This is a genomic window from Sporosarcina sp. Y1009, from assembly GCF_057669865.1.
This window is the reverse complement of record NZ_JBYHFO010000011.1, coordinates 1-56,558: the sequence shown is the minus strand read 5'-3', so window position 1 is coordinate 56,558 and position 56,558 is coordinate 1. Positions and strand designations below refer to the sequence as shown.

At 39.4% G+C, this 56,558-nt stretch carries 63 protein-coding genes and 5 tRNA genes (1 of these 68 running past the window's edge); 55 read left to right on the top strand and 13 right to left on the bottom strand.

Features of this window, described 5'->3' with window-relative positions:
- Nucleotides 1-250, bottom strand: the 5' portion of a protein-coding gene (gene hmpA, locus AC25Y1_RS13645) for an NO-inducible flavohemoprotein (RefSeq protein ID WP_488148544.1). It extends 938 nt beyond the left edge of the window; the window shows 250 of its 1,188 coding nt (coding positions 1-250); the start codon lies at nucleotides 248-250; its stop codon lies off the left edge, out of view.
- A 161-nt stretch (nucleotides 251-411) separates the two neighbouring features.
- On the opposite strand from hmpA, the gene AC25Y1_RS13640 reads away from it, so the two are divergent.
- Together AC25Y1_RS13640 and AC25Y1_RS13635 are read left to right on the top strand one after the other, a co-directional pair.
- Entirely contained in the window at nucleotides 412-906 is a 495-nt protein-coding gene (locus AC25Y1_RS13640; RefSeq protein WP_488148543.1) for an Rrf2 family transcriptional regulator, read from the top strand.
- A 40-nt stretch (nucleotides 907-946) separates the two neighbouring features.
- Nucleotides 947-1,876: a manganese-dependent inorganic pyrophosphatase gene (locus AC25Y1_RS13635; RefSeq protein ID WP_488148542.1), complete on the top strand. Its 930-nt coding sequence runs from the start codon at nucleotides 947-949 to the stop codon at nucleotides 1,874-1,876.
- A gap of 89 nt (nucleotides 1,877-1,965) precedes the next feature.
- Here the strand turns inward: AC25Y1_RS13635 and AC25Y1_RS13630 are convergent, their stop codons facing one another.
- Together AC25Y1_RS13630 and AC25Y1_RS13625 are read right to left on the bottom strand one after the other, a co-directional pair.
- A complete protein-coding gene (locus AC25Y1_RS13630; RefSeq protein WP_488148541.1) occupies nucleotides 1,966-2,433 on the bottom strand; it encodes a hypothetical protein in 468 nt (155 codons plus the stop codon).
- Between the two features lie 234 nt (nucleotides 2,434-2,667).
- On the bottom strand, nucleotides 2,668-3,504 hold the full coding sequence (locus tag AC25Y1_RS13625) for an AAA family ATPase (protein ID WP_488148540.1): 837 nt from the start codon (nucleotides 3,502-3,504) through the stop codon (nucleotides 2,668-2,670).
- Between the two features lie 119 nt (nucleotides 3,505-3,623).
- On the opposite strand from AC25Y1_RS13625, the gene AC25Y1_RS13620 reads away from it, so the two are divergent.
- Nucleotides 3,624-4,271 (top strand): DsbA family oxidoreductase, encoded by a 648-nt coding sequence (locus tag AC25Y1_RS13620; protein ID WP_488148539.1) that lies wholly within the window; start codon nucleotides 3,624-3,626, stop codon nucleotides 4,269-4,271.
- Between the two features lie 53 nt (nucleotides 4,272-4,324).
- Here the strand turns inward: AC25Y1_RS13620 and AC25Y1_RS13615 are convergent, their stop codons facing one another.
- Nucleotides 4,325-4,852, bottom strand: coding sequence for a YceI family protein (locus AC25Y1_RS13615; protein WP_488148538.1), 528 nt, complete (start codon nucleotides 4,850-4,852; stop codon nucleotides 4,325-4,327).
- 255 nt (nucleotides 4,853-5,107) lie between these two features.
- Here AC25Y1_RS13615 and murB point away from each other — a divergent pair, with 255 nt between their 5' ends.
- Nucleotides 5,108-6,034, top strand: coding sequence for a UDP-N-acetylmuramate dehydrogenase (murB, locus tag AC25Y1_RS13610; RefSeq protein WP_488148537.1), 927 nt, complete (start codon nucleotides 5,108-5,110; stop codon nucleotides 6,032-6,034).
- A 23-nt stretch (nucleotides 6,035-6,057) separates the two neighbouring features.
- Here murB and AC25Y1_RS13605 read toward each other — a convergent pair whose 3' ends face one another.
- Nucleotides 6,058-6,744, bottom strand: coding sequence for a histidine kinase (locus tag AC25Y1_RS13605; RefSeq protein ID WP_488148536.1), 687 nt, complete (start codon nucleotides 6,742-6,744; stop codon nucleotides 6,058-6,060).
- A 506-nt stretch (nucleotides 6,745-7,250) separates the two neighbouring features.
- Here AC25Y1_RS13605 and AC25Y1_RS13600 point away from each other — a divergent pair.
- From AC25Y1_RS13600 to AC25Y1_RS13570, 7 genes are read left to right on the top strand one after another with little or no spacing between them, the layout of a single operon-like run.
- A complete protein-coding gene (locus AC25Y1_RS13600; RefSeq protein WP_488148535.1) occupies nucleotides 7,251-9,662 on the top strand; it encodes a Na+/H+ antiporter subunit A in 2,412 nt (803 codons plus the stop codon).
- Nucleotides 9,649-10,071: a Na(+)/H(+) antiporter subunit B gene (locus tag AC25Y1_RS13595; RefSeq protein ID WP_488148534.1), complete on the top strand. Its 423-nt coding sequence runs from the start codon at nucleotides 9,649-9,651 to the stop codon at nucleotides 10,069-10,071. Before AC25Y1_RS13600 ends, AC25Y1_RS13595 begins: the two co-directional genes overlap by 14 nt.
- Nucleotides 10,072-10,074: 3 nt before the next feature.
- Complete coding sequence (locus AC25Y1_RS13590; protein WP_488148533.1) at nucleotides 10,075-10,413, top strand: Na(+)/H(+) antiporter subunit C; 339 nt, start codon at nucleotides 10,075-10,077, stop codon at nucleotides 10,411-10,413.
- Nucleotides 10,406-11,890, top strand: a complete 1,485-nt coding sequence (locus tag AC25Y1_RS13585) for a Na+/H+ antiporter subunit D (protein WP_488148532.1) — start codon at nucleotides 10,406-10,408, stop codon at nucleotides 11,888-11,890. Before AC25Y1_RS13590 ends, AC25Y1_RS13585 begins: the two co-directional genes overlap by 8 nt.
- A gap of 22 nt (nucleotides 11,891-11,912) precedes the next feature.
- Nucleotides 11,913-12,395 carry a Na+/H+ antiporter subunit E gene (locus AC25Y1_RS13580; RefSeq protein ID WP_488148531.1) on the top strand — a complete coding sequence of 161 codons (483 nt, stop codon included), beginning with the start codon at nucleotides 11,913-11,915 and terminating at the stop codon, nucleotides 12,393-12,395.
- Entirely contained in the window at nucleotides 12,395-12,679 is a 285-nt protein-coding gene (locus AC25Y1_RS13575) for a Na(+)/H(+) antiporter subunit F1 (RefSeq protein WP_488148530.1), read from the top strand. The genes AC25Y1_RS13580 and AC25Y1_RS13575 overlap by 1 nt, the downstream gene beginning before the upstream one ends.
- On the top strand, nucleotides 12,657-13,022 hold the full coding sequence (locus AC25Y1_RS13570) for a Na+/H+ antiporter subunit G (protein ID WP_488148529.1): 366 nt from the start codon (nucleotides 12,657-12,659) through the stop codon (nucleotides 13,020-13,022). The genes AC25Y1_RS13575 and AC25Y1_RS13570 overlap by 23 nt, the downstream gene beginning before the upstream one ends.
- Before the next feature lie 180 nt (nucleotides 13,023-13,202).
- On the opposite strand, the gene AC25Y1_RS13565 is transcribed toward AC25Y1_RS13570, so the two are convergent.
- Complete coding sequence (locus tag AC25Y1_RS13565) at nucleotides 13,203-13,622, bottom strand: universal stress protein (protein WP_488148528.1); 420 nt, start codon at nucleotides 13,620-13,622, stop codon at nucleotides 13,203-13,205.
- A 205-nt stretch (nucleotides 13,623-13,827) separates the two neighbouring features.
- On the opposite strand from AC25Y1_RS13565, the gene AC25Y1_RS13560 reads away from it, so the two are divergent.
- Genes AC25Y1_RS13560 through AC25Y1_RS13550 form a run of 3 tightly spaced genes read left to right on the top strand, consistent with a single transcriptional unit; the run spans nucleotide 13,828 to nucleotide 17,421 of the window.
- Nucleotides 13,828-14,193, top strand: coding sequence for an ArsR/SmtB family transcription factor (locus AC25Y1_RS13560; protein WP_488148527.1), 366 nt, complete (start codon nucleotides 13,828-13,830; stop codon nucleotides 14,191-14,193).
- Nucleotides 14,174-16,288, top strand: coding sequence for a heavy metal translocating P-type ATPase (locus tag AC25Y1_RS13555; protein ID WP_488148526.1), 2,115 nt, complete (start codon nucleotides 14,174-14,176; stop codon nucleotides 16,286-16,288). The genes AC25Y1_RS13560 and AC25Y1_RS13555 overlap by 20 nt, the downstream gene beginning before the upstream one ends.
- A gap of 20 nt (nucleotides 16,289-16,308) precedes the next feature.
- Nucleotides 16,309-17,421 (top strand): GNAT family N-acetyltransferase, encoded by a 1,113-nt coding sequence (locus AC25Y1_RS13550; protein WP_488148525.1) that lies wholly within the window; start codon nucleotides 16,309-16,311, stop codon nucleotides 17,419-17,421.
- An 88-nt stretch (nucleotides 17,422-17,509) separates the two neighbouring features.
- On the opposite strand, the gene AC25Y1_RS13545 is transcribed toward AC25Y1_RS13550, so the two are convergent.
- Entirely contained in the window at nucleotides 17,510-17,665 is a 156-nt protein-coding gene (locus tag AC25Y1_RS13545; protein WP_488148524.1) for a lmo0937 family membrane protein, read from the bottom strand.
- 129 nt (nucleotides 17,666-17,794) lie between these two features.
- On the opposite strand from AC25Y1_RS13545, the gene mntR reads away from it, so the two are divergent.
- The 6 genes from mntR (at nucleotide 17,795) to AC25Y1_RS13515 (ending at nucleotide 22,071) form a co-directional block, all read left to right on the top strand.
- Nucleotides 17,795-18,199: a transcriptional regulator MntR gene (gene mntR, locus AC25Y1_RS13540; RefSeq protein ID WP_488148523.1), complete on the top strand. Its 405-nt coding sequence runs from the start codon at nucleotides 17,795-17,797 to the stop codon at nucleotides 18,197-18,199.
- A 20-nt stretch (nucleotides 18,200-18,219) separates the two neighbouring features.
- Nucleotides 18,220-19,080 carry a CvfB family protein gene (locus AC25Y1_RS13535; RefSeq protein ID WP_488148522.1) on the top strand — a complete coding sequence of 287 codons (861 nt, stop codon included), beginning with the start codon at nucleotides 18,220-18,222 and terminating at the stop codon, nucleotides 19,078-19,080.
- 104 nt (nucleotides 19,081-19,184) lie between these two features.
- Complete coding sequence (locus tag AC25Y1_RS13530; RefSeq protein WP_488148599.1) at nucleotides 19,185-20,021, top strand: DUF1002 domain-containing protein; 837 nt, start codon at nucleotides 19,185-19,187, stop codon at nucleotides 20,019-20,021.
- A gap of 188 nt (nucleotides 20,022-20,209) precedes the next feature.
- On the top strand, nucleotides 20,210-21,175 hold the full coding sequence (locus AC25Y1_RS13525; protein WP_488148521.1) for a ring-cleaving dioxygenase: 966 nt from the start codon (nucleotides 20,210-20,212) through the stop codon (nucleotides 21,173-21,175).
- Nucleotides 21,176-21,196: 21 nt separating this feature from the next.
- On the top strand, nucleotides 21,197-21,478 hold the full coding sequence (locus AC25Y1_RS13520; RefSeq protein ID WP_488148520.1) for a GNAT family N-acetyltransferase: 282 nt from the start codon (nucleotides 21,197-21,199) through the stop codon (nucleotides 21,476-21,478).
- Between the two features lie 122 nt (nucleotides 21,479-21,600).
- Complete coding sequence (locus AC25Y1_RS13515; RefSeq protein ID WP_488148519.1) at nucleotides 21,601-22,071, top strand: DUF4064 domain-containing protein; 471 nt, start codon at nucleotides 21,601-21,603, stop codon at nucleotides 22,069-22,071.
- A gap of 51 nt (nucleotides 22,072-22,122) precedes the next feature.
- On the opposite strand, the gene AC25Y1_RS13510 is transcribed toward AC25Y1_RS13515, so the two are convergent.
- Entirely contained in the window at nucleotides 22,123-22,608 is a 486-nt protein-coding gene (locus tag AC25Y1_RS13510; RefSeq protein ID WP_488148518.1) for a GNAT family N-acetyltransferase, read from the bottom strand.
- A 177-nt stretch (nucleotides 22,609-22,785) separates the two neighbouring features.
- Between AC25Y1_RS13510 and AC25Y1_RS13505 the strand changes: the two genes are divergently transcribed.
- From AC25Y1_RS13505 to AC25Y1_RS13485, 5 genes are all read left to right on the top strand, one after another.
- The gene (locus tag AC25Y1_RS13505; RefSeq protein WP_488148517.1) at nucleotides 22,786-23,136 is read left to right on the top strand and encodes a hypothetical protein; all 351 of its coding nucleotides are present in this window, start codon (nucleotides 22,786-22,788) and stop codon (nucleotides 23,134-23,136) included.
- 77 nt (nucleotides 23,137-23,213) lie between these two features.
- On the top strand, nucleotides 23,214-23,996 hold the full coding sequence (locus tag AC25Y1_RS13500; RefSeq protein ID WP_488148516.1) for a helix-turn-helix domain-containing protein: 783 nt from the start codon (nucleotides 23,214-23,216) through the stop codon (nucleotides 23,994-23,996).
- Nucleotides 23,997-24,077: 81 nt separating this feature from the next.
- Nucleotides 24,078-24,905, top strand: a complete 828-nt coding sequence (yidC, locus tag AC25Y1_RS13495) for a membrane protein insertase YidC (RefSeq protein ID WP_488148515.1) — start codon at nucleotides 24,078-24,080, stop codon at nucleotides 24,903-24,905.
- A 57-nt stretch (nucleotides 24,906-24,962) separates the two neighbouring features.
- Nucleotides 24,963-25,211, top strand: a complete 249-nt coding sequence (locus AC25Y1_RS13490; RefSeq protein ID WP_488148514.1) for a hypothetical protein — start codon at nucleotides 24,963-24,965, stop codon at nucleotides 25,209-25,211.
- Nucleotides 25,212-25,311: 100 nt separating this feature from the next.
- Nucleotides 25,312-26,187, top strand: coding sequence for a M15 family metallopeptidase (locus tag AC25Y1_RS13485; RefSeq protein ID WP_488148513.1), 876 nt, complete (start codon nucleotides 25,312-25,314; stop codon nucleotides 26,185-26,187).
- 73 nt (nucleotides 26,188-26,260) lie between these two features.
- Here the strand turns inward: AC25Y1_RS13485 and cls are convergent, their stop codons facing one another.
- Complete coding sequence (gene cls / locus AC25Y1_RS13480) at nucleotides 26,261-27,712, bottom strand: cardiolipin synthase (RefSeq protein WP_488148512.1); 1,452 nt, start codon at nucleotides 27,710-27,712, stop codon at nucleotides 26,261-26,263.
- 182 nt (nucleotides 27,713-27,894) lie between these two features.
- Between cls and AC25Y1_RS13475 the strand changes: the two genes are divergently transcribed.
- On the top strand, nucleotides 27,895-29,283 hold the full coding sequence (locus AC25Y1_RS13475) for an L-cystine transporter (RefSeq protein WP_488148511.1): 1,389 nt from the start codon (nucleotides 27,895-27,897) through the stop codon (nucleotides 29,281-29,283).
- 50 nt (nucleotides 29,284-29,333) lie between these two features.
- Here the strand turns inward: AC25Y1_RS13475 and AC25Y1_RS13470 are convergent, their stop codons facing one another.
- A complete protein-coding gene (locus AC25Y1_RS13470) occupies nucleotides 29,334-30,590 on the bottom strand; it encodes a helix-turn-helix domain-containing protein (protein ID WP_488148510.1) in 1,257 nt (418 codons plus the stop codon).
- A 98-nt stretch (nucleotides 30,591-30,688) separates the two neighbouring features.
- Between AC25Y1_RS13470 and AC25Y1_RS13465 the strand changes: the two genes are divergently transcribed.
- Both AC25Y1_RS13465 and AC25Y1_RS13460 read left to right on the top strand, forming a co-directional pair.
- Nucleotides 30,689-31,987 carry an MFS transporter gene (locus AC25Y1_RS13465; RefSeq protein WP_488148509.1) on the top strand — a complete coding sequence of 433 codons (1,299 nt, stop codon included), beginning with the start codon at nucleotides 30,689-30,691 and terminating at the stop codon, nucleotides 31,985-31,987.
- Nucleotides 31,988-32,005: 18 nt separating this feature from the next.
- Entirely contained in the window at nucleotides 32,006-33,277 is a 1,272-nt protein-coding gene (locus tag AC25Y1_RS13460) for a S41 family peptidase (protein WP_488148508.1), read from the top strand.
- Between the two features lie 111 nt (nucleotides 33,278-33,388).
- On the opposite strand, the gene AC25Y1_RS13455 is transcribed toward AC25Y1_RS13460, so the two are convergent.
- A complete protein-coding gene (locus tag AC25Y1_RS13455; protein ID WP_488148507.1) occupies nucleotides 33,389-34,549 on the bottom strand; it encodes an MFS transporter in 1,161 nt (386 codons plus the stop codon).
- 435 nt (nucleotides 34,550-34,984) lie between these two features.
- Between AC25Y1_RS13455 and AC25Y1_RS13450 the strand changes: the two genes are divergently transcribed.
- The gene (locus AC25Y1_RS13450) at nucleotides 34,985-35,125 is read left to right on the top strand and encodes an Lmo0850 family protein (protein ID WP_488148506.1); all 141 of its coding nucleotides are present in this window, start codon (nucleotides 34,985-34,987) and stop codon (nucleotides 35,123-35,125) included.
- 57 nt (nucleotides 35,126-35,182) lie between these two features.
- Here the strand turns inward: AC25Y1_RS13450 and AC25Y1_RS13445 are convergent, their stop codons facing one another.
- Nucleotides 35,183-36,373 carry an FtsW/RodA/SpoVE family cell cycle protein gene (locus AC25Y1_RS13445; RefSeq protein WP_488148505.1) on the bottom strand — a complete coding sequence of 397 codons (1,191 nt, stop codon included), beginning with the start codon at nucleotides 36,371-36,373 and terminating at the stop codon, nucleotides 35,183-35,185.
- A 185-nt stretch (nucleotides 36,374-36,558) separates the two neighbouring features.
- Here AC25Y1_RS13445 and AC25Y1_RS13440 point away from each other — a divergent pair, with 185 nt between their 5' ends.
- From AC25Y1_RS13440 to AC25Y1_RS13415, 6 genes are all read left to right on the top strand, one after another.
- Nucleotides 36,559-37,629 (top strand): D-alanine--D-alanine ligase, encoded by a 1,071-nt coding sequence (locus AC25Y1_RS13440; RefSeq protein ID WP_488148504.1) that lies wholly within the window; start codon nucleotides 36,559-36,561, stop codon nucleotides 37,627-37,629.
- A 12-nt stretch (nucleotides 37,630-37,641) separates the two neighbouring features.
- A complete protein-coding gene (locus AC25Y1_RS13435; protein ID WP_488148503.1) occupies nucleotides 37,642-39,024 on the top strand; it encodes a UDP-N-acetylmuramoyl-tripeptide--D-alanyl-D-alanine ligase in 1,383 nt (460 codons plus the stop codon).
- A complete protein-coding gene (locus AC25Y1_RS13430; RefSeq protein ID WP_488148502.1) occupies nucleotides 39,021-39,713 on the top strand; it encodes an alpha/beta hydrolase in 693 nt (230 codons plus the stop codon). Before AC25Y1_RS13435 ends, AC25Y1_RS13430 begins: the two co-directional genes overlap by 4 nt.
- A gap of 363 nt (nucleotides 39,714-40,076) precedes the next feature.
- Entirely contained in the window at nucleotides 40,077-41,594 is a 1,518-nt protein-coding gene (cshA, locus tag AC25Y1_RS13425) for a degradosome RNA helicase CshA (RefSeq protein WP_488148501.1), read from the top strand.
- 141 nt (nucleotides 41,595-41,735) lie between these two features.
- Nucleotides 41,736-42,215 carry a PH domain-containing protein gene (locus AC25Y1_RS13420; RefSeq protein ID WP_488148500.1) on the top strand — a complete coding sequence of 160 codons (480 nt, stop codon included), beginning with the start codon at nucleotides 41,736-41,738 and terminating at the stop codon, nucleotides 42,213-42,215.
- On the top strand, nucleotides 42,208-43,719 hold the full coding sequence (locus tag AC25Y1_RS13415; RefSeq protein WP_488148499.1) for a PH domain-containing protein: 1,512 nt from the start codon (nucleotides 42,208-42,210) through the stop codon (nucleotides 43,717-43,719). Before AC25Y1_RS13420 ends, AC25Y1_RS13415 begins: the two co-directional genes overlap by 8 nt.
- A 33-nt stretch (nucleotides 43,720-43,752) precedes the next feature.
- Here the strand turns inward: AC25Y1_RS13415 and AC25Y1_RS13410 are convergent, their stop codons facing one another.
- Nucleotides 43,753-44,364, bottom strand: a complete 612-nt coding sequence (locus tag AC25Y1_RS13410; RefSeq protein WP_488148498.1) for a rhomboid family intramembrane serine protease — start codon at nucleotides 44,362-44,364, stop codon at nucleotides 43,753-43,755.
- Nucleotides 44,365-44,432: 68 nt separating this feature from the next.
- On the opposite strand from AC25Y1_RS13410, the gene acpS reads away from it, so the two are divergent.
- The 20 genes from acpS (at nucleotide 44,433) to AC25Y1_RS13310 (ending at nucleotide 56,506) form a co-directional block, all read left to right on the top strand.
- Nucleotides 44,433-44,783 carry a holo-ACP synthase gene (gene acpS / locus AC25Y1_RS13405; RefSeq protein WP_488148497.1) on the top strand — a complete coding sequence of 117 codons (351 nt, stop codon included), beginning with the start codon at nucleotides 44,433-44,435 and terminating at the stop codon, nucleotides 44,781-44,783.
- 58 nt (nucleotides 44,784-44,841) lie between these two features.
- A complete protein-coding gene (locus AC25Y1_RS13400; RefSeq protein WP_488148496.1) occupies nucleotides 44,842-45,858 on the top strand; it encodes a LolA family protein in 1,017 nt (338 codons plus the stop codon).
- A gap of 68 nt (nucleotides 45,859-45,926) precedes the next feature.
- A complete protein-coding gene (alr, locus tag AC25Y1_RS13395) occupies nucleotides 45,927-47,051 on the top strand; it encodes an alanine racemase (protein WP_488148495.1) in 1,125 nt (374 codons plus the stop codon).
- Nucleotides 47,052-47,202: 151 nt separating this feature from the next.
- On the top strand, nucleotides 47,203-47,484 hold the full coding sequence (locus AC25Y1_RS13390) for a transcriptional regulator (RefSeq protein ID WP_488148494.1): 282 nt from the start codon (nucleotides 47,203-47,205) through the stop codon (nucleotides 47,482-47,484).
- 4 nt (nucleotides 47,485-47,488) lie between these two features.
- Complete coding sequence (locus AC25Y1_RS13385; RefSeq protein ID WP_210470845.1) at nucleotides 47,489-47,839, top strand: type II toxin-antitoxin system PemK/MazF family toxin; 351 nt, start codon at nucleotides 47,489-47,491, stop codon at nucleotides 47,837-47,839.
- A gap of 152 nt (nucleotides 47,840-47,991) precedes the next feature.
- Nucleotides 47,992-48,825: an RsbT co-antagonist protein RsbRA gene (locus tag AC25Y1_RS13380; RefSeq protein WP_488148493.1), complete on the top strand. Its 834-nt coding sequence runs from the start codon at nucleotides 47,992-47,994 to the stop codon at nucleotides 48,823-48,825.
- Nucleotides 48,818-49,180 (top strand): STAS domain-containing protein, encoded by a 363-nt coding sequence (locus AC25Y1_RS13375; protein WP_488148492.1) that lies wholly within the window; start codon nucleotides 48,818-48,820, stop codon nucleotides 49,178-49,180. Before AC25Y1_RS13380 ends, AC25Y1_RS13375 begins: the two co-directional genes overlap by 8 nt.
- Nucleotides 49,181-49,182: 2 nt before the next feature.
- Complete coding sequence (locus AC25Y1_RS13370; RefSeq protein WP_488148491.1) at nucleotides 49,183-49,584, top strand: anti-sigma regulatory factor; 402 nt, start codon at nucleotides 49,183-49,185, stop codon at nucleotides 49,582-49,584.
- A 16-nt stretch (nucleotides 49,585-49,600) separates the two neighbouring features.
- Complete coding sequence (locus tag AC25Y1_RS13365) at nucleotides 49,601-50,620, top strand: SpoIIE family protein phosphatase (protein ID WP_488148490.1); 1,020 nt, start codon at nucleotides 49,601-49,603, stop codon at nucleotides 50,618-50,620.
- Between the two features lie 67 nt (nucleotides 50,621-50,687).
- On the top strand, nucleotides 50,688-51,029 hold the full coding sequence (locus AC25Y1_RS13360) for an anti-sigma factor antagonist (RefSeq protein WP_488148489.1): 342 nt from the start codon (nucleotides 50,688-50,690) through the stop codon (nucleotides 51,027-51,029).
- On the top strand, nucleotides 51,016-51,483 hold the full coding sequence (gene rsbW, locus AC25Y1_RS13355) for an anti-sigma B factor RsbW (protein WP_488148598.1): 468 nt from the start codon (nucleotides 51,016-51,018) through the stop codon (nucleotides 51,481-51,483). Before AC25Y1_RS13360 ends, rsbW begins: the two co-directional genes overlap by 14 nt.
- The gene (sigB, locus tag AC25Y1_RS13350) at nucleotides 51,461-52,249 is read left to right on the top strand and encodes an RNA polymerase sigma factor SigB (protein ID WP_488148488.1); all 789 of its coding nucleotides are present in this window, start codon (nucleotides 51,461-51,463) and stop codon (nucleotides 52,247-52,249) included. The genes rsbW and sigB overlap by 23 nt, the downstream gene beginning before the upstream one ends.
- Nucleotides 52,249-52,845, top strand: coding sequence for a PP2C family serine/threonine-protein phosphatase (locus AC25Y1_RS13345; protein WP_488148487.1), 597 nt, complete (start codon nucleotides 52,249-52,251; stop codon nucleotides 52,843-52,845). Before sigB ends, AC25Y1_RS13345 begins: the two co-directional genes overlap by 1 nt.
- A gap of 57 nt (nucleotides 52,846-52,902) precedes the next feature.
- Nucleotides 52,903-55,065: a Tex family protein gene (locus AC25Y1_RS13340; protein ID WP_488148486.1), complete on the top strand. Its 2,163-nt coding sequence runs from the start codon at nucleotides 52,903-52,905 to the stop codon at nucleotides 55,063-55,065.
- 14 nt (nucleotides 55,066-55,079) lie between these two features.
- A complete protein-coding gene (locus AC25Y1_RS13335; RefSeq protein WP_488148485.1) occupies nucleotides 55,080-55,538 on the top strand; it encodes a SprT family protein in 459 nt (152 codons plus the stop codon).
- A gap of 175 nt (nucleotides 55,539-55,713) precedes the next feature.
- Nucleotides 55,714-55,785, top strand: a tRNA-Glu gene (locus AC25Y1_RS13330).
- A 235-nt stretch (nucleotides 55,786-56,020) separates the two neighbouring features.
- Nucleotides 56,021-56,095, top strand: a tRNA-Gln gene (locus tag AC25Y1_RS13325).
- A 61-nt stretch (nucleotides 56,096-56,156) separates the two neighbouring features.
- Nucleotides 56,157-56,229 (top strand) — tRNA-Lys (locus tag AC25Y1_RS13320).
- A 70-nt stretch (nucleotides 56,230-56,299) separates the two neighbouring features.
- Nucleotides 56,300-56,386: transfer RNA gene (locus AC25Y1_RS13315), tRNA-Leu, on the top strand.
- Nucleotides 56,387-56,432: 46 nt separating this feature from the next.
- A tRNA-Arg gene (locus tag AC25Y1_RS13310) sits at nucleotides 56,433-56,506 on the top strand.
- Nucleotides 56,507-56,558 lie beyond the last annotated feature (52 nt).

Sequence of the window (56,558 nt, the reverse complement as noted above, 5' to 3'; positions counted from 1 at the left end):
TATGTGCAATTTGTACGACAGCGGGTATGATTGCCTCGAGATTGTCGATGTTTGCAGCTGCAGCATAGACAGTATTTGCAAGTGCCGTTTGCTGACGGCCTTGAGATTGGTTTACGTGATTGAAAACATTTAATAACTCAGGATGAGCCTCGAACATGTTTTTGTAAAAGACGGTTGTGATAGTTTGTCCATGTTCTTCTAATGCAGGGACAGTTGATTTAATAATGTTAATCGTTTCTTGTGGTAGCATATGAGCACGTCCTTTCTGTTGTTAATTTAAGAATACCGCATCGAGAAACTTAAAGCTATATATAATATATAACTTTAAAGAACGTTACTATTTTAGTCACATTTCTTTCACGAGGATGTCACAAAAGGTATAATAGAGTGGAAAGTGCGGTGAATTAATAAATGCGTTTAACGATGTACACGGATTTTTCGTTACGTGTTCTTTTATATATAGGTGTTAAAGGTAAAGACGAGTTGTCGACAGTTCAAGAAATATCAGATGCGTACGGGATTTCCAAAAATCATTTAACGAAAGTTGCTCATGAATTGGGAAAGCACGGTTTAATAGAAACTGTTCGTGGTCGCGGTGGAGGTATTCGGTTGAAATTATCTCCAGGTGACATTAATATTGGGGAAGTTGTGCGGAAGACAGAGGATGATTTCCATCTGGTAGAGTGCTTTAATTGTGCGATAAATAAATGCGTAATCACACCTGCTTGCAGATTAAAGGGTGTGTTACACGATGCGCTTGATGCTTATTTTAAAGTATTAGATAGTTACACATTGGCGGACTTTGTCGTAAATAATGATGGACTAAGGGCGATTCTCTTCGATGAGAAAATAGAGAGCAGTCCACTACATGATAAAAATATTCCTCAACTGGACAGCCCATTGTGATAATATATATGTGACGATAGATAATCAGGAGGAATACTTCATGGAAAAAGTGTTAGTTTTTGGACATAAAAACCCGGATACAGATACAATCACATCAGCAATTAGCTACGCATACCTTAAAAAACAATTGGGCATGAATGCGGAGGCGGTTCGTCTAGGCGAAGTTACAGGGGAAACGGCTTATGCACTCGAGCATTTTGGCTTTGATGCACCACGCTTAATCAAACTTGCAGCACCAGAAGCGTCAAAAGTAATATTAGTTGACCACAATGAAAAACAACAAAGCGTGGACGATCTTGACGAAGTTCAAGTCATCGAAGTGATCGATCACCACCGCATTGCAAACTTTGAAACGAGTGACCCGCTCTATTACCGTGCTGAACCAGTTGGTTGTACAGCGACGATTCTGAATAAATTATATAAAGAAAACGGGATAGAAGTGCCTAAAAACATAGCAGGACTTATGCTTTCCGCTTTAATTTCAGATTCACTATTGTTTAAATCACCAACATTCACAGAGGAAGATCGTATAGCAGTGGAAGAGTTAACCGTCATCGCAGAAGTTGACGCGAACACATACGGCCTTGAAATGTTAAAAGCCGGCGCGGACCTAAGCGATAAAACGATTGCAGATCTTATTTCGCTTGACGCCAAAGAATTTACATTGGAAGACGGCTTGAAAATCGAAATTGCACAAGTTAATGCGGTAGATATCGAAGAAGTTATGAAAAAACAACCAGAGTTAGAAGCGGCAATCGATGCGGTCATCGCGTCGAAAGATCTTGGATTATTCCTGTTTGTCGTAACCGATATTATAAATAACGATTCCACAATCCTAGCACTAGGCAAGGAAGCAATCCGTGCAGGCGCAGCATTCGACGTATCGTTATTAAATAATACAGCGACATTAAAAGGTGTTGTATCACGCAAGAAGCAAATTGTACCAGTATTGACGGACGCATTGAAATAAGATAACCGGACACCATAATGGTAAAAGAAAAGAGACAACCACACTCGGTTGTCTCTTTTCCTATTTTAATAATGTAAACAAAAGTTGTATTATTTATTTATTAGACTCACTGTCATTTTTCCATCTCTATATTGAACGTAGGGATCCTCTCCACTAACCTTTAATTTACCTTCATGGAAGAAAGCTTGCTCCTTGTAATAGAACGTTTCCCCGCTTTGTTCAACTTCAATGTTCAAATGATGCCAAAAAGAATGACCATCCTCATATTCTACTTCTATAATTTTAAAACCTTTGATCTTATAGTTTTGTTTCTTTAAATAATTAATTTTTTCAAGATAAAGAGTTTGTGCTTCTGCATTAGAAAGTGAAGTTTGTTCATCAGGAAAATCTCCCTCGTAAAGATATAATTCCTTAAAGGCAGTTTCGTAATCCTCTTTCACAAGGGCTTGGTAATACTTTTCGATTGCATTTTCAGCTCGTTGCTCCTCGATGCTATTACAACTTATTAAGGGTAAACTTAGACATAATATAAAAAATATGAATAGTAATCTTTTCATTATATCCTCCTAAATAGTGCATAGTAAATATATATGACGTTGAGAGGAAAAGATAAGTTACATTACGTAATATTACGTAATAATAAAAGCCCGCATAGAATAACATCCTTTTAAAGAAAAATAACCAATCTACCAAAAACTTACTAGCGAAGGCATCCACCATCGCCGAAGCGTTTTTATATGTGAATATACTCGATTATTACTTTACTAAGTACCAACAATGAGGCTTTAAAATCATTTATCATCTAACAAATGCCGTAAATACCTCCCAGGCTCATTCAAAAAGTTTCGCGTTAATTGAACATGTTCGATTTCGTCAAACGTGCGACTTACTAATTCACCATCCTGAATCTCATATAAATCCGCGCCTGGATAGGCCATGAGAATCGGTGAGTGAGTCGAAATCAGAAACTTGGCCCCTTCGTTCGCCATATCATGCAGCATCGCGAGGAGACTAAGTTGCCTGTTTGGTGACAACGGTGCCTCAGGCTCATCCAGTATATAGAAGCCGTCGGGTTTAAACCGCGCTTGAAACAAGTCAAGAAAACTTTCCCCATGTGATCGTTTATCAAGCCCCTCACCATATAGATGACGAAGTTCATAATAAGTACGGGCATACGGCAATATTTCAAGACTGTCAGGCGCACGTTTTTTAATTTCCTCCATCGTAATTCGAGCTTCCTCGCGAATATTTGCGAGACTGCGTGTGTATGTAATGAAATCAGATGCCCTGAAAAAGAAACCATTGCCTGTTTTTACAGACCAAATTAGTTTCAATTCGTCCGCTAATTCAAATGCTGGGGAAAAAGAACGATCCATTTCCATATGTTCTCCGCTAATTAGAATACTACCAGCGGCAGCCGCGATTCCTTCAAGAAGCGTCGTTTTGCCACTGCCATTATCGCCGGCAATGATTGTCACCGGCGCAGTTAATTTTAGTGAATCAAAGTTTTTAACAACTTCAGGGTTGAACGGATATCGGTCTTCTTTCGACCAGCGAACGCGTCTAATTTCTCGTAATGTCAGTGGAAACACCCCTTTTTCACTAGTATAGCGTAAAGGGGAAATCAATGGGGCCTAAAAATAGAAGTTGATAATTACCAAGCTTTTAAATCAATCACTTTCATAAGCATATACATTGTACCCTTGAATTAAAGAAATTATGATGAGTAAAAGGAGAGATGATTTATATGAAAATTGAAGTATGGTCTGATTATGTTTGCCCTTTTTGCTATATCGGTAAGCGTAGACTTGAAGAAGCTATAGAATCAACGGGACTTGGTGACAAAGTTGAGGTTGTTTACAAAGCATATGAACTTGATCCAAATTCTCCGGCAACGTCAAATGAAACGATGCAAGAAGTGCTTGCTGGAAAATATAAAATGAGTATTGAAGAAGCGAAGGGTATGACTGACAACGTTGTCACACAAGCGGAGTCTGTCGGTCTTAAGTATAATTTCAGTACGATGAAACCTGCCAATACCTTCAAAGCCCATCGTCTCGCAAAACTAGCAGAACAAGAGGGACTTGGAGCGGAAATAGCCGAGCAATTACTTCATGCGTATTTTATAGAATCAAAACAAATTGGTTTGGATGAAGAACTTATCGATCTTGCTGAAAAGGTTGGTATTTCAAAAGAACGAGCTGAAGAAGTTCTTAATTCAGAAGAATTCGCTGAAGATGTTAAAGCAGATATTACCGAAGCGGGGCAAATTGGTGTTCAAGGTGTGCCATTTTTTGTCATTAATCGTAAATATGCGATATCAGGAGCACAACCAGCTGAAACTTTTGCGGAGGCACTTCAAAAAGTTGCGGAAGAAGAAGGAATTAATAAATGATATAAAAAAACGGACATGCGGCTATAAGCCACAGTCCGTTTTTTGTTTTTATATTATTGAGCAGGATTTGCTTGTGCTTCAATTGTAATTGTAATGTCATCGCCGACAAGAACGCCGCCAGCTTCAAGTGCTTGGTTCCAAGTTAGACCAAATTCTTTTCTTGAAATTTTACTTTCAACTTCAAACGCAACAACATCTACGCCCCAAGGATTTTTCCCGCGGCCTTCGTAAACTGCATTGAATGTTGCTTTTTTCGTTATATCTTTAATCGTCAAATCGCCTGAAATAGCATACTCATTGTCGCCTGTTTTAGCGATATCCGTTGAAACGAATGTTAGGTTTGGATAAGTTTCAACATCGAAAAAGTCTGCAGAACGAAGGTGATTGTCACGATCGTCGCTGTTAGTATGAATTGTAGCCACGTCAATATTAAAGTTAATGTTAGCCCCCGTTAAATCTTCAGGATTTCCTTCAATAGTACCTTCGATTCCAGTGAAACGCCCGCGTACCTTTGAAACCATCATATGTTTTACAGAAAACCCTATGCTTGTGTGTGAAGCATCTACTACCCATTTACTCATAATAAAAATTCCTCCTTTTATTTTTGAAGCTATTTATACTATAAATGATAAGTATCTCGAATTCAAGACATTAGCTTAAAATATATATAAAGTTTGATAATGTCCTTCCAAACGACCCAATATGAGAGTTTTTCTTTATAAAAAGATAGTTAAAAAGGGGTGTTCTCTTTCTTTCAATAAACAATCCTTGTCAAACAAACAATTTCCAAGCATACTAATAGAGGTGAAAGGCTAATTTGAAAGGACTGTATGTTGATGTCAAAGCATCAGTGGTATAAAGATTTAGAAAGTAAGATCACGCAAGGTGTATTAAAAATCGATGAACCCTTAAGTAAATATACGATGACAAAGCTAGGCGGCTGTGCCGATATTTTGGTCATTCCAACTACTATAGATGAAACAGAAGCAACGGTGCGCTATTCTTACGAGCACGGCATTCCACTTCTCCTTTTAGGAAACGGGTCCAATATGGTAGTAAGAGACGGTGGGGTCAGAGGAATTGTTCTTCATCTATCAAATTTAAATCATGTGAAAATCGAAGGCACGTCAGTTCATGCAGAGGGTGGTGCGAATATTTTCGAAGTATCCCGACTTGCAGGGGCAAAGTCACTAACCGGTTTTGAGTTTGCTTGTGGAATCCCAGGATCAGTAGGCGGCGCGATGGCGATGAATGCAGGAGCGTACGGTGGGGAAATCAAAGATATTATTGTGCAAGTCACTGTGCTTACGAAAGAAGGAAATCGCATAGTTCTATCAAAAGATAAATTAGAACTTGGCTACCGACAAAGTGTGATTACGAAAAAAGGGTATTTTGTTTTATCTGCAGATTTTAATCTCGAAGTGGGAAGCCAAGAAGAAATCAACGCGAAAATGGCTGACCTTACTTACCAAAGAGAATCTAAACAACCGCTTGAATTCCCATCAGCGGGAAGTGTCTTTAAGCGGCCACCTGGTTATTATGCAGGAAAACTGATTCAAGATAGTGGGTTGCAAGGGAAAGGGTTTGGCGGTGCGGAGGTATCTGTCAAACATGCCGGTTTTATCGTCAACAAAAATAATGCGACTGCATCCGATTATATTCGAACAATTGAAATGGTAAAAGCTGAAGTGAAAAAGAATTTCGGTATTGAACTTGAGCTGGAAGTGAAGATTGTTGGAGAAGAAAAAGAGGTAAATGACTAGGTCATTTACCTCTTTTGGTTTATTTAAAGATCATTTATCTTTTTCTGACTTCCTGAAATTAATGAAGGATCCGCGACAAGGTCATCTGTAATATGAACTTGGCACATTTTATGGTTGCTGATGAATTTGAAAATCCCGTTATTAAAATCGGTCCCGATTTCTTTAAAGAAGATCCCTTTGTAACATGCATCTTTAGATAAGGTGAATTTTACGCGATAGCCTTCATCCTCTTTAACTAAATATGCCCGGACGCCTTTTTCGAAAACTCCTTCGATTTCATCTTTTATGGCACGATCGACAGAAACGACATGGAAATCGACAAACGTAATTTCCCGTAATAACACGTTCATAAAGGAACCTTTTGTGATTTCTTCCCATCTGCTCTGAGCAGTCTGTCCAATAATGATTTGTGTAATGTTATGCTGATGTGCAACTTCCGCAATCACCTTAGAAGATGGTCGTTTCTCATTGTCACGAATGATGAATTCATCAATCTCTAATTCCTCAGCTAGCTCTTTCCAACGTTCTACATAATCAGTTTTCTCTGCGTCAAACTCGTCGAAAGGAATGGGATCTACGGTTAATATATAGATAGGACAGTTCATGATACTTGCCATTTTATGTCCTCGTCTTATGAGACGTTCACCATTTGGACCGTAGTAGACACAAACGAGAATGCTCTCGTCCATACGACCTTTTACCTTGCCCATGGTGGTATTCACCTCTTGTTTATTTATAGTCTTACTGTCTTCGTTAATGAATATTAACTTACACATGAAAACCATATCAGTATATAATAGATTGTCACATAGAACAAGGGAATTGCAAACTGTTCTATCACCGAATGGATTCTAAGTGCGAATTACCCAGTATTAGTGTATAATTCCCATTGTACACTTTTAAATCTAGAAAAACGCTAAGTAACTGATCTTCAGTAAAGTCCTCTATGGCATACTATTATGCGCTCAGTCACTTCACGAGTCAAGCTTTCTTTATAATTTATCCCGCTTTAACGGGCAGTAAGCCGCCCACCTCAAGACTTAAGTAAAGCGATAAGGATAGGTGGGCGATCAACTGCCCGTAAAAGCCCGATTGGTTCAACTAACAATCAGTAGGGAAGAATTGAACTGCATTCTTCTTTAGGGGATGAGGAACCCCCCACTGATTGAAGTTTCACTTTATCATATTCATAAGTTTTTTGATTGGAGGTATGCAATTGTTAACAGTTTCTATAGCAATACTGATTCCCTTTATTGCTGCTATCTTCATTCCATTCATATATAAGTATATTCCACGCATTAATATTGGTTGGTTCGTTCTTGTTGTCCCCACTGTATTATTCGTGGGATTGGTTAGTTACGTGCCCTCGGTTGCCACTGGTGAAACTTACATAAACACAATATCTTGGATTCCTTCCGCAGGTATTAATTTCACAACATATTTGGATGGTCTTAGTTTAATATTTGGACTCCTTATCACGGGAGTGGGAAGTCTCGTAATTCTTTACTCAATTTATTATCTGTCTGAGCGAGAAGCGTTAGGTAATTTCTATGTCTATTTACTGATGTTTATGGGTGCGATGCTCGGTGTTGTATTTTCGGATAATATGATGGTGCTTTACGTATTTTGGGAATTAACAAGTATTTCGTCCTTCTTACTAATTGCTTTTTGGTATCATCGGAAACAATCCAGATACGGCGCACAAAAGTCTCTACTGATTACCGTAACTGGTGGCGTTGCGATGCTCATTGGATTTGTGATGTTGCATGCGATGACTGGGTCTTTAAGTATTCGAGAAAACATTACTGCGATAGGGGAGTTTACGGATCATCCTCTATTTATCCCAGCGATGTTTCTTGTTTTACTCGGTGCGTTTACGAAATCAGCACAGTTTCCTTTCCACATTTGGTTACCAGACGCGATGGAAGCACCGACCCCTGTTAGTGCTTATTTACACTCAGCCACGATGGTGAAGGCGGGTATTTACCTCGTCGCACGATTTACACCGGTGTTTGGTAGTGAATCGGTTTGGTTTTATACCGTTTGTGGTGTTGGACTATTGACGTTGTTCTGGGGTTCGTTTAACGCGATTAGACAAACAGATTTAAAAGCACTGCTTGCTTACTCGACTATCAGCCAGCTCGGCTTGGTGATGAGTTTGTTTGGACTGGGTTCGGTTGCCCTTAATGAAGGCTTTTCAACGAACTCTATCCTCTATACGCAGGCAACTTTCGCCGCATTATTTCATCTGATTAACCATTCAACTTTTAAAGGTTCGCTCTTCATGGTGGTAGGAATCATTGACCATAATGTTGGAACGCGGGACGTTCGTAGGCTAGGGGGACTTATGTCGCTCATGCCAGTGACATTTTCAATCGCGATGATAGGAAGCTTCTCAATGGCTGGATTACCACCATTTAACGGCTTCCTAAGTAAAGAGATGTTCTTCGATGCGATGTTGATGATGCGTAATTTAGAAGGTTTATCCATTAGTTCTTTAGGAACGATTGCGCCAATCATTGCTTGGATTGCAAGTATATTTACATTTGTCTACAGCATGATTATTGTTTTTCAAACGTTTTTTGGCGCTCATCAACCTGATCGGTTGGATAGAGAAGCACATGAAGCTTCGGTTGGCATGCTGGTTGCACCATCTATTTTAGGTGTGCTTGTAATTGGAATCTTCTTTTTCCCAAATATCATTGGAGATTATTTGTTGCGGCCTGCGATGACTGCAATTTATCCAACGATACCGAATGTTGCTCAGTTACCAGATAAGATTTTGGCATGGCATGGTCCTAATATGCCGCTTCTAATGACTGCTGGTGTTGTAATTATCGGGTTCTTACTCTACAGGTCTTTAAAGTATTGGCGTTCCTTGTATTCTGTAGGCCCGATGCTTTGGAATTTAGATACGCTTTATAATGGGACATTGGTGCAAATGGAAAAAGGTGCGAATCAGATAACGAATTATTATATGTCTGGTCATCTACGTGACTATCTTACATATATATTCGGTTTCTTCCTCCTCGCAGTGGGTGGAAGCCTCGTGCTGTTAGGCGGATATTCTTTTGATTTATCAGATGATGCACCGATTCTAATAAACGAACTAGCGATTGTACTGGTGATGGCAGTCGCAGCTATTGCGATTATCTTCGTTCCATCACGTATAACAGCTGTTTTATTGAACGGTGTGCTAGGGTATTCAATTGCGCTGTTTTTTGTTATATTCCGTGCGCCCGATTTAGCCTTGACACAAATTGTTGTGGAGACCGTGACGACTGCCTTATTCCTATTATGTTTTTACTTTCTTCCCAAATTGAAACGGGAAAAATCGACTCGCTCCTCGAAAGTACGAAACGCCATTATTGCTATTTCGTCTGGTGTTGTCGTTACAGTTGTTGCGCTGTCCGTACAAGGAAATAAACTATTCGATTCAGTCTCGATTTATTTCGAAGATGCCTATGCGCTATCAGGCGGAAAAAATATTGTCAATACGATTTTAGGAGATTTCCGGGCGTTCGATACAATGCTGGAAGTTGTTGTCCTTTTCATCGCTGGAATTGGTGTCTATACATTGATTAAACTAAAAGCGAGAAAGGGGGAACGAGACGTTGAAGACAAATGATGTAATCTTGCGTACAGTAACAAAAGTTGTTGTATTCATCATATTAACATTTGGTGTGGAGTTGTTTTTTGCAGGCCATAATAGTCCAGGCGGTGGTTTTATAGGCGGCCTCGTTCTTTCGTCCGCTTTTGTGCTGTTATTTTTAGTCTATGATATTGAAACTGTACAAGAAGGAATACCGCTTGATTTTAAGAAAGTTGCTGCTTTAGGCGTTATATTGGCAATTGGAACTGGTGTCGGTGCGGTTTTGTTTGGCGCAGCTTTTTTGACGCAGACATTCGGTCATTTTCACTTGCCTTTATTAGGTGATACTGAATTAGCAACCGTTGTGTTATTTGAAATAGGTGTGGCGTTAACCGTTGTTGGAACGGTCGTCACAATAATCGTAAGTATTAGTGAGGATGTGTAGCTGATGGAAACGATAATAACGATCCTTGTTGGGATACTTGTGACCGTAGCCGTCTACTTGCTACTGTCCAGGAGTTTGATACGAATTATTGTCGGAAGTGCGATACTGTCTCATGCAGTCCATCTCTTGTTAATGGTCATGGGCGGTTTGAAAAAAGGAAGCGCACCGATAATCGATGAAAATACTACTAATTTTACAGATCCCCTACCACAAGCGCTCATTTTGACTGCGATTGTGATCAGTTTTGCCGTTACGGCGTTTATATTGGTCCTGGGCTATCGAACTTATCAAGAGACTGGCCTGGACGATACCAAAGAGTTACGGGGGGCTTCAGATGAATAATATTCTTGTACTCCCGATGGTTATTCCATTGCTTGTCGGTGTAAGTTTGATTTTCCTGCGTTCCTTTGTTAAATTACAACGCGTATTAAGTCTTCTTGCAGTCGTTGCGACAGGGGTTGTCAGCGTTTATATATTAAACGTTATTCAGACGGAGGGAATCTTGCGGTTAGACTTCGGGGGCTGGTTGCCGCCTTATGGAATTTTGTTTGTCGCCGATTCTTTTTCTATGTTGCTTGTTGTAACGACGTCAATTGTGTCGGCTATCATTTTGTTATATGCGTTTTCTAGTATTGGTGCCGCGCATGAAAATATGTTTTTCTATTCATTTGTATTATTTCTAATTGCGGGTGTAAATGGCTCTTTTCTAACGGGCGATCTATTCAACTTGTTTGTCTGTTTTGAAGTCATGCTATTGGCTTCTTATGTATTAATCACGCTAGGTGGACGAAAAGTTCAGCTTGTTGAATCTATTAAATATGTAGTCATCAATGTTTTGTCCTCTTGGTTTTTCCTACTTGGAATTGCCTATTTATACGGTTCAGTCGGAACTTTAAATATGGCACATTTATCAGAACGAATTGCGGAAGTGGGGCAAACACCACTATTAACCACAATAAGTATTATCTTTTTAATTGTATTCAGTTTAAAATCCGGCCTGCTCCTGTACTTTTGGTTACCAGGATCATATAGCGCTCCGTCAACAGCGGTTGCGGCATTATTTGGTGCCTTGTTAACGAAGGTTGGCATATACGCAATGTTTCGGATGTTTACGCTTATTTTTTACCACGAACCATCCGTTACGCACATGCTAATTGGGGTTATGGCAGCGCTGACGATAATTGGTGGATGTATCGGTGCAATCGCCTATAAAGATATTCGGCAAATCGTGACCTATAACGTGGTCATTACGGTTGGATTTATTTTAGTCGGGCTAGCAGTTTCAAACGAATTAGCCATTACAGGATCAATCTATTATCTTGTCCACGATATGATCAGTAAGGCGCTCCTGTTTTTAATAGCGGGAACGATGATCTATCTAACTGGAACTTCTCGAATCGAAGATATGAGTGGGTTAATACGAAACTATCCAGTTTTAGGTTGGCTGTTTTTAGTAACCACGCTTTCGCTTGCAGGAATTCCACCACTTAGCGGGTTTATAGGGAAGCTTTATATTGGTCAAGGCACTATAGAGGCAGGATCCTATGTGTTATTAGCCATTGCATTTTTATCAAGTATGATTGTGCTTTATTCGCTATTGCAGATTTTCATGAATACTTTTTGGGGAGAAACAATCATTAGTGAAGATGATGAAGTTCCTTTGAAAAAGAGATTATTGGTGCCGTGTATCATTTTAGGCATTGCAATGCTTGGCCTCGGAATAGGTGCAGAATCGATCGCTACATATGTTGGTGATGCTGCGAGGACATTGATGAATCCAGAAATTTATATTGATGCTGTAATGAACGAAAATCAGTAATGGAAAGCGAGGTAGATGAGTCATGCTAGCCCAATTGTTATTAAATATCTTTATTGCATTTCTATGGATGCTATTAATAGATGAAGATCACATAAATGCTTCGACGTTTTTCGGGGGCTTTTTGGTGGGGATTGGGATTATTTTTCTCATGCATCGCTTTTTCGGAACTGAGTTTTATTTGCGACGCGTTTATGCGGCGTTTAAATTGCTTCTTATCTTCATTAGAGAGCTAATCCAATCGAGCGTGCTCGTGTTGAAGCAAATATTAAGTCCGAAGTTAAAGATCCAACCAGGTATTTTTAGACATGAAACTGTCTTGGAAAGTGATTTAGAGATTACCATGATATCTCTGTTGTTAACCTTAACGCCGGGTTCAGTCGTAATGGAAGTATCGCCAGTGGGAAATGTCCTTTACATTCATGCGATGGATGTTGAAAATGAGCGTGAAGCAACTTTAAGTCAGTTGAGAAACTTTGAGAAAGCAATCATGGAGGTGACCCGATAATGATACAAATTATGATAACAACCGCACTTGTTTTCTTTGCAATCGCCATTGGAATGGCTGTTATTCGTATTATTCTTGGGCCGTCAATGCCAGATCGAGTTTTGGCGCTGGATGTGATTGGTGTAAACTTAATCGCATCAATTGCTGTAATTTCAGTTTTGAATAATACGAAGGTATACCTCGAAGTCATTCTTATTTTAGGAATACTATCATTCGTTGGGACAATTGCTTATTCGAAATTTATCGAGAGGGGTGTTGTCGTTGAACGTAAGCGCGATCGGTGAATTTATAGGCGCATTACTGATATTGATGGGCGGTATTATGAGTGTAATCAGCGTGTTTGGATTGCTTCGTTTACCGGATGTTTACACAAGGTCACATGCGGCAACGAAAAGCTCCACACTGGCTGTTTTGTTAACACTTTTGGGTGCATTTCTTTACTTTTTGTCGACAGCTCATTTCGTCAGCGTAAGACTTTTGTTGGGAATCGTTTTCGTCTTCTTAACGGCTCCTGTGGCCGGACATATACTAGTACGAGCTGCATATCGATCAAAGGTTAAGTTGGCGGATATATCTGGGACGGATGACTTGTATGAAGTTTTGCATAAAGAAGAAGAGAAAGACTAGAACTTTAGCTAATTTAGCCAAAGTTCTATTTTTTTATGATTAATAGACCAAACTACTTGGCTGAAGTATTTGTGATTGATACTGCAGCAGGTACATATTTTTTGATAAAACCATAAAAAAAGTGGGGGCATATAGCTCCCACTTTAAGTTAATCATACTTTATATGTCAGTCCAAATTACTTATTTAACGATTAATACTGGAGCAGTTACTCGTTTGGCTATTTTTTGACTGACGCTACCAATCACCATTTCTTGAAAAGTATTCAAACCACGACTCCCAATAACGACGAGGTCAAATCCGCCTCGATTGGCAAAGCTGACAATGGTAGAACCCGGATCGCCTTGCTTGAAAATTAATTCATGGCTAATCGGTGGCTGTTCGAATACGCCTTTAATCGGTGACAAGCGCTTTTTTCTTTCATCGTCAATTTTAGTAGGTAATTTACTTTGCTTGCCGTCCGTAGGTAATTTATCTATCTCCTGAACATATAAAATCTCGACATGTGCCTTTTTATTGAGGGATGCGAGATTTGCGGCATGTTGAGCTGCACGCTTGGAGTTTTCCGAACCATCTACTGCAACAAGAATACGTTTATACATAAAATCCACAACTCCCTTAAGTTGAATAATAAATATCATATACTGATAGTCTACACTACTCCTTCTACATAGGTAGACAGAACCCCTCTATTTTATGTCGAAACCCTTCAATCAAACGGTGGTTTGATAATCATTGCAATTTATAGAATTTTTGCATATACTATAATTATAATCAAACAAGCATTTGAATGAGGTGGAAAATAGGATGACAAAGGATATTTGTGAAGTTAGAAGTGTGCATGAAGATGTGGTCAAACGCGTACAAAGTATGCTTCCTAATCTAAATGGAATGGTACAGATTTTCAAAGCCCTTGCAGATGAGACAAGGTTGAAAATTGCCTATTCGCTTACCTTAGAAGAAGAAATGTGCGTGTGTGATGTCGCAGCAGTGATCAATTCTTCGGATGCAACTGCATCACATCATTTACGCTATTTACGAGATCATTCATTGGCTAAATCTAAACGTAAAGGCAGAATGGTCTATTACTCATTGGCAGATAATCATGTCCATCAACTCGTGAAAATTGCCTATAATCACGCGATAGAAGGTGATGAAGTTGACGGTAAATGAGCAAAAAGAATACCGACTAGAAAATTTAACTTGTGCAAGTTGTGCGATGAAATTTGAGAAGAACGTTAAAAATCTCCCTGAAGTTGAAGATGCGCAGGTTAATTTCGGTGCTTCAAAATTATTAATCACTGGGCATACAACTGTCGAAGAACTTGAGGAAGCCGGGGCTTTTGACGGGATAAAAGTACAGTCAACGAAAAAAAGAAGTTTAGAGCCGCTTATTCCTTTTTATAAACGCAAAGAAAATATTATTTCAGCTTTATCTTTGTTTTTCCTCGTGATTGGATTTGTCCTATCGTTGAGTCATTCGGAAAAATACATGCCTGCGATTGTGTTTTTTGCCATATCAATTGCGGTAGGCGGCGCGGGTATGTTTAAAATAGGGATACAAAACTTAGCTCGATTCGAGTTTGATATGAAAACACTCATGACAATCGCCATTATCGGAGCAGTCATAATCGGTGAGTGGCGAGAAGGTGCTATCATCGTGTTCCTTTTTGCGGTGAGCGAAGCATTAGAAGCATATTCGATGAGTAAAGCAAGACAGTCCATTCGATTATTAATGGATATTGCTCCACCGTCAGCCACTGTGAAAAGAGGCAGTCAATTTGTTGAGTTACAAACTGAAGATATCCGGGTTGGCGATATACTAATTGTGAAACCAGGAGAGAAAATCGCCATGGATGGAAAAGTCCTGGCGGGTTCATCAACAGTTAATCAAGCAGCGATCACAGGAGAATCGGTGCCTGTTAGGAAAGTCTTGGATGATGAGGTTTTCGCGGGCACGATAAATGAAGAAGGCGCATTGGAAATCGGTGTAACAAAATTAGTTGGTGATACGACGATTGCAAAAATCATTCATCTTGTTGAAGAAGCACAAGCTGAAAAGGCACCCTCTCAGAAATTTGTAGACCGCTTTGCAAAATACTATACGCCGGTTATTATGGTGATAGCTCTTCTTGTTGCAGTTGTACCGCCGCTTCTCGGCGCAGACTGGGATTTATGGATCTATCAAGGCCTTGCGGTGCTTGTTGTCGGTTGTCCATGTGCGCTTGTCATTTCAACGCCTGTTGCGATTGTGACAGCGATTGGAAATGCCGCGCGCCAAGGCGTACTGATTAAAGGCGGGATACATCTTGAAGAAACTGGTCATCTACAGGTAATTGCTTTTGATAAAACTGGAACACTAACAAAGGGCTATCCAGAGGTGATCGATTTCATCCCAGCTGAAGGTGTAGAACCAGATCAACTGTTGGGTCAGGTTGCTGCAGTAGAATCGCTTTCTCAGCATCCACTTGCAAAGGCAATTGTAAATTACGCACGGGAAAAAGAACTGAATCTTAATACCGTGATTGACTTTCAATCAGTGACTAGCAAAGGCGCATTTGCTACAGTAGACAATAAATCGGTTTACGTAGGAAGTATCGATTGGATCCAGGAGGTTTCTTTGGTGCCTGCTGAGGCGTTAACGAAAATATCAACGCTACAACGTGAAGGGAAATCAGTCATGGCCATCGCGACTGGAACGGAATACAGCGGGCTAATCGCAGTCGCTGACCCAATCCGTGAAGAAAGCCAGTCCATTCTTAAAAAGTTAAGGGAAATTGGCATTCGACATACGGTCATGTTAACAGGAGACCATCAACAAACAGCTACTGCAATTGCCGACAAACTTGGTATGACTGATGTACGCGCAGGGCTTATGCCAGCGGATAAGCTAACGGCGATTAAACAACTAGAAAAAGAATATGGTCGTGTTGGAATGGTCGGCGATGGGATAAACGATGCGCCTGCATTGGCTGCATCTTCAATCGGGATAGCGATGGGCGGAGCTGGCACGGATGCTGCACTAGAGACAGCAGACATTGCCTTAATGGCTGATGACCTTGAAAAATTGCCTTACACGATTCAATTAAGCAGAAAAACTTTGCGAATTATTAAGGAAAACATTATGTTTGCATTAGGCTTGAAGTTAATCGCCCTATTACTTATTATTCCAGGTTGGTTAACTTTATGGATTGCGATCTTTGCAGATATGGGTGCGACAATCCTTGTGGTTCTGAATTCACTTAGGTTAATTCGTATAAATAAGTAGTTTGAAAATGGGGGACCGTCATGCATTTACAAGAATGGACAATGGAAGAACAGGAACAACTGATTCACTTTATGACAACAAATACTTGGCCATATCATGGTCATGCGCATCCTGGTCGTGATATTATTGAGAAAGCGATTGAAGAGGGTGGCTATGAATCAGATGAAGTCAAAACATTTTGGGTGGAAAATGATGATGAGCAAAAAGTAGGCATCGTAAAAATTTATGACTTACAAGATGAAATTCCACTTTTTGATTTACGAATTGCAGATGATTCAAGAGGATACGGATACGGTCCACGAGCGCTTCGTCTAGTTGCAAAATATATTTTTAATTTGAAAGAGCGTAAGATACGTCTTGAGGGTCATACGCGGCAAGATAACCTAGCGATGCGAAAAACTTTTGAGCGAGCTGGTTTTGTTAAAGAAGCACATTTGCGAAATGCATGGTTTTCTCCAAAAGAAAACTCTTATTATGATGCTGTGACGTACGGAATAACAAGGGAGGACTTTGACGAAGGTACAACGACCCCAGTTGTTTGGGAAGATGAAGGACAAAAAAGTTCAACTGAGTTTACATCGAAAATTCCTGATTTCCCGGATGCATTTGAATCCGATCGATTACTAATTCGTGCACCAAAAGTGGGCGATGGACTCGATGTATGGAATTCGGTGCAGGACTCGATGTCATCACTGCGTTTATGGTTACCATGGGCAAAGCCTGGCATGCAAATAGATGACACCGAAGAAAGTTTAAGACAATCAGTAGCAGACTTTGTCACTCGAAAAGACTTACGATTGCACCTGTATCTAAAGGAGACTGGAGAGTTTATTGGCTCTTCTGGGCTTCATAGAATCGATTGGGCAATACCTAGATTTGAAATCGGTTATTGGTTGGATACGAAGTTCGAAGGTAAAGGGTATATGACAGAAGCAGTTGAAAGAATTTCGCAATTTGCTTTTAACGAATTAGGGGCACGTAGAGTGGAAATTCACTGCGATGAAGAAAACGTCAGAAGTAGAATGATTGCGGAACGTGTTGGTTTTGAGTTAGAAGGTATTTTAAAACAAGACTCAGTTGCAATTGATGGAAATAGTTTACGAAACACCTGCATCTATGCGAAAATTAAATAAGAAGATTTTATTTTATAATGGTTAAAGTTTGGTTCATTGAGAAAGGGATGCTGACCTTCCACAAATTGTGAAGTCAACATCCCTTTCTTTATACAGACCGTCTGCCGCTGATAAGCTGAATGATGAAAATAATACCTGCAACAACTAATACAAAGTGAATCAAACCGCCGCCAATTTTCGTAGCGAAACCTATTATCCAAAATAAAATTAGTGCTGCAATTATAAACCAAAGAATTCTACCCATAATTTCTTACTCACTCCTTTATCGTTATCGTAGTAGTTTAAAGTTACCCTGGATTTTATTAGGCTAAACATTTTAAAATAAGTGGAGTATGAAGGAGTTTCGGTGAATACATACTGGAGGCGATCTATAATGGCTACACCAGGTATGGAAGACTACCTAGAACAAATTTATTTGCACATAGAGAAAAGCGGTATTGCTCGTGCTTCCGATATTGCAGAATCATTAGATGTCCTTCCGTCATCAGTGACGAAAATGGTGCAACGGTTAGATAGAGAAGGTTATGTGTATTATGAGCGTTACAAAGGCTTGGAGTTGACTGAAAAAGGTCTTGATTTTGGAAAGAAATTAGTGAGACGTCATGATATCCTTGAAGACTTCCTAAGAATTATCGGTGTAAATGAAGAAAATATTTACCAAGATGTTGAAGGAATAGAACATCATTTAAGTTGGAATGCGATTGATCGAATCACTACATTAGTAGAGACTTTGGACCAGGATAAAGAGTTTTTGAAGAAACTGCACAAGAAGAAATAGAAGCAAAGGAATGATTATAGATGGAGCAAACACAATCTGGAAAGACAGCAGAGTTAGAAGTAATCGGTCAAGAGGGTTCAAGATGGATTCTTCGAGGTCCTGAAAATGATATTATGCTCAATATGTCAGATTCAGATGAAGGCATTCAGATAGGGGATTTCGTACATGTATTTTTATATGCCAATCGTCGAGGTGAATTAGCAGCTACAATGAAAATGCCTAATATGACGGCTGATACATTCGGTTGGGCAAGAGTTATCCGAATCGATGACCGTGAAGGTGTTTTCGTTGATATAGGCTCTTCATTTGAAGTATTAGTCAATCGGACAGATATGCCGACTATCTATTCTCTATGGCCAAAACCGGGTGATGAATTATACATGACTCTTCGAACCGATTTAGGTGGAGGCATTTTTGGAAGACTGGCAACAGAAGAGCGTGTGATGGAACAATATGCAAAGGGAGAACCTTCTCATTTTAACATGAACTTGAAAGCAAGAGCATACCGTCTATTACCAGTAGGTTCCTTTCTGTTGAGCATTCCTGAGAATTATCGAATTTTCATCCATAATACAGAACAAGAAGCTGAACCGCGCCTAGGACAAGAAGTTGATGTTCGTGTGGTAGAAGTACATGACGATGGGACAATGAATGGGTCAATGCTTCCGCGAGTCGAGGAACGTCTATCAGGTGATGCTGAAATTATTTACAGTTACTTGGAGAAAGCCGGAGGAAAGATGCCTTTCACAGACAAGTCAACGCCAGATGAAATTAAAGAGATGTTTCGTATGAGTAAAGGTTCATTTAAACGGGCACTGGGAAGACTCATGAAAGATAGAAAAGTGATACAAGAAGAAGGTTGGACGAAAATATCCGACTAGATAGGAACCTTTTTTTAGTTAAGACGTACTACTAGATGAAGGAGGTTGGATCGATGAAACGATTTTTCATGTTTACTGCATCCATAGTGCTTTTAGTGTCGTTTATGCTTCCACAAACGACATACGCAGACAAGGTGATTGATGAGAAGCTTGGTGTGCCCATAGTTGTTTATGGTGCAGATTTGTCTGAGTCTGAAAGAGCTAGTGTTGAGGAAAGTCTAGAAGTTGCTGATGAAGCTGAAGTTGAAGAGGTAACAGTCGACGGGAATGACCTAACAACCTATATAAAAGATGGAAATAAAAATGCGCGCATGTATTCATCAGCAAAAATTACTAGACGTGAGGCTGGTAAAGGTCTCGTTATTACAATTGTCACGCAGAACAATATTACACAAGTGACAGCTGACATGTATGCGAATGCCATGTTAACAGCAGGAATAGAGGATGCAATTGTAGAAGTTGCTTCACCAAAACCTGTAACAGGCCACTCAGCACTGGTAGGTATTTACAAAGCTTATGAAGTCAGCGGAGAAACATTGGATACAGAAAGAACAGATGTAGCTAATGATGAACTTAGTTTAGCAACAAAGTTTTCGGAAGACGCAGGGATTGATAGCGATAAGGTTACAGAACTCCTAACCGAGTTGAAAAAACAAATTGCTGAACAAAAACCAGCCACAAAAGAAGACGTGGAACGAATTGTAAATGAACAACTGAAAAATTTGAAAATCGAATTAAGCGATGCTGACAGACAGTTATTAATAGACTTAATGGATAAAATTCGCGGGCTTAATATTGACTTTAGTAAGTTATCGTCTCAACTTGACGATATGAGCAAAAAGATTAAAGAGAAAATAGGAGAAATAGATCCGGGGTTTTGGGATAAAGTAAAAGAATTCTTTGCGAATCTAGTTGATTCTATCAAAGGTTGGTTCCAATAATTATCGGTACCATCCAAACAAGCCATTTTTCTAGGCTTGTTTTTTTACTTGATAATTGTTTGCAAAATAGGAAAAAGGTTATTATTAAGTTAGATACGCTTTAGGAAACAAAAAAATTGTACAGCATGGAATACGATGGTACTATTAATGTATCTTGAATTCGAGATATATTAAGGAGGAAATACAGTATGAAATTAGCAGGAATTCATCATGTTTCAGCGATTACAGCGGACGCTGAAAAGAATCATGACTTTTTTACACGTATATTAGGTATGAGATTAGTTAAGAAAACAGTTAACCAGGACTCTACATCCTCCTATCATTTGTTTTATGCGGATGCAGAGGGTACACCTGGTACGGATATGACTTATTTTGACATTCCAAATGCGGGAAGGACTTATCCAGGCGTCTCGAGCATTAGCAATACTGGGTTTCGTGTTAAATCCGATCAAGCGTTAGTATTTTGGAAAGAGAGATTTGAGTCCCTTCAAATAGAACACGATGAAATTATAGAAAGATTCGGTCGTAAGACGTTAGCTTTTCGAGACGATGAAGGTTCCCGACTTATGCTTGTCGTGGATAACGGTGATGGAGTTCCTTATGGAATTCCATGGGTGAAAGAAGATATTCCTGAGGCCTTTTCAATCATTGGATTAGGGCCTGTTAGCCTCACAGTGCGAAAACCTGCGTCAACAGCACAAGTCCTTATTGACGTGCTTAATTTCAGAGAAACTGGATCTTACCTTTCAACCATAGAGGGTATGCCAGATATTCGTGTGTTTTCTACTGGTGAGGGGGGTCCTGCAGCGGAAATTCATCTAGAGACAAGAACAGATTTACCAATGGAAAGAGCTGGGCGCGGGAGTGTACACCATGTTGCCTTTCGAGTGAAAACAATGGACGAATATGAAAAATGGGAAAATCATTTACGGAAACTTGGCTTTACAACGAGTGGCTTAGTGGACCGTTATTATTTCAAATCGATTTATTTCAGAGAACCAAATGGGATTCTTTATGAACTTGCAACAGATGAACCAGGGTTTACAAGTGACGAACCGATTGATAAACTAGGAGAAACATTGGCGTTACCTCCGTTTCTAGAGCCGAAAAGAGCGGCGATTGAGGCTTCCTTACGCCCAATTAATACGAACTAAGAATTGAAAGGAGTTTTAATGATGGAATTTGAATTAGTAGAATTAGATGGAGATGCTTACGCATTTCGTAACTCAAAAGATGGTCAAGTGATTGCTGAAATTTCTTGGACGATGTTAAGTGACGTCATGGTAATGGACCATACATTTGTTTCGCCAGATTTACGTGGGCAAGGTGTAGCAAAAAAACTACTTGACCAAGCAGCGGAATATGCACGTGAGAAAAATTTCAAGATGGAACCAATTTGTTCATATGTCGTCACCGCTTTTGAACGCTATGATGAATATAATGATTTAAAAGTGTAAAGTTCTAATGCAAGGCAATCTGCCATAAAATTACGGTAGATTGCCTTTTTAATTTTTTTTGAAACTATTTACTAGTTTACACGTATAGATTGATATACTTGAATAATTAGGGAGGTTAAATCATGAAACGTACTACAGAAAGAGTATTATCGATGATTAGTGCAGGACTCACACTAATTGCTATTATTGGTAGTTTTGCCGTTGTTGCATTTATGAAGGTTATCGTAGAGGATCCAGCATTTAGAAGTGAAATAGAGGCTGATTTTTTGTCTGATCCTGCCTTAGGTGTAGAAGATGTCGATATGTTTTTTGAATTAATAGGGATGATTGAAGGGTTTGGTTGGTTTTTCACAATCCTCTTAGTCGTTAGCTTGATTGCAAATATTGTAGGAATCATATCTATCTGGAATAATAAAAATCCGAAACTAGCAGGTGCTATGTTTATACTTGCAGGATTGTTTGCGTATGTTATATCGCCAACATCAATCCTCCTTTATATTGCAGGGATTATGTGTTTCGTAAGAAAAGCACCACTGACAGATGATACAAGTTTTGTACAAAATCAGTACGATGACACATTACGCCCATTATAATTAGTAAGGAATCAAAAAACCGCTTCCCTTTTATAAGGAGGCGGTTTTCTCTTAATGATTTTGACACACATATACATATTGGGCGGTTTCAACAGGATGACCTTCGAAAGTCTCTTCGAAGATATCTACTAGTGTAAATCCGTGTTTCTCATAAAAAGCGCGTCCAATTTCATTCTGCTGGTCTACATAGACAAAGACTTGAGATGCCGATTTTAATGTAGACAATGCCTTGTGAAATAATTTTTTTCCGTAACCAGACTTTTGGTGCGTTGGTAGAATATATATGGCAGTCAGTTCCGCATCACCATCTTCGTCAACTTTTGTTATATTCGCAAATCCAATAGGAACGCCAGCTTTTTCGGCAATTAGCATCGCCGTTCTTTCCATACGCATCATTAACATGCTGTCTGAATACGAGCGATTCAAAAAGAGTGTTTGCAATTCCTCAGGGATTATATCGGAGTACGTATCGCGCCAAGTAACTCGCGCAATTTGTTGTACATGTTCAATATCTTTAGATGTCATCAGCCTTATCATTGTCTTGTCACCTCAGTACTTCTTTTCGTTATCATAACAAATAAAAGAGTGAATAACTATCAAAAGAATTGGATTCTGCCACAAGATATAATAAGAAAAGTTTCCAATTTGTTCAATTCGGGTATACTAACCACAGAGACAATTAGTAATTTAGATTACTCAGGAGGAATGATTAAATTGGCGAAAAAAAAGAATACACTTTTATTAGCAACATTTGCAGCCGGTGCGTATGCTTATTTTAGTAAAAAAGAGAATCGTGATAAAGCACAAGTAGCATTCAATAACATGAAAACGAAAGTCGATGCGTTTATAGACACGCAGAAAACAAATCGCTCCCCAGAGACGAAGGTTGGTCATTCGGATCCATATGATATACCTGACAATAAAATGGTAAGTGAAGGTGCACAAACCAGTGTGCATTACTACAACCAAGAAGTACAAGATGAGCAGAAATCAAAAGAGGATTTGGACGGTCTATACACTGAAAATCGTCGTCCAAAATCCGATGAAGGCTCTATACAAGCGTAAATGAAAATTGGCGCGTCCTATTATGGACGTGCCTTTTACAAAATAAAAGCACAGAATAACGATAAGAGGTGAGAATGATGAGAGAAGTGGCTGAGCCATATGCTGTATTAGAAAATAAATTCCTCGATGAAATTGCACGCAGTAATTATTTTGAAAATGTAGAAGGATATTTCGAAACGGAAGACAGAATGTTAAAATATTTATATCGCTTTGAAAAGCAAGAAGCGAAAGACACGGCTGATAAGCTGATTCGTATAATTAAAGAAGGTACCAAGAACAATGCATTCATCGGACTTAAATATTATTTAATTATGTTATCGGGAATTATGTCGAGACATATTAGTAAAGAGTATTTAGCTTCTCGGAACGCACTTTCATTTAATGCAGCCTGTCTATTGCTAATCGAACAACGATTAACAGAGGAGAACGGAGAAGAAGTGGCAGAAAATTTAATAGAGTTATTTATGGCTACTGTCGCTCCTAAAAAAACACCATTATTAATGCATCACACAGTAAATAATGTCGTTCAGTATATTGATAGAGAAGTTGAAGTGCCTATGTCAGTTGAGGGACTTTCAACGATGTTCGATGTTAGCACAAGTCACTTGTCACGTATATTTAGAGAGCATACTGGCATCACGCTAGTAGAGTATATTAATATTAGAAAAGTTGAAGAAGCACAATACTATTTGAGATTTTCAGAGGTTAAGATTTCGGATATTTCCAATAAATTTCACTTTTGCAATCAAAGCTACTTTACGCGGATATTCAAAAAGTATACAGGCGAAACCCCTCGTAAGTTTCGTAACAATTTGACGGGCGCCTATTTTCATTGTTCTCTTCCAATTATAGAAAAATAGTGAACAAACGTAGAAACATTGTATTTTCTTGTTCGTTTGTTGTATACTTCTCAGTAGTTTGAAATAGTGAAGGTGAATCTATTGAAGAAGAGATTTGGATTATTATCAATATTAATGACAGCTGCTATTTTTCTAAGCGGATGTGCTGGTGTCGAGAATAAAGAAGGTAATTTTTACAATATTCTTGTAAAACCGATGGAATGGTTGCTTAACTTTTTCAGTGGTCAATTCAGCGGTAGTTACGGTTTAGCTATCGTAGTTATTACGATATTAATTAGACTAGTTCTAATGCCGCTTATGCTGAAAAACTATAAGAAACAACAAGACATGAAAATTAAGATGGATGCACTTCGACCAGAAATGGAAGATATCCAAAAGAATTTGAAAGTAGCAAAAGAAGCTGGAAACAAAGATGAGTTAGCAAAACTTCAACAGGAAATGATGGGGCTGTATTCGAAGCACGGCGTTAACCCGCTCAATATGGGATGTCTACCGCTACTAATTCAAATGCCAATCATCATGGGGTTGTATTTTGCAATTTTGTATTCGCCAGAAGTCAAAGAAACAAAATTTCTTTGGTTTAACTTAGGAAGTCCAGATATGATTATGATGCTAATTGCGGGTGCCGTTTATTTCGTCCAAGCACGTGTTTCACTTTGGACAATGCCGGATCAGCAAAAACAGCAGATGAAAATGTTCATCTATTTGTCACCAATCATGATTATGTTTATTTCTTTCAAAGCAATGGCTGCACTTCCACTTTACTGGGCAATCGGCGGGATTTTACTGATTTTCCAAACTTACCTTGGACGAAAACTATACTACAAGGAACCGGAAATTCTACCTGAAGGTGCTGTAATTGAGAGTGAAGAGAAGGCAAAGGCAGAACCGAAAAAAGAGGACAAATAAAGTATGAATGAGGCCGAAGAGGTATAATCTTCGGCTTCTTTTTTGGGGGTTTTACGTATGAATAGTAAATGGTTATTCGGAATCGGAATTGTAATTGCTATTATTGTTTCATTTTATTTTGTTATCCAACTGAATCTAAATATGGCGATTCTTTCGATGGTCGGTTTATTTGCATTGACGAATGGACTACGCGCAAAAACATTTCATGATCAAGGCCATATGCGCGAATCGAAATGGATGACATGGGTAGCTTTCTTTTTTGCTTTTGCATTTGTTGTATTGATCATTATTTATGCAGTGATTTAATTCATTCGTTGAATTTCTGAGACGATAGATTTTTGCTGAACTTAATAAGGAAGAATGTTAAACTTAAGTGATAGTGCAAAAAAAGGCAGGCTATATAATAATGTCGAGACATAAGAGTTATTTGTATAAATCGAAAAAGAAAAAAACGAAAGCTTTAATCATCAGCCTAATTGTTACTGGCACCATATTGTCAGGTCTCGTTTTTTGGGTGGGTATGAATGATTGGGATTTGAAGAGAAGTTACAAGGAAATTGAACATGCCATTGCGTCCATCATTTATCCGGAGGAAATAGAGACGGATGAGGATATAAAGAATCAGCCAGAAGAAGTTGTGAGTGATGTAGAATCACCTGAACAAGAAGCGCCTGCGCAAGAATCACCAGAAAATCTACCACCAAAAGTGGAAGTTCCTGAAAAAGATAATCGCAAGTACATGGATGAACAAGAATTACCAAAAGAACCAACTTATATCAAGGGTATTTTGATTGCGAACAAGCAATACCCGCTTCCAAGCACCTACGCACCAGGCGAAGATAAAGAAGCGAGATCCGCATTTAATGAAATGGCAGCAGCAGCTAAGTTGGATGGTTTCGAATTGACTGCATTTAGTACTTATCGATCCTACGATTATCAGACGGGCTTATACGAGCGTTATGTAGAGCGAGATGGTAAGAAAGAAGCGGATCGCTATAGCGCGCGTCCAGGGTACTCTGAACATCAAACTGGCCTTGCTTTTGACATTGGTGAAGTGGATCAGGAACAATACTTCGCATCGTCAAAATTCGGAGATACTGATGCAGGTAAATGGGTCGCAAACAATGCCCATCGTTTCGGTTTTATCTTGCGCTACCCTGAAGGTAAAGAAAAAGTCACTGGTTATATGTATGAGTCTTGGCATTTTCGCTACGTTGGCATTGAAGTAGCAGAAGAAATTTATAAACAGAATGTATCTCTCGAGGAATTCCTTGGAATTTAATAAATAAACATGATTCAGAAGAAGTTCGAGGAAATTGAAAAGGCAACTCCTGTAAATAGGGGTTGCCTTCTTTTTATAATATCGGAGAAATTAAATTTGCAATTGATTCTTTTAGTCGTATGATCAGAGAACGTGAGTTGTAGATTTCTTGTGTAAGTTCCGTTGATAGCAACATATCTTGTTCAAATAACTCTGCAAGCTCATGCGACTTATCACGATCATAGATAAAAGCATTTACCTCGAAGTTTAGTTTAAAACTCCGAACATCAATATTTGCAGTCCCAACTGTTGAGACTTCATCGTCTATCACAATCTGCTTCGCATGTAGAAATCCATTTTCATAAATATAAATCCTAGCCCCAGCTTTCAACAAATACCCGACATTGGAATAAGTTGCCCAGTAGACAAATATATGGTCTGGTTTATTTGGAATCATGATCCGGACGTCGACACCTGACAGGCAAGCGATTCGCAGGGCATCTAAAAAACTAACATCGGGAATGAAATAAGGTGTTTGAATGTAAATATACTTTTTAGCTCGGAAAATCATTTTTAAGTACCCATCTTTAATTTGTTCCCACTCAGAGTCAGGTCCGCTGGAAACAATTTGCATACTGACAGTCCCTTTTTGAGGAATGATGGGAAAAAACACATCATGATATTCGATATCTTGGTTGGCTGAAGCTTGGTTCCAATCGAGTATGAAACGCGTCTGAATGGGGTGTACTGCGCTCCCTTCAATTCTTAAATGCGTATCTCTCCAATACCCGAACCTTTTTTTAAGTCCAAGATACTCATCGCCAATATTAAAACCACCAATATAACCAATTCTTCCATCGACAACAACAATCTTTCGGTGATTACGATAGTTTAGTCGAGGATTAATGAGTGGTAAAATGGATGGGAAAAAAGCCTCAACCTGACCCCCATTTTTAATAAGTTCTTTAAAATGTCGTTTATGCAAACCACGTGACCCCATGTCATCATAAAGTAACCGGACATGGATTCCTTGTTTTGCTTTTTGAATTAGCACATCCAAAATTCGTTTCCCGAGATTATCAAGTCTAATAATATAATACTGGAAATGAATATGATCTTTCGCATTTTCAAGATCGCGAATGAGTGATTCAAATTTAGCAGCACCATCATTAAAAACTTCAACATCATTATCTTGTGTTAACACAGCATCATTGTTTCGAAGATGGAGATTAATCATATCTTTATGTTTTTCATTTTCGGGTATTCGAAAATCTAGCGTTCCATCTTCGATTGCGCCAATTTGATAATCAATCAGTTGATCAATCCCAATCTTACTTCTCCCTTCCCAACGGAAAAGGTGTTTTTCACGAAAACGACGTCCTAACATGAGGTATATAAAGAAGCCAAATACCGGAATGAAGAATAAGACCATTAACCAAGCCCATGTTGATGTGGCGTCACGACGTTCAAGGAAGATAAGCGCAATGGCTAGAAAGATGTTTAATACTAATATTGTAGTAACTGCAAAGCTTAAGAAGTTCGTCATTGGCGGCGCCTCCTCAATAATGTATAATTACTTTCTATTATAACTGAAGAAGTTAAGGATGCATCGGAAAAGGGAAATTAGTGTAGATTTTCCAATAATAAACGAGATAACCTACTTGACCGATATGAATTAGTGATATAAGGTATTGTTTGGATTGATTTTCACTTAAGGAGGAAAAAAAGATGTCTTCATTATTTCTAGTTATTAATATCGTAGGTCTTCTACTATTAGTAGGCTTACTTTATATAATGCAACGTAAACATGTATCATTCTCGAAACGAGTATTCACTGGGCTAGGACTAGGTATCGCATATGGCCTGATATTACATTTTTCGTATGGTACAGATTCTACTGTGTTACAAGAATCGATGCCCTGGTTTAATATAATCGGTGTTGGTTATGTGAAACTTCTTCAAATGATTGTCATGCCATTAGTGTTTATTTCAATACTTGCGGCTTTTACGAAAGTGACAATCGGCAAAGGCTTCGGGAAAATGGCAGGAAGAGTTTTGGGGATCTTAATCGGAACGACAGCCATTGCAGCACTCATTGGGATTGCTGCGACTCTACTCTTTGGGCTTGATGCATCTGAAATCATTCAAGGAGAAGCAGAAGAATCTCGTGGTGCTTCGATTGAGGAGCGCGCGGTCGGTGTTGCAGACGTTGCGCTACCTAATCAGATTTTAGAACTGCTACCAGCGAATCCTTTCCTTGATTTTACGGGGGCTCGTCCGACTTCAACGATTGGCGTCGTCATTTTCGCGGCTTTTCTTGGATTTGCTTATTTAGCGGTCATGCGAAGAGAACCTGAAAATGCAGCTGTTGTGAAAAAAGGAATCGACGCCATCTATTCTCTAATCATGGGGATTGTGCGAATTGTATTACGTTTAACGCCTTATGGTATTCTAGCGATTATTGCCAGAACAGTAGCGACATCAGATTTTGGTGCCATTTATAGTTTAGGTAAATTCGTAATCGCGTCCTACGTCGCGTTAGGGGTTATGTTCATAATCCACTTGGTTATTATCATGCTATCGGGATTAAACCCAATCACTTATCTGAAAAAAGCTAGCGATGTATTACTATTTGCCTTCACATCTCGTTCAAGTGCAGGCGCATTACCGCTCAACATTAACACACAAACAAACCGTCTCGGTGTTCCAGATGGCATTGCAAACTTTTCGGGCGCCTTTGGGTTATCAATCGGTCAAAACGGCTGTGCGGGTATTTATCCTGCGATGCTTGCAGTCATGATCGCCCTTTCAATTGGACAACCAATTGACCTGCAATTTATCGTGACATTAGTTATTGTTGTAGCAATCAGTTCGTTCGGAGTAGCAGGTGTAGGCGGAGGGGCAACATTTGCCGCAATCCTCGTATTATCCGCACTCGACTTACCGATTGCGCTTGCGGGACTTCTCATCTCAGTCGAACCACTCATTGACATGGGACGTACAGCATTAAACGTCAGTGGTTCAATGACAGCAGGTGTTACTTCAGCTCGCATGTCAGGTGAACTGGATACAGAAGTCTATAATGCAGATGTAAAAGGACAAACAGTTGAAGCTTAAGAAGAACAGTAGAAGCTTTAAATCATCGAAATAAAAATCCGCAGTTGACCTTAATGTCGACTGCGGATTTTTTCATAAGTTTCATTGATAAAAGCTTTATAAGGTGATTCAGGCATTGGTAAAATATTATCATAGGCTAATTTGGCGTGTTCCAAGGATTTCTTTTTGTTTCCGAGCACTTCATAAGATAGCGCCATATAAGCATCGACTTCATATAGAACGGCTAAATCAAAGGGGTGATGAAGGAATTCAGGAATTGTCATCTGTTTTAATTCGATAAGCGCTAAATCATATTTTTTTAAGCCGAAAAGAGCTTTCCCTTTTTCAATTTGGAAAAAGGAATGATAAGTTTTTCCAAATTGATAATCGGTATAGTAGTGCTCCAATAAGTGCAAAGCTTTTTCATGGTCTTTTTTAAATGAATTTAGATGCTCTATTTCAATAAACTTTGTGAATAAAATAGCATCATTATCATCGGCGAATTCTCCATACAATGCAATTTTTTTAACATAATAATTCATCTTATCTTCATCTTGCATCATCATAGCGTGGGTGGTTGCAAGTCTGTATAGATGGTCTATCCGGTAAAAAACTTGTTTTTTCCTTGAAAATTCGATTCCGCTTTCCATAACTTTTAATGCCTCTTGTGAGTTGCCAACTGCAAATTGAAAAACTGCTTCTGTATAGTCAAAATCCAATCTGGTCATCGGGTCGATAAATGTATTTTGTGTTTCGATTTCAGAGCGTTCCACGAGTAATATATTGAGTGCGCCACTGTAATCACGTTCATTAAATTTAACACCTGCACGAAATATACCTAGGCTTGCTCGTCTCGGTATAATGTTCATCTGTTCATACATAAGAGCGGCCCTATCCGAATATATTTGCCAACCGTCTATTTTTTCATAATGAAGCGTTCTGCTATATAATTCCAACAAACGGGCGGCTTCGTAGCCTTGTGTCAATTTTTTGGCATAGGGTTTAATTAAAGCGATAAGTTGATCGTGCTCATCCGACAAATCATCCAACTCGGTATAATACAGTTTTTCAACTTTCGCTAAAACCTCTTGTAGTTCCAGGCTACTTACTTCTTCCAATAACTCAGACATTTCCACACCAAGACGCTTCGCTATATATGTAAGACTCTCCATTGAAGGATTCGCTTTATTATTTTCAATCAAACTGAGCATGCCTTTGGTCAACTCATCACCGGCTAATACTTCTAATGTCAATTTCTTCTCTTTGCGTAGTTTCCGAATACGTTCTCCTAATGTTTCGATGAGTAGCACCTCCATGTCATGTTTCACATTATAGTTTAATTATATTAAACTTTCTCTTGCAATGGAAGTATAAAGCATGCTATTCTATGTTTAATCTAATTAAACATTGTGGATGGAGTGATTTTATGGAAGAAGCTTTAAAGCTAAAAAGAGCGACCTATCATTTATGGACGTTTGTGACGAGCAAGCTCATCTCTTCATTTGGGGCACAGGTTTACGTATTTGCAATTAGTTTTTATATTTTACAACAAACCGGATCGGCAACAAGTTTTGCAACGAATCTAATTTGTAGTATATTGCCAAGAACTCTTGTAGCACCATTTGCAGGCTACGCTGCGGATAACTATTCAAGGAAGATGATTGTCATTACTGCACAGATTGCCTCGACATTTGCAATTGCAGGCCTTCTCACAGTCAGTTTAACCTCTGGGATTTCACTAATCGCAATCTATACGACAACTGTGTTATTATCCATCACTTCAACTTTTTCAGGTATCGCGTTTAGTTCCTCGGTTACAGGACTAATTGATGAAAAGCGAATTCAAAAAGCAATGTCCATGAATCAAATGTCCATTTCATTCGCGGCAATTGGCGGGCCGGCTATCGGGGGGCTTTTGTATGGCACTGTTACTATGCCAGTATTTCTCATTATGTACATGATTGCTTCGACTATTGCAGTGATTCTTGAATCGACGATGAATTTTAAGTTGTACGCAAAACGAAGAGAAGTCGTTGAAGGAGAGGAGAAGGAAACGATGTGGCAAAGTATGAAGGCAGGTTTTGCTTATCTAAAGCTACAACCGATTATCATGGCGCTCCTTTGGGTTTCGTTACTCATCAATTTCCTTTTCGGTGCCTTTCAAGTGGGGTATTCCTTCATCCTCATTGAAAAATTGAAAATGCCTTCACAACATTTCGGCTTAACGGAAGGTGCATTTGCAGTCGGAATGCTATTGCTCTCTTTTTATTTATCGGTGCGCAAAGAAGTAAAATACCCATTTCTCGTTTCGAAGCGAGGTATTCTCGTTTTCGGGGTTATTATTGCGAGTATTGGGCTGCCCCTTATGGTACCTATGCATTATGGGGTGATGTTCGGTTTTTATCTGACGATTATGTTCTGTTTCGGCGCGACGATGATTATCGTTAACACACCGATCATGGTTATGATGCAAAAAATTATTGATGATGACTATAAAGGGCGTGTGTTTTCGATTATGGAAACAATGGCGATGGCACTCATGCCTTTAGGTGTTGTGCTTTTTGGATTTCTGTATGACTTATTCCCAGCACAGTGGATCCTCATCATTTCTAGCTTATTGCTAATAGGCGTCGTCCTTGTGTTAGCAAGACCGTCAGTCGTACGGAAAGCGCATCCAGAATTAGATAAATCGAAAACAGTAGTAGCAGAAACCGTACAAGAATAATAGAATGGGGTGTTTGAAATGGAAAATTTATTCAACGAAATTGTCCACATTATGAATCATGATTATGCAGGATGGAAAGATAAAAAAGGATGCGATCATCCAGAGCAATTCATGCGGAAAATTCAAGACAATCCTTCAATGACCAAAGCAGAATTCAAGGAACTTGTTGATGACTATTTACTAGATTTCAATGATAGCCATGTCTATTTTAACTTGGAGGATTCAACTAGTGAAAAAGCAAAAAGTCGCGGTTTTCGTGTGCGTCGATTTGAAGACGCATTGTATGTAACGGAAGTCGATTCAGAAAAGAAAGTTGAATTGGGTATGCGCTTCGTCTCATTAGGCGGACACAGCATTCCGAAATTACTAGAAAAACATCATCGTTTGTTAAATGAAAACCACGCAGAACGGGAAAATTGGTTACCGATTTTAGAACTCTATGATGAGGGTGAAATCGAAGTCTCCGAGGGGAACCGAAAAACAATAAAGTTTGATAGGTATGATAAAACACCCTATATTCCCGAGTATACTGTGAAAAAGATAAATGAAGAAACGATTGTCTTGACGATGACGGACTTCGCGAATCCAGACGCCATTGTAAAAATGATTGCTGATCATCAAGCCTTACTCGATTCTACGGATAAATGGATTATTGACGTGCGGGTGAATTACGGGGGAAGCGACTCGAGTTACCATTCCTTATTTAAATACTTACTACCTGAGGAAGGTGTCGAGCTTGCTGATGAAGAAGACTATATGCTCTTTAATTGCACAGAAGAAAATGCGACTCGGGTTTTAGCAGATATAGACGAAGGCCTCAAAGGAATTGAAGATGAACAAGCAAAAGCATTTCTAAATGTTTTTCGCCAAGAATGGGAGAGAAACAGCGGCAAAGGATTTGTTCAATTTAATTTTGACGAAATCGTTCCAGATACGTTTATAAAAGGTTCTAAACATCCAGCTTCTATCGTCGTTATGACAGACAATCGATGTGGTAGCTCGGGAGACTCATTCATAGAGCTTGCGAAGATGTCAGATAAAATAACAGTCATCGGCCGACCAACATGGGGGCTGAATGATTACGCAAATTTAGCCAGTAAGAAATGGACTGAAGGATTTGAATTGTGGTACCCGACATCCCGTCTATCCCGTATTGACAAAGGGAAAGGGATGACAGGTGTTGGTATAAGCCCAGAAATCTATATTCCTTGGACACCAGAGCATATTTTTGTGGATAAAGACATGGAGAAGGCGATTGAACAATTAGAAACAAAAGTAGTATCAAAATAAGGGCTATACCAGAAAATCAGTTGCCGGACTATGTCAGGAAGCATTTAGAAAAACTTATAAAAAAAAGTGAAGTTCATATCCGGTAAACGGAGAACTTCGCTTTTTTAAGATTTAAGCACCGCGTAATGATTTGTCCGACTTTCTAAACAAGAAGATGAATACGATCGAGATAATGGCTAGAACGGCAGAGATATAATAGATATCGCCGTCCATCCTTGTGAAAAGCCATGTAAATAATAGCGGTCCAATAATACGTCCCATATTATCCATCGAGTACGTCATTCCTGCAGCAGTACCGTACTTTCCACCCGATTCCTTCGACGTTAAGGATACAAGGGCAGTCCGGGCCAATGCATTACCTGCTATGAAAACACTAAGTGAAAACCCTGCCCAAAAGAGATTTGTGGAAAATGGGATGAGAATAAGTCCGATCGCCGTAACGATTTGAGCACCTAAAATCCACTGTGTCTCTGTCCCGTTTTTTATTCTCCGTACAACTCCGCCCTGAATTGCAGCGTCGACAAATCCACTTACCATAAAAAGATACCCAATTTGTAGAGGCGTAATTTCAATTTTTGAAATCTGAAATAGCTGAAATGTTGATTCAAGCCCGGCAAGAATAAGGGTGACCATAAACGAAAGCAAGAACAGATTTCGTATTCGATACTGCCAAAACATCATTCCGCCTTTGGGTAGCAGCTGTCGCTTATTCGCTTCACCCACACGCTTTGGTTCCTTCAAAATAATTCCGGCATAGACGAAAAGTAGCGTAGTAAGAATACCTGAGGCAATAAACGGCACTTGAAGATTGATATCCCCGAGCACGCCACCAATTGCTGGTCCAAAGATAAAGCCCAAACCAATCGACATTCCGAGGAAGCCCATATACTTATTCCGGTTCTCTTCAGTCGTCATATCCCCAACAAAACCAGTCACCGCAGTATACAAAGCCCCAGAGAATACACCGCCAACCACGCGTGAAGCATATAAAAGGATAATGTTTTCAATGAAAAATGCAAATAAAAAGAAGCTTAAACTAAAACCCAGCAAACCAATTAATATTAACTTTTTACGCCCCGTACGATCTGACAACGCCCCCCATAGTGGTGCAGTAAAAAATGATGCAAGCGCATAAATCGTTAGAAGGCCACCAACATGTATTTCAGATAAGTTTTGTTGAATAATCACTTCAGGTAATATCGGAATAATAATGCCAAACCCAAGATAAACAAAAAATTGAACGGACATTAATAAGAGTATGGATTTTTTCACGATGCCAACCGCCTTCTATTAAATCAATATCGCAATTATACCGTTCGTAAATAGGGGATACAAAGAATAAGGTTCAATTCGGGTGTACGAGGAGACTGGGGAATGCTTAATCGTCAGATGGTGTTTCAAGTGAGTCAAAGGTCACGACTTGCAAGCAAAATTATTTGAGTGCAAGCAAAACCAATTCGAGTGCAAGGAAACTCGTCCGTTTGGCGTAATAGAACCGAGCTAACTACTATGCATAAACAAATCCGAAGTATAACAACATAATCTAACGTGCAAACTGATTTTGTAACACAAATGAAAAACTATAAGTAGCGCTGAGGTGGTATAATGTAGTTAAGATCAAAATAAAAAACATTGTTTTGATAAAATAGCAACTTTTAGTACGAGCATACGTCTAATAACTATACATGAAAGGTCGAGGTGGAAAAAATGGCTAACGAAATGGATCTGAAAAAAATTATATCCAATTTAGCGAAATTAGGAGTTTCGGCTACGTTAACAAAATCCCGTATAGAAATGTTGAAAGTCCTCGCACCGTCCGTACAAAACACGCAAATTCAATCGAACTGATAACATAAAAAGCTCCAACGGATTTCACATTGAATCCGCTGGAGCTTTTTTATTTCTTTAATCTTCATCATCCGATCCGAACATATACGTACGGTGATGGAACTTCATGCTGAAAATGAGACCGATTGCGAGCATATTACTCATCAACGAACTCCCACCGTAACTAATAAAAGGAAGAGGGATTCCGGTTATCGGAAGAACTTGAATATTCATGCCGATGTTTTCAAAAACATGGAAAGTAATCATTGCAATAATTCCTGTACAAACATACATGCTGAACGGATCTTTAAGTTCCAAAGCAATTTTTGTTAAATGATAAATCAGAACAAAAAAGAGACTGATAACAACACAAGAACCGATGAATCCATATTCTTCGCCGATTACAGCGAAGATAAAATCGGTATGATTCTCAGGAACATAAGCTTCCCGTCCTTGAAAACCTTTCCCAAACATGCCGCCCGAACCAATGGCAGTAATTGCCTGGATAAGGTGCATACCTTCTCCGGAAGGGTAGGCGTATGGATCTAGCCATGAATAGATTCTTTTGAACTGATAAGCGTAGTCAAAGCCGAGCGTATCTTTCATAAAGTCTTGTGCATAAACAGCTGCCCACAGTAAAGTAGTTACAGCTGCGGCTCCACTAACAAATAATGGAATAATAATCTTCCATGAAATTCCTGCGACTAGAATAATAGCGGCAGTAATTGCGATAAATACAATTGAAGTACCTAAATCTGGTTGTTTCATAATGAAGTAGAGTGGAAAGATGAGTGCAAGCATCAATTTTCCCAGAAGGTAAAAATCTGTTTTTAATGTTTTAACTTCAAACTTCTCATGATGTGAACTCGCCAATCGGGCCAATCCCAGAATGAACAGTGTTTTGATGAATTCTGCAGGTTGTATTTGTCCAATGACAGGAGGGTAAAGCCATCTCTTTACATTATTTTTAACCTCAGCTATTTGACCTTCCCCGCCCGGCGCAAAGTGGAGGAAAACAAGAACGAATAACCCGAATCCATAGGCATACCACGCAATCTTCTTATACTGGTCCGGCTCAAAATACATGACGCATGCGACGATAAAAGCACCGATCACATACCACCGAAGTTGTATGGGGACGAAGTTAATCCCGTATTGTCCAGATGTTTGTGCGGATGAAATCGCCAGTAAACTAACGATACAAAAGAGCAATAAGATAAAAGCAAGCGTCCAGTCAAAACGCTCCGCTGGTTTGTTTGATAATTTCATAATGTTTTAATCACCTTTAATATAAAGTAAAGTTTTCTATAGTATACAGGAAAATAGACGTCTCGACATCAGAAGAAGTTGCCAAGTTATAAGACTTAATGTTTATTTTGTGTTATTCATTCATGCAAGTTGATGACACATGGTAAACTAGAGGTACAAATTTAAATGAACGGCGAGGGAAAACGATGAAAACAAAATTAGGTTTAGTATACGGTGGGAAATCAGCAGAACACGAGGTTTCATTATCAACTGCAAGGGCTGTTATTCAAGCAGTGAACTTCGAACAATATGAAGTGATTCCAGTTTACATTACGTATGAAGGCGAGTGGAGAAAAGGGCAGCCACTCGAAGGCCCAGTAGAAACGATAGAAGAACTTCGTTTAGTGGGAAAAGGCGAAGCTAAACCAAACAGCATCCACGACTTTTTAAACGGAGGCGCAGGATTGCCAGATGTGATTTTCCCGCTTTTACACGGCACGAACGGTGAAGATGGGACTGTACAGGGCTTTTTCGAAGTGATGAATATTCCTTATGTCGGAAATGGTGTCCTTGCATCATCAGCAGGTATGGACAAAGTTTCGATGAAGCAATTATTCGCGCAAGTAGGACTCAACCAAGTCCCATACGTTCATTTTGTTCGCAGTAGTTGGAAACAACAACGCGAAGCGCTTATGGCGCAAATGGAACAAGAATTGATTTGGCCGTTGTTTGTCAAACCAGCAAACTTAGGATCGAGTGTGGGCATTAGTAAAGCAACTGACCGTGAGAGCTTAATAGAAGCAGTGGATCTTGCACTGAAATTCGATCGCCGTGTCATTGTCGAGCAAGGCGTCACAGCCCGCGAAGTGGAGTTAAGTGTAAAAGGAAACGATTATCCTAAATGTTCAGTGCCAGGGGAGATTAAACCCGTTACAGATTTCTATGACTATGAAGCAAAATATAAAGACGGTAACACAGAACTAATTATTCCTGCCGTGGTAACCACGGAAGTGAAAGACCTGATGGAGGATATGGCAATCCGTGCCTTTAAAGTTCTCGATTGTGCTGGATTAGTTCGTGCGGATTTCTTCGTAACTTCGGAAAATGAAGTGCTGATTAACGAAGTAAATACAATGCCTGGATTCACGCCAATGAGCATGTTTCCACTTCTATGGAAAAACTCGGGTGTTACTTATCCAGAACTTATTGATGAACTCATTGAACTCGCATTTGAACGCCATGCTGAAAAATCAAAAATACAATATACGATGGATTGAGTGTGAAGCAAATTGAAACAACCATTAACTAAAATTGCAGACTGGCTAGAGCAAGAAGGGCAGCTCCTTGAACAAGTCGTCATTACAGGCGTATCTATTGACTCCAGAACTGTTAACAAGGGTGATTTATTCATCCCGTTTCGGGGAGAGCAAGTAAATGGGCACCGCTATGTGAAGAATGCGATTGAAAAAGGAGCGGCTGCTGCGCTTTGGATGAAAGATGAACCCAATCCACCAGAAGATATTCCGCTCATTTTTGTCGAAAATCCAGAGTTGGCTTTACAAGAAATGGCCCGCGCGTACCGAGAGCAACTCGATTGCACAGTTATTGGCATTACGGGATCTAACGGGAAAACCTCTACGAAAGACTTAGTGGCTAGTGTATTATCGCCGTATTATCGTGTCAGGAAAACTGAAGGGAACTTCAATAATGAACTCGGTCTACCGCTAACACTTTTATCGCTTGAAGAAGATACAGCATACGCTGTACTCGAAATGGGAATGAGCGGATTTGGTGAGATATCATTTTTGTCAAAGTTGGCCAAACCGGATTATGTCATCATTACAAATATTGGAGAAGCCCATATGCAAGATTTAGGGTCACGAGAAGGAATTGCACAAGCGAAGTTTGAAATTATTGATGGACTATCTTCAAATGGGATGCTGTTTTATGATGGCGATGAGCCGTTGTTAAGCGCATTGGTTGAAAAGCAGCCAGCGCTTCGCAAATTGTCTTTTGGGTACGATGTGAAAAATGATTTAGCACTACAAGGTGTTCATTCAACAATTGAGGGAAGTCGATTTACAACTTCCGGAGAGATTGATGACCAATTCACAATCCCTGTTTACGGAGCCCATCAAGTGAAAAATGCGCTTGCAGCAATTTTGGTCGCGACAAAAATTGGGTTATCAACAAATGATATTCGTCTTGCACTTTCTTCCGCTAGTTTAACAGATATGCGCATGCAACCAGTGGCAGCCGTAAATGGAGCATTGTTTATAAATGACGCTTATAATGCTGCACCAACATCGATGAATGCTGCACTGACTTTCTTAAAAGAAACGAAACTTCGACCAGATACATGGGTTGTCTTGGGGGATATGCTAGAACTTGGCGATGAAGAACGAGCCTATCATGAATCATTAGCAACTGAGCTGAATGATATGAAACTAAAAGGAATTCTTCTATATGGACCACGTATGAAATGGCTATATAATCGATTGCAAAATGAGCATTTACAAGCCAAACTACTTTGGTCTGAAGAAGATTACGGACCACTTGTACATGAACTTCAAAAAAACACGGATGCCGACTCAGTGATTCTGTTAAAAGGATCGCGGGGAATGGCACTAGAAAATATTCTTACACCGTTTATAAAAGAGATAGACTTATGAAGACAGGCGTTTTGTTCATCCACGGTTTTACGGGCGGTACTTATGAAGTACAACCACTGATCACATTTGTCAAAGCGCAGACAGATTGGTCAGTGGAGGTTCCGACCTTACCGGGGCACGGCGTCACACTAAATCTAGCTAATATGTCTGCGGAATCATGGATGATGGAAGCAGAGCTTGCGATGAGGCGATTGCAAAAGAAAGTAGACCGTGTGGTTGTTGTGGGTTTTTCTATGGGTGGTTTAATTGCTCTTTACCTATCGCTCCGCTATCCTGTGGACAAGCTAGTCTTATTAAGTGCTGCAGCAAAATATATTAGCCCTCGTTTTTTGCTGGAAGATGTACGGAAGATGTTAAGAGAATCCATTACGAAGCAGTATTCAACCAACACTTTTTTTCATTTATATGATTATAAATTAACACATACACCGGTTCGGGCCATGTTCGAATTTTTACGCATTGTTAAAATGGTAGAACCTTATTACAAGCAAATAACGATCCCTGTTTGTATTGTTCAAGGTGAGAAAGATGAAATTGTTCCTGTCTCATCCGCCAATCATTTATATAAAATGCTTGGCTCACAACACAAAGTTTTGTTGAAATCACCGCTGGGAAAACATCATATTTGCTACAGTGAAGATTGCCAAGACTGGTTTCCACAAGTGCTCGATTTCATGCGAGAACAGTGATGTCATATCATTTTCTCGTGATTTTAAGAATCACTTCAAGTAAACTGATTAGTTGTATTTAAGCGCATTGTTTGCAGGGGAGGAATTCCCGTGGTACACTTTGATGAGCATTGGATACATTTACTGAGACTCTTCATGCATGAAGAGTACTTTTTTTTGAATAAAACGGTTTGTTCATTATTTGCGGATACGCATCCGTTGACCGAACCGCTCGGCAAGGACCGGGCTTTCCCTTTCAACCATACCCTCAAAAAAACTGAGGATGTAAAATATCGGAAACGTTCCCTTTAAAGGCTCGAATTTGCCGCGCTTTCATTTGCAAATGTAACCAACTGTCAAATGAAGAAAAAGGAGATTGAAATTTTGACTAAATTTTCAGAACTAAATATTAGCGAATCAACACAACGTTCTTTAAGCAACATGGGGTTTGAAGAAGCAACACCAATCCAAGAAGGTACGATTAAACTTGGACTTGAAGGTAAAGACATTATCGGACAAGCACAGACGGGTACAGGAAAAACGACAGCATTCGGCGTTCCTATTATTGAGAAAATAGACACGAGCAATCGTTCTGTACAGGCACTTGTCATTGCGCCAACACGTGAATTGGCAATTCAAGTATCTGAAGAGATTCACCGAATTGGTAACGACAAACGTGCGAAAGTTCTATCCGTTTACGGTGGACAAGAAATCGGACGACAAATCCGTGCTTTGCGTAATAATCCACAAATTATTGTTGGAACACCAGGACGTCTACTCGACCTGATCAAACGTAAAGTACTGAAGCTTGATAATGTTCAAACGCTCGTTCTTGACGAAGCAGATGAAATGTTAAACATGGGCTTTATTGAAGATATTAATGAAATCATGTCAAGTGTTCCAGCTGAACGCCAAACGCTTTTATTCTCGGCTACAATGCCTGCACCAATCCGTAAGATTGCAGAGACTTTCATGAAGAAACCTGAAATCGTTGCGATTAAATCTAAAGGCATGACTGTTGAAAATATTGAGCAGTATTTCGTTAAATCACATGAACGTGAAAAATTTGATGTACTGTCACGTATTTTAAATGTTCAACAGCCAGAACTAGCAATTGTTTTCGGTCGTACTAAACGCCGTGTTGATGAACTTTCAAATGCATTAACGATTCGTGGATACATTGCAGAAGGAATTCATGGCGACTTAACGCAAGCAAAACGGATGTCGACTCTTCGTCAATTTAAAGAAGGTAAAATCGATATTCTTGTGGCAACTGATGTTGCGGCACGTGGACTAGATATTTCAGGCGTTACACATGTATACAACTTTGATATTCCACAAGATCCAGAAAGCTATGTTCACCGTATTGGTCGTACAGGACGCGCAGGGAAAAGTGGAGTTGCAGTTACTTTCGTAACACCTCGTGAGATGGGTTACCTTCGAATCGTTGAGCAAACTACGAAAAAAGCTATGACGCCAATGGTTCCACCATCATCTGATGAGGCATTAATCGGTCAACAACGTCTTGCTGTTGAGCAACTTTCTGAGATTGTTGAGAAAAGCGAACTAACTGATTACACGCAACTTGCTTCTGAAATGCTTAAGAAATATGATGCGACAGAAATTGTTGCAGCAGCGCTAAGAAACTTAACGCGCGAACCAAATGATGTACCGGTTACAATCTCTGAAGAACGCCCACTTCCTTCAAGAGGCGGCGGCGGTGGACGCGGTGGAAACCGTGGTGGTCGCAGCGGCGGTCGCAGTAGTGGTGGCGGACGTCCATTCCGCGGTGGCGGTAGCGGCGGTCGTTCATCATCTTCTGCTGGCGGACGTAGTGGATCACGTCGTGGCCGTGAAGGTGGAAGCCGTAGCGGTGCAAGCCGTTCACGCAAACCTGAATAATAACATTTATAAAAAGTCTGGAATCGCTCAATGCGATTCCAGACTTTTTTGTTCAATTATCGTTTAAGAAGATATTTGTAATAAAGTGAAACATTTCCCATCTGTTATCGTATAGACTAGAAGTAGGAAAGGGGCATGCGAATGAGAAAACAACCAGTAAATCGAATTTCAGAAAAAGGATTGCGCGTCTGGCGTCTCTATGGAATTATGCAAACAATTATCGTATTTCTTTTAGCTGTTGGTGCTGGCGTTCTGACGTACAAATTTGAATGGCCATGGATGATTTACGCGATAGCCGCTGGTGTTGTCATTATTTATGCGTATTTATTTATTATTTTATTTCCGAAAATCCGTTGGTTGCGGTGGCGTTATGAGGTTCGTGAATCTGAGATAGAATTGCAACACGGGTTATTTATTGTTAAGCGTACGTTAATCCCGATGGTACGCGTGCAACATGTAGATACTTCGCAAGGTCCGATTCTTCGAAAAAACAATTTGGCTGGCATTACCATATCAACAGCCGCGACGAACCATACGATTCCAGCCCTGGTTATGGAAGAGGCTGATGAATTAAGAAGCCGCATTTCTGCGCTTGCAAGGGTGGCGGAAGATGATGTCTGAGGAACGCTATAAACTGCATTGGATCACAGCCCTTATTGAAGTGTTGAAGACATTGAAAGAAATGATATTACCGTTAATTGTACTTATTTTCGCAAACGGTTTTCAAGATTCAGGTACTGGAAAATGGTATTGGGATTATTTGACGTTTATTATTTTCGGCGTCCTTATTATTGTGTTTTTTACTACGGGAATTATTAAATGGAAACGTTTTGTTTATTGGTTTGAAGACGATGAACTACGCATTGAACATGGTTTATTTATAAAAAAGAAACGGTATATTCCGTTCCATAGAATTCAAAGTTTGGATTATACAGAAGGTATCCTTCATCGTCCACTTAAGTTAGTGAAGGTCAAAGTGGAAACTGCTGGTGGCGCGGAGTTATCCAAGTCAGATGCTGAATTGACAGCAATAACAAAAGAAGCTGCGAAAATTATTGAAGAAAAGATGGCAGAGGCAAAGCGAAGGAAGTTGCAGAAAACTGATGAATTATTTGAGTTAGAGGATCCATCAGCGCTTGTTGTTGAGCCGACTCCAGTATTGAAAACAGTGTTTAAGATGACAGGTAAAGATTTGTTAGTCCTTGCGACGACATCTGGCGGCGTAGGATTAATATTATCAGGGGTTTTAATCTTCCTCGTGCAATTTGCTGAGCTAATTCCTTTTGAAAGAATGTACGCTGAGATTTCCGACTTCATCAGGTATGGTGTCATAATTGTTATCCTGGCTGTTCTTCTCGTGTTACTCATCATTTGGGGGATTTCAGTTCTCATGACATATCTAGGGTACTATGGATTTACTGTAGAGCTCGACGAAGAAGATCTCGTAATTTCTCGAGGGTTAATCGAAAAAAAGAGAGTAACTGTGCCACTAAATCGCGTGCAAAGTGTCCGTATTATTGAGAATCCATTTAGGCAGATTTTTGGATATGCTAATGTATCTATAGATAGTGCAGGTGGGGGTCTTGGTGAAGGTGTGCGCATAAATCTATTCCCGCTTGTGAAAAAAAATCAGATAAACAGTTCATTAAAAGATATATTTCCTAATTTAGTTCTAGAAGAACCAACTGGGAAAGCACCATCGCGTGGAAAGCGTTATTATTACAGAATTGACTTTCTCTGGATGATTCCCGCTATCGGCGCACTCATTTACTATTTCTTTCCGTACGGGTTATTTTCATTGTTACTAATTCCTGTAATTGTACTCTGGGGATTATTCCAACATCGCTCAGCCGCGTTTGAAACATTCGGAAACCAGTTAACGATGCGCTTTCGTGGAATCAGCTTACAGACAGCTTATATGATGAAAAATCGCATACAATCAATGGAGATCAAGCAAAACTATTTCCACCGAAAAAAGAACGTCGCTGTTGTATCAGCACGGGTTAAATCAGGTATGGGTGTATTTAATGCAGAAGTGAGGTATATAGAAGAGACGGACGCGGATCGTATACTAAATTGGTACGAACCAACAGGAACACGCAAAGTTGAATCCGATGAAGAATAAAAATGCCTAAGGAAACTTTCCCTTAGGCTACTCTTATCGTTTATTAGTTTTCCAACTTAAGATTCTCTTCGGATTAAAATAACTCAGCCCAATGAGGAACCCGACAACGAGCCCAGCAATGTGAGCAGTCACGTTTATATTTTGTCCAACAAATGTCATGATGACACTAATAATAATGATTGGCAAAATAATTTGACGTAGTTGTGGCATCGAGCGCTTCGTATAATAAAGAAGTGCTCCGTATGCACCGAAAATACCGAAAATCGCTCCGCTTGCGCCCAGATGCGCATAACCAAGGTCTTGGAAGAAATATGTCGCAACGTTTGAAAAAATCCCGGAAAGCATAAAGAGTGTTGTAAAACGCATTTTTCCAGTTAGTTTTTCAAGTTCAGGGCCAAAGACAAATAAGCAAAACATATTAAATAGAATATGCATAAATCCACCATGCAAGAACATTGGTGTAACAAAGCGCCACCATTCACCGTCCGCAATTAGTGAATTGATGCCCATCCCTGAAAATTGAACTGTATAACCAAAGCCCGGTATTAATGTTATCAGGAAAAGGCTAATATTGATAAACAGAAATATCGATACTATTGGATAAAATCGAATGTATTCGGAAAAGCTTTCTGTACGAGTAAACATTATTTTCACCTCAATCTACTCATCCATTATACATATTTTTACCTTGAAAAGGGAAGGAGGGAGTATCGATGATTTTAGGAATCGGTTTAGACATCATTGAACTAGACCGAATTGCAAAATTAGAGAAATCCGATAAATTTATATCGCGCATCTTAACTCATTCAGAAAAAGAAATTTACCAGTCTTTGAATGGTCACCGACGCACTGAATTTCTAGCGGGTCGATTTGCTGGGAAAGAAGCCTTTGCGAAAGCGCGCGGTACAGGTATCGGCGCAGATTGTAATTTTGTAGATATTGAAATCATCCCTGAACCGAGCGGAAAACCAGTCCTGTATTTTAAAGGGAATAGCGTTTCAGGATTTATATCTATCACACATACAAAGAATATTGCAGCTGCTCAAGTAATCCTAGAAGCATAATCACGAATCCTTCCTCATAAGATGACATACCCGATTGAAATGAGAAAGGATGAAAGATATGCGTAGCCGGATATTATCTCTTTTGTTAGTTGTTGTAATCGCAATTGTCCTAGTAGCATGTGGGACACCATCGAAAGAAAATGTAACGAAGAAGCTCAGTGACAAATGGAATGACTCGAAAGGGTATGAGCTGCAAGCGACGATGGAAATAAAAACTGGATCAGAACCGAGGTTGTATGACGTGGACGTCTGGCATACGAAACCCGATTTCTATCGTGTACATGTAACACAAAGCGGGAAAGAAGAGTCTCAAATGATTGTCCGTAATGACGATGGTGTCTTTGTCGTCACCCCATCTTTAGGAAAAACGTACAAGTTTCAAAGCGACTGGCCAGCACATAACAGTCAAGCATACTTAATCGGGGCTTTATCAGAAGACATAAATGCTGATAAAAATGCAGTGATGACTGAAGAGGATGATGCCTATGTCTTTGAAACTGAAACAAGAAATAACCATCGAAAAGTTTTGCCGACCCAAAAAGTCTACATTAACAAAAAAACGTGGTTGCCAATGTACGTCTCAGTTTTAGATGAAAACAAAGAAGAACAAATACGAATAACCTTTAACAAAATCACGTTAGGAACGGCAAGAGATGCAAAAGAGTATGAAGTGGAGTTAAATAACGAAGAAGCTACTCCGGTTGAAGAAGAATCTGATGATGAGGAATCTACGGATGAAGGATTTGAAACCTATTATCCTACGATCAATTGGCCAGATGTCACGTTGGTGAACGAAGAAACAGTGAAGTCAGAGAATGGAACTAGATCTTTCATGACATTCGGCGGTGAAAAAGAATTTACGATTGTTCAAGAACGTGTGCAATTACCTGAACATAAATTACCGGTATCCATTGAAGGTGATCCTGTAGATTTAGGGTTTACTGTAGCTGCTATTACAGATAATTCGATTCGTTGGGAAAGTGATGGAATTTCCTTCTTCTTGGCATCTGAGACGTTAACGAAAGATGAAATGATTGACGTGGCATTATCCATGTCAGCAGATGAAATGAAATAAAAGTTGTTGACGAAGAAACGGAGTAGATTGATAATAGAGAGAACTACACCGTAAAAGAGGTTATTGATTTGCCAAATAGGATGTTATTTCGCCCGACGAAGGCGTTAATTGAATTAGGTGCTATAAAAGAAAATGTAAAAGCTTTGAACAACTATTTAGGCAAGGAAGTAGCCATAATTGCGGTGGTAAAGGCGGATGGATATGGCCATGGCGATATTGAAACTGCACGTGCAGCAATTGAAGCTGGAGCAAAAATGGTTGCAGTTGCTACACCAGAGGAAGCGGTGCGTCTTCGTGAGTCTGGGATTCGTGAAGACATTCTCGTCATGGGCCCATCGCCAGTTCAATTTGCTGAAATAGCAATAGATTTGCGTATTACTGTTGCCATTTCTGGGGTAGACTGGCTACAGAAAGCGTTATCATTGACACCATTAAACGGTGCGCTCAAAGTCCATGTGAAAATCGATTCAGGTATGGGGCGCTACGGGGTGCGAAGTTTTGAGGCGATCCAGTCCATTTTAAATTTCGCCCAAACATCTAGACGGGTAATAATCGACGGTGTATTTACTCATTTCTCATGTGCAGATATGGAACAAAGCGAAACAACGGATGACCAGTACGAAAAGTTTATAAAGCTGGTCGGAAAGTTCCCTGAAAAACCACGCCTAGTCCATGCTTCAAATAGTGCTGCAACACTGCTATATCCTAATTATGCACTAGATGCTGTTCGATTTGGCATCAGTTTGTATGGAATTTCGCCTTCTGATTTTGTGCAACAAAAGTTACCATTTAAACTCAAGCGCGCTTTAACACTCGTTACGGAATTGGCATTTGTGAAGCGATTGGAAAAAGGGAGTTCAGTTAGTTATGGTGGCACATATCAAGCGATAGAAGATGAATGGATTGGCACATTACCCATAGGTTATGCAGACGGGTTGAAAAGAGGACTACGTGGTCAAGAAGTGTTAATTGACGGAAAACGCGCGCCAATCGTTGGAACGATTTGCATGGATCAATGCATGGTAAAACTTCCAAGAGAAATGCTAGTAGGTGAACAAGTGGTACTACTTGGGAAACAAGGGGAAGAGGAAGTGTTAATGGAAGAGTGGGCAGAGCGTTTAAATACAATTCCATATGAAATAACAGTTTCCTTATCCAGTAGAATTCCTAGAGTCTTTACTGAACCTCTTTAATGCGCAAGGAAATGCCTGCATTCGACAAAAAAACGCGAACTAAGTAGTTTATTGTCAGTCTGTTACTATCTATGTCTTCTCAATGACGGCAAATGATGCTATGATGGATTGGTAGGAAAACTAGTGAACGGGTTTTTTGGAGGTGCTGATAGTGCGTGCAAAGAAAAGCATTAGAGAAGTGATTGTGAAGATTCCGAAACGAATGTTGAACGAAAATGAACATACGGTCGTCCATCGGGAGCCAGAGCATGGTGGTTTTGTTTATATTTCGACAAAAAGGTATGAGTCTGATTACGAATCGGATACGATTCGTGAGGAAATGATTAAAGGCTATGTCGAAATGTCGCAAATTAACTTGAGAATTTCCGCGGAATGCCTGCACGTGGAGTTTGAAGCACAGCATACGATGGAACGAGTCGTTAGCGGAGGATGAGAAGTTGGCAATAAAACGTGGAGACGTATTTTTTGCAGATCTGTCGCCAGTCGTTGGATCTGAACAGGGTGGAACAAGACCTGTTCTTGTTATTCAAAACGATATTGGAAACCGATTTAGTCCGACAGTAATCATTGCGGCTATTACTGCGCAAATCCAAAAAGCAAAGTTGCCGACACATGTTGAAATTGATGCGGAGCGTTACCATTTCGAGCGGGACTCAGTAATCCTGCTCGAACAAGTCCGTACAATCGACAAGTCAAGGCTAACCGATAGAATCACACATCTAGACGAATTTTTGATGGAACAGGTCGATGAAGCGCTTGAAGTTAGCTTCGGCCTCGTCAAATTTTAATAATACATATAATAATGAAAAACACCACAGATAACTTGTGGTGTTTTTTCAATTGTTTGATAAAAAGTGTGTGTTTTAAACAACTATTCGTTACAATAGAGAAAATGATAGTTTAATTAATACTTGAATCTAGGAAGGAGCAATTATTTATCATGAATGCGAAAATTGTTAACTGCATTAATGAACAAAAAGAAGTTATTCTAGGAAGATGGGGGGAAGAAATGAAGAGTGTGGAAGAAGAACGTTTCTTTCATTTTATGCCGGATGAGCTAGTTGAAAAGACGAGCAAGGAATTTGCAGAATTAATGACTTCCAATCTATTACACACCGATATAGTGGATGCTGAGAAATTAGCTGGTTTTACTGAGAAAGTCGTTCGTTTCGGATGGTCGATAAAATTTGTTAACAAATCGATTGAGAATTTTTCAGACATTACATTCGATGTTCTAGAAGAAGAAGGAATAATTAATGATTCGAATATCCGTGAGCATATGAAAATCTTTAGTCAATGGATATCACCCTTACGCGATAGCATAATCGATGCCTACTCTGTTGAATGGGAAAGAACAGTTAAACTACAACGAATCGCCTTACAAGAACTGTCTGCCTCACTGATTCCGGTATTTGATAAGATTTCGGTTATGCCATTAGTGGGAACAATCGATACAGAACGCGCAAAACTGATCATGGAAAATATACTAGATGGAGTAGTAAAGCAGCAAGCTGAGGTAGTCTTAGTAGACATTACGGGCGTTCCGGTTGTGGATACAATGGTCGCTCATCATATTATTCAAGCTGCGGATGCCGTTCGACTAATTGGTGCGAAATGTATGCTTGTTGGTATTCGACCAGAAATCGCACTAACAATTGTCTCGTTAGGCATTGATTTAAATGATTTTACGACGACCAGCACTTTACGTCGTGGGATGCAGGAGGCACTCAAACTGACGAATCGAAAAATCGTGGAGGTAGAAATGAATGAATAAAAGAATACCAATATTAAAGCTAGGTGATATTCTGATTGTATCGATTCAATGGGAATTAGACGATCAAAACGCGATGCAATTTCAAGAAGATCTATTGAATAAATTACATTCGAAAAGTGGTACAGGTGTTTTGATAGATTTGACACCAATTGATTTTATCGATTCTTTTATTGCCAAAGTACTTGGTGATGTCATTACTATGTCTAGTCTAATGGGCGCGAAAGTTGTCATCACTGGAATCCAACCCGCTGTAGCAATAACACTAATTGAACTTGGAATACGTTTAGAAAACGTATTGACAGCGATAGATTTGGAAAAAGGACTGGAAAAACTTCAAATAGAATTGGAGGCCTAGATATGGAGTGCCGATCTTCTGTAGACATATATACAGAATGGGACATTGTTGCTGCCCGTCAGCTAGGTCGGAACGAAGCAAAGAGTATCGGTTTTGGCACCGTAGACCAAGCTCGTATAACGACAGCGATAAGCGAACTGGCCCGTAATATCTATTTATATGCAGGAAAAGGAAATATTAAAATAGAACGAGTGTTTAAAAATAATCAGCATGGGATTACCATTATTGCATCAGATGAAGGACCTGGTATTCCCGACCTCCGCAAAGTAATGAATGATGGCTATTCAACATCAGGTGGACTTGGCGCAGGAATGCCAGGAGTCAGAAGGCTCATGGATGAATTTAATGTACAATCCCAACAAGGCGTCGGAACGATAATCACTACGGTGAAATGGCTTCGTTGAGGGGAGTTAGAGGGAAATGGCAAAAGAGTTAGAAAAACAGTATAAGGCCATTGTTAAACGATATATTGAAACGAAAAGTGAAAATGATTTATATGCAGGACAAAAATTTAGCAGACGATTTATTGAAAAAGAAATATCGCCAGAAGAAATGATAGGGATGCATAAATCCGCATTAATGGAGTTATTTAAAGATGCACCTGAAGACTTCTGGCATTCATTTGATTTCCTCATTGAAATGATGATTCATTATGGACTTGCTTTACAAGAGCACCAAAGTCTAATTCGAAAACAAGAGGAAATTGATTTGGAAATGAAAATCGCAGAAAAAGTTCAAAATACATTGTTGAAAACACGTGTGCCAACATTTAAAAATCTTGACATCGGTTTTTTAACAGTACCTGCTAAACAAATGAGTGGAGATTATATTTACTTTCTCAGCGATGATGAAAATTGCGCAAGCGTAGCAGTTGCAGATGTCATTGGTAAAGGGATTCCAGCTGCGCTTTGCATGTCCATGATTAAATTTGGAATGGATAATATGCAACAGCAAAATTCAAGTCCACATGTTGTTTTAGACGTTGTCAATCGTATTGTTGAAGAAAGTGTTGACGATTCAATGTTCATATCAATGTTTTACGGTAAATACGAGGTAGAAGGCTCTGTATTTACTTATGCTTCTGCGGGTCACGAACCTGGTTTATTATATAAAGCTGATACAAACAGCTTTATTGAGCTTGATGCGAAGGGGTTATTGCTTGGTGTACACTCAGAAGTGATTTATGAGGAACGAAGTGTCGTTCTAAATGATGGCGACTTTATCGTCATGATGACCGATGGTGTTACTGAATCAAGGACAGAGGATGGATTTATCGACGAACATATCATTAGAGAGATATTAAAAACAGTTAAAGACAAAACAGCACAAGAAATAGCGGATACCGTCTATCAGACTCTTGGAGAAATGCAAAATTTTCATCTGTATGATGATTTTTCAATTGTTATTTTTAAAAAGATTATAAAAAAGTTTGACTTATAAATAATACGGGTAAAGAATCTTTAGAGTAAAAAAACAATAAAAAAAGTCGGAATTCGGGGGTTTGAAAATGAATTTATCAGTAGAATTATTAGAAAAAGATAGTGTTCACCATATTCATATAACTGGCGAAATAGATGCATTCACAGCTCCATTATTAAAAGAAAAACTAGCAGAGATTCATAGTACTCCAGGCTTGCATGCTGAGCTAAATCTAGCGGGTGTAACCTATATTGATAGTACTGGGCTAGGCGTTTTTGTAGGTTTTTATAAAACATTAAAAGCAAATGATGCTTCAATGAAAATTATTGGCGTCAATGATAGAGTCAATCGGTTATTTGAAATTACTGGCCTCGACGAAATTATTCACATTGAGAAGGGAGTAGGTGAAAATCGCGATGCAACCTTATGATTATGTAGAAATTAGAGTACCGGCTAAAGCGCAATATGTCGGGATTGCCCGACTGACAATTTCCGGCCTCGCGAGCCGACTAGGTTTTAATTACGATGAAATTGAAGATTTGAAAATAGCAACTAGTGAAGCCGTGACAAATGCGGTTCAACACGCCTATCAAGATAGCGAGGGTGAAGTTGTCCTTGGGTGTGCGCTATTTGAAGATAAAATTGAAATTATGATTGCGGATCATGGTGGAAGTTTCAATTATGAAGAAACGAAAAAGAATATTGGACCATACGATAAGATGGATGAAATAGAATTCATGCGCGAGGGTGGATTAGGTCTTTATCTAATGGAAACATTAATGGATGAAGTGAAGATCCACCATGAGGAGGGTGTGACTGTCTTTATGACAAAGTACCTAGGTGAAGAGCAGGTGGGCAAGGATGTCAAAACAATCACCTCTTAGAGCCGATACGAAAGATGAGGTTCTACTGTGGATAAGAATGTGCCAAGAAACAAACGATGAAGAAGCACAGACAAATTTAGTCTTGCATTATGAGAGACTTGTGCAATCGCTAGCACATAAATATTCTAATGGTAAACATTATCATGAGGATTTAGTGCAAGTTGGGATGTTAGGCTTATTAGGCGCAATTCGTCGCTACGACCCTGATTTTGGGCGGAGCTTTGAAGCGTTTGCTGTACCGACAATTATCGGTGAGATTAAAAGATTTATGCGTGATAAGACATGGGCAATTCATGTCCCAAGACGCATCAAAGAGCTAGGTCCGAAAATTAGAGCGACAGTAGAAACACTAACAACTGAACTACAGCGCTCTCCAAAAATTTATGAAATTGCTGAATATCTAGATATTGACGAGGATGAAGTGTTAGAAGCTATGGAAATGGGCAGGAGCTATCAAGCACTTTCAATGGATCATACATTGGATGCTGATTCAGAAGGTGGAACTGTAACGCTGTTTGACCTGATTGGTTCGACGGATGATGGATACGAAGCCACTGATCAACGAATGCTTGTATTGGAAGCGCTCGTTGTATTGTCTGAACGTGAAAAGCAAATTATCCAATATACATATATTGATCAGTTGAGTCAAAAAGAGGCTGGAGAATTGCTTGGGATTTCCCAAATGCACGTTTCAAGACTCCAAAGAAAAGCGATTAAAAAATTGCAACAAGCTATATCAGATGCAGCAACTGGTGGGGTGTCTTAGTGAAGACGATTGTCAATGAACATGTCGAAATAAATATCTATCAAAGGGCTAAATTAGGAAATGATGAGTCTGGAGATGCATATTTTTATCACGCAGAAGAGGACTATTTTATTTGCGCAATTGCAGATGGATTAGGGAGCGGTCCGATTGCACGACAATCAGCTGAAATAATTCCAGCAGTAATTAAAGAGCATCATTCAGAAACTCTTGATGAACTTCTCAATAGGTGCAATGAATATATGATCCAAAAACGTGGCGCCGCGGTTGCGGTTGTAAAAATTGATTACAGAAATAAGGTAATTCAATATAGTTGTGTGGGGAATGTTAGGTTTTATATGCTGCAAGATGGAAAGAAAATGATCTATCCACTACCAGTGATGGGGTATCTTTCCGGAAGGCCACAGAAAACGAATACGCAGGAATATGAATATCATTCAGGAGATACGTTCTTTTTTCATTCTGATGGGATACAGTTACCAAGCCCAAAGACGATGTTGAAAGAAAGTAGAGGTTTAACACAACTTAGTCAAAATGTTATTCAAACGATTAATTACGATGACGATGCAACGTTCATAGCGGGAAGCCTGCTTCAATAAACTGAAGCAGGCTTTTTTATGTTAAAATAGAAGACAGTTGGAAAGGTGGTATATGTATTGGAACATATTTTAAAATTGACTGCAACGAGAGCTTCTGTCCCTGTAAGTCAAACAGAAAAAGTAATTGCATTATTGGAAGAAGGAAACACAGTTCCGTTTATTGCAAGGTATCGTAAAGAAGCAACCGGATCTTTAGATGAGGTACAAATTAAAGCAATCGAAGACTCGTATGGTTATGTGAAAAGTTTGGAACAAAGAAAAGAAGAAGTGTTACGAATCATTGAGGAACAAGGAAAGTTAGATGAAAACTTAAAGATTAAAATTGTAGGTGCAACGGTCCTACAGCGTGTTGAAGATTTATACAGACCATATATGCAAAAACGAAGAACGCGTGCTGCGATGGCTAAAGAAAAAGGTCTCGAGCCACTAGCGGAATTACTATTGAAACTATCTGAAGCTGAACCTAATGAACTTGCAAAACAGTTCGTTAATATAGAAAAAGAAGTAGAAAATATCGAAGACGCACTAGCGGGAGCACGTGATATTATTGCTGAGAATATTGCGGATGATGCAGCGATACGCGAATCGATTAGAAAAATTACTTGGTCAGATGCATCGATTGTTTCAGCAGTTCGCAAAGATGCCGAAGACCCACGGAAAGTTTTTGGTAATTATTATGAGTATACGGAACCGCTAAAACGTATAGTCCCTCATCGTACGCTGGCGTTAAACCGTGGAGAAAAAGAAGGCGTCCTTCGATTATCGGTATCTTTTCCAGAAGAACGAATTATAGGCGTCATAACCCGTGAATTAGTCCGGAAGCCACAATCCCCATCTGCCATTCAATTAGAAGAAGCAATACAAGATGCCTTTAAGCGTTTAATTGCTCCCTCAATTGAACGTGAAGTTCGTACGGCACTTACCGAAAAAGCGGAAGAACAAGCAATTCATGTGTTTTCTGAAAATCTGAAAAGCCTTTTACTTCAACCTCCACTAAAAGGGAATTTTGTTCTTGGCGTGGATCCTGCTTTCCGTTCAGGATGTAAACTCGCAGTTGTAGATGAATCAGGAAAACTTCTAGAAGTATCTGTTGTTTTTCCACACCCGCCAAAGCCGCAAAAAGAAAAGTCAAAACGTGCAATTATAGATATTCTCGAGAAATATCCTATTTCAATCATAGCAATTGGAAATGGTACGGCTTCGAGAGAGACAGAAATGTTCATCGCAGAGTGTTTGAAAGAAGGGCGACCTGGAATTTCTTATGTGATTGTAAATGAGGCAGGAGCGAGTGTGTATTCTGCATCTGAGCAAGCAAGAGAAGAGTTTCCGAATCTCCAAGTTGAAGAAAGAAGCGCAGTTTCCATTGCTCGTCGATTACAAGATCCACTTTCTGAGCTTGTCAAAATCGATCCAGGATCTGTGGGTGTGGGTCAATATCAACATGACGTTGCAAAGAGAAAACTAAACGACTCACTAACTTTTGTTGTTGAGACAGCGGTTAACCGTGTAGGTGTCAATGTTAATACTGCTTCCGCTTCATTGCTGCAATATGTAGCTGGACTTTCGAAGACAGTCGCAGAAAATATTGTGAAAAATAGAGAAGAGAACGGACTTTATACGAAAAGAAACGAACTAAAAAAGGTCCCTCGATTAGGGGCGAAAACATATGAACAAGCAATTGGTTTCTTACGTGTTCCTGAAGCGAAAGATCCATTTGATTCAACTGGAATTCACCCTGAAAGCTACAAAATAGCGGAAGTAATTTTAGGGAAAGCGCAAGTGAAGAAAGAACAGATTGGAAAAAAAGAAACTTCTGAAGCGTTATCTAAACTGAACGTTAATGACTTAAAGGATGAGCTTGGTGTCGGAGAAGTTACATTAAGAGATATTATTGAAACTTTGCAAAGACCGAATCGTGATCCTCGTGACGATTTTCCTCAACCATTACTGAAAGCAGACATACTTGATGCGAAAGATCTTTACGAAGGGCTTGAAATGCAAGGGACTGTGCGAAATGTTGTTGATTTCGGTGCATTTGTCGATATCGGTGTAACTGAGGATGGATTGGTTCACATCTCCAAGATGAAAAAAGGATTTGTTAAGCATCCATTAGATGTAGTGGCATCTGGAGATATCGTTACAGTTTGGATTGATTCAGTCGACCGAGAAAAGGGCAGAATCGCCTTAACAATGATCCCGCCGAAAAAAACAATTGAGTAAGTGAGTTGGATTCAATGACGAATGAGGAATTACAAATACTTGTCCAGTCAGTTTCTGAGGAGATATTTAAAAAACCGTTCCTTCATCGTGCAGCGCTAAATCCTCGTTTACGCACAACAGGTGGACGTTACATGCTTGCAAGTCATTCTATTGAAATTAATCCATTAGTATTCGAAGTTCATGGAATGGATGAACTTATCGGTGTTATTAAACACGAGCTTTGTCATTACCATCTTCATATAGAAGGAAGAGGTTACAAACACAGAGATCAAGACTTTCGGTTGCTATTAGAAGAAACATCATCACCAAGGTTTTGTAAGCCGCTTGCCCCGGAAAATAAGAAATCGGCTTCCCTCTATATATACGAGTGTATTTCTTGTAAATTGAAATACGCACGAAAAAGAAGGGTAAATGTTCAAAAGTATCGATGTGGAAAATGTTCTGGAGTCATCTCACTTCAAATTATGAAGTGAAATTAAAAACAGTTAGGGCATGTAAACCGCGCCCTAACTGTTTTTGTATATTGTTTTATAAAGAATATTAATTTAAGGGTTGACGAAAGCAAACTACCTGTCTATAATTAAAAAAGTCGGCTCAGGAAAACGTTTCATTGAAATATCGAATGAGCCAATTTATTAATAGAATTACGGCCCCTTGGTCAAGCGGTTAAGACACCGCCCTTTCACGGCGGTATCACGGGTTCGAATCCCGTAGGGGTCATTAAAACATTTTGAAAGCGCACTTCGCTTTCAAAATGCTACCTTGAATAACTAGTCAAAACTTGTTTTGACAGTTGAGGCATATTTTCGAGGCACTTATCGAAAGTAGCTCTGCCGGAATTTGTTTCAAGCGTAACAGTGATTTTATAACTGTAATGTTATAGCACTTAATTTATAGTATAGAATTGAGATAATAACTCATATTAAGAATTGATAATGTTTAACTGGAAAATTTTTGGGGTATAGCCAAGCGGTAAGGCAACGGACTTTGACTCCGTTATTCGTTGGTTCGAATCCAGCTACCCCAGCCAATTTATATGAATCAATATATTAAAGGGAATGCAAGAAGCATAATCCTAAGTGTTAAATCTAGAGCCATTAGCTCAGTTGGTAGAGCATCTGACTTTTAATCAGAGGGTCACAGGTTCGAATCCTGTATGGCTCATCACAATGATGAAAATAATTGTTGACAAACCGCTAGTATGCTATATAATAAAAGTTGTCGCTAAAATAATGCGGTAGTGGCGGAACGGCAGACGCGCTAGGTTGAGGGCCTAGTAGGGGTTAACCCTGTGGAGGTTCAAATCCTCTTTACCGCACCAATTACATTAGATGCGAATTGTTGTTTAAACATACAATTCTAACAGAGCGCCCGTAGCTCAATTGGATAGAGCGTCTGACTTCGGATCAGAAGGTTGTGGATTCGACTTCTGCCGGGCGCGTTACTTATAATGCGAGTGTAGTTTAATGGCAAAACCTCAGCCTTCCAAGCTG

Bases quoted from the DNA above. Each gene is read 5' to 3' on its own strand.
- AC25Y1_RS13640 (WP_488148543.1), top strand. From the start codon at position 412: ATGCGTTTAACGATGTACACGGATTTTTCGTTACGTGTTCTTTTATAT.
- AC25Y1_RS13635 (WP_488148542.1), top strand. From the start codon at position 947: ATGGAAAAAGTGTTAGTTTTTGGACATAAAAACCCGGATACAGATACA.
- AC25Y1_RS13630 (WP_488148541.1), bottom strand. From the start codon at position 2,433: ATGAAAAGATTACTATTCATATTTTTTATATTATGTCTAAGTTTACCC.
- AC25Y1_RS13620 (WP_488148539.1), top strand. From the start codon at position 3,624: ATGAAAATTGAAGTATGGTCTGATTATGTTTGCCCTTTTTGCTATATC.
- AC25Y1_RS13615 (WP_488148538.1), bottom strand. From the start codon at position 4,852: ATGAGTAAATGGGTAGTAGATGCTTCACACACAAGCATAGGGTTTTCT.
- murB (WP_488148537.1), top strand. From the start codon at position 5,108: ATGTCAAAGCATCAGTGGTATAAAGATTTAGAAAGTAAGATCACGCAA.
- AC25Y1_RS13605 (WP_488148536.1), bottom strand. From the start codon at position 6,744: ATGGGCAAGGTAAAAGGTCGTATGGACGAGAGCATTCTCGTTTGTGTC.
- AC25Y1_RS13590 (WP_488148533.1), top strand. From the start codon at position 10,075: ATGGAAACGATAATAACGATCCTTGTTGGGATACTTGTGACCGTAGCC.
- AC25Y1_RS13585 (WP_488148532.1), top strand. From the start codon at position 10,406: ATGAATAATATTCTTGTACTCCCGATGGTTATTCCATTGCTTGTCGGT.
- AC25Y1_RS13580 (WP_488148531.1), top strand. From the start codon at position 11,913: ATGCTAGCCCAATTGTTATTAAATATCTTTATTGCATTTCTATGGATG.
- AC25Y1_RS13575 (WP_488148530.1), top strand. From the start codon at position 12,395: ATGATACAAATTATGATAACAACCGCACTTGTTTTCTTTGCAATCGCC.
- AC25Y1_RS13565 (WP_488148528.1), bottom strand. From the start codon at position 13,622: ATGTATAAACGTATTCTTGTTGCAGTAGATGGTTCGGAAAACTCCAAG.
- AC25Y1_RS13560 (WP_488148527.1), top strand. From the start codon at position 13,828: ATGACAAAGGATATTTGTGAAGTTAGAAGTGTGCATGAAGATGTGGTC.
- AC25Y1_RS13555 (WP_488148526.1), top strand. From the start codon at position 14,174: ATGAAGTTGACGGTAAATGAGCAAAAAGAATACCGACTAGAAAATTTA.
- AC25Y1_RS13550 (WP_488148525.1), top strand. From the start codon at position 16,309: ATGCATTTACAAGAATGGACAATGGAAGAACAGGAACAACTGATTCAC.
- AC25Y1_RS13545 (WP_488148524.1), bottom strand. From the start codon at position 17,665: ATGGGTAGAATTCTTTGGTTTATAATTGCAGCACTAATTTTATTTTGG.
- mntR (WP_488148523.1), top strand. From the start codon at position 17,795: ATGGCTACACCAGGTATGGAAGACTACCTAGAACAAATTTATTTGCAC.
- AC25Y1_RS13535 (WP_488148522.1), top strand. From the start codon at position 18,220: ATGGAGCAAACACAATCTGGAAAGACAGCAGAGTTAGAAGTAATCGGT.
- AC25Y1_RS13530 (WP_488148599.1), top strand. From the start codon at position 19,185: ATGCTTCCACAAACGACATACGCAGACAAGGTGATTGATGAGAAGCTT.
- AC25Y1_RS13525 (WP_488148521.1), top strand. From the start codon at position 20,210: ATGAAATTAGCAGGAATTCATCATGTTTCAGCGATTACAGCGGACGCT.
- AC25Y1_RS13520 (WP_488148520.1), top strand. From the start codon at position 21,197: ATGGAATTTGAATTAGTAGAATTAGATGGAGATGCTTACGCATTTCGT.
- AC25Y1_RS13515 (WP_488148519.1), top strand. From the start codon at position 21,601: ATGAAACGTACTACAGAAAGAGTATTATCGATGATTAGTGCAGGACTC.
- AC25Y1_RS13510 (WP_488148518.1), bottom strand. From the start codon at position 22,608: ATGATAAGGCTGATGACATCTAAAGATATTGAACATGTACAACAAATT.
- AC25Y1_RS13500 (WP_488148516.1), top strand. From the start codon at position 23,214: ATGAGAGAAGTGGCTGAGCCATATGCTGTATTAGAAAATAAATTCCTC.
- AC25Y1_RS13490 (WP_488148514.1), top strand. From the start codon at position 24,963: ATGAATAGTAAATGGTTATTCGGAATCGGAATTGTAATTGCTATTATT.
- AC25Y1_RS13485 (WP_488148513.1), top strand. From the start codon at position 25,312: ATGTCGAGACATAAGAGTTATTTGTATAAATCGAAAAAGAAAAAAACG.
- cls (WP_488148512.1), bottom strand. From the start codon at position 27,712: ATGACGAACTTCTTAAGCTTTGCAGTTACTACAATATTAGTATTAAAC.
- AC25Y1_RS13475 (WP_488148511.1), top strand. From the start codon at position 27,895: ATGTCTTCATTATTTCTAGTTATTAATATCGTAGGTCTTCTACTATTA.
- AC25Y1_RS13465 (WP_488148509.1), top strand. From the start codon at position 30,689: ATGGAAGAAGCTTTAAAGCTAAAAAGAGCGACCTATCATTTATGGACG.
- AC25Y1_RS13460 (WP_488148508.1), top strand. From the start codon at position 32,006: ATGGAAAATTTATTCAACGAAATTGTCCACATTATGAATCATGATTAT.
- AC25Y1_RS13450 (WP_488148506.1), top strand. From the start codon at position 34,985: ATGGCTAACGAAATGGATCTGAAAAAAATTATATCCAATTTAGCGAAA.
- AC25Y1_RS13445 (WP_488148505.1), bottom strand. From the start codon at position 36,373: ATGAAATTATCAAACAAACCAGCGGAGCGTTTTGACTGGACGCTTGCT.
- AC25Y1_RS13440 (WP_488148504.1), top strand. From the start codon at position 36,559: ATGAAAACAAAATTAGGTTTAGTATACGGTGGGAAATCAGCAGAACAC.
- AC25Y1_RS13430 (WP_488148502.1), top strand. From the start codon at position 39,021: ATGAAGACAGGCGTTTTGTTCATCCACGGTTTTACGGGCGGTACTTAT.
- AC25Y1_RS13420 (WP_488148500.1), top strand. From the start codon at position 41,736: ATGAGAAAACAACCAGTAAATCGAATTTCAGAAAAAGGATTGCGCGTC.
- AC25Y1_RS13415 (WP_488148499.1), top strand. From the start codon at position 42,208: ATGTCTGAGGAACGCTATAAACTGCATTGGATCACAGCCCTTATTGAA.
- AC25Y1_RS13410 (WP_488148498.1), bottom strand. From the start codon at position 44,364: ATGTTTACTCGTACAGAAAGCTTTTCCGAATACATTCGATTTTATCCA.
- acpS (WP_488148497.1), top strand. From the start codon at position 44,433: ATGATTTTAGGAATCGGTTTAGACATCATTGAACTAGACCGAATTGCA.
- AC25Y1_RS13400 (WP_488148496.1), top strand. From the start codon at position 44,842: ATGCGTAGCCGGATATTATCTCTTTTGTTAGTTGTTGTAATCGCAATT.
- AC25Y1_RS13380 (WP_488148493.1), top strand. From the start codon at position 47,992: ATGAATGCGAAAATTGTTAACTGCATTAATGAACAAAAAGAAGTTATT.
- AC25Y1_RS13375 (WP_488148492.1), top strand. From the start codon at position 48,818: ATGAATAAAAGAATACCAATATTAAAGCTAGGTGATATTCTGATTGTA.
- AC25Y1_RS13370 (WP_488148491.1), top strand. From the start codon at position 49,183: ATGGAGTGCCGATCTTCTGTAGACATATATACAGAATGGGACATTGTT.
- AC25Y1_RS13365 (WP_488148490.1), top strand. From the start codon at position 49,601: ATGGCAAAAGAGTTAGAAAAACAGTATAAGGCCATTGTTAAACGATAT.
- AC25Y1_RS13360 (WP_488148489.1), top strand. From the start codon at position 50,688: ATGAATTTATCAGTAGAATTATTAGAAAAAGATAGTGTTCACCATATT.
- rsbW (WP_488148598.1), top strand. From the start codon at position 51,016: ATGCAACCTTATGATTATGTAGAAATTAGAGTACCGGCTAAAGCGCAA.
- sigB (WP_488148488.1), top strand. From the start codon at position 51,461: ATGTCAAAACAATCACCTCTTAGAGCCGATACGAAAGATGAGGTTCTA.
- AC25Y1_RS13335 (WP_488148485.1), top strand. From the start codon at position 55,080: ATGACGAATGAGGAATTACAAATACTTGTCCAGTCAGTTTCTGAGGAG.